We start from the raw sequence: 57,671 nt of genomic DNA, 5'->3' as shown, positions 1-57,671 counted from the left end.
TTGCCCCCCCGGTGTCGGAGCCAGTTTAAATACTGATGGCGTGGTTTTCCCTTTCAACTCAAAAACAAGTCGAAATGTACCTGATTCAGGGGGAGAGCTTTTGCGTATGCGCTTAAGTACAGGGCTATCCGTTACGTTAACCGGAAGCTTTGCCGCTAGCGTTGTATTTTTGAGATCGACAACGACGCGGTCAGGGCTACTCAAAGTAAAGTAGCTGTGTACCGCTTCCGACTTAAGATCAATAACGACACGAGTCTCTTCTGGTGAAGGCCAAACTCGAATACTCTCCAGCACATTGGCTAGAACTGTCACTGGTATCAATGCCAGTAACAGAAAAAGGGAAAAACCTCGTCTCCACATAGCGAATTACTCAGCTAACTCCATTTGTTCAACTAACTTGTTTCCATACTCTGTCATCGCTCGCAGTGTCGCTTGACGCTGCTCACCGTCATAACGGATATCAATATGCAGATCAGGCTCAGGGAGCATACCCTCTCCTTTCTCTGGCCATTCAACTAAGCAGATCGCATCATCTGTAAAATAGTCTCTTATACCCATAAATTCGAGTTCTTCTGGATCCGCCAAACGATAGAGGTCGAAATGGTACACCATCCAGTTTGCTAGCTGATAAGGTTCGACCAAGGTGTAGGTCGGGCTTTTGACATTCCCGACATGCCCTAAGGATCGAACGAAGCCTCGGCTAAATGTTGTCTTCCCGGCTCCAAGATCTCCATGCAGGTAGATCGTAGTTTGCTGAGAACAGCGCTGTGCAAGATGATCGCCTAGCTTAATCGTCTCTTGCTCATCTTTTAGGAAAAATGTCTTTGATATCATTTAATTCTGGCAATACTTAGTTGTCATTCTCGGCGATCTTTTTCTGAAACGTATGTGTTTCCGTACAGAAATAAAAAGCTGTCTAAATTTCAAGTATATATAATTCAGAGATAGGGAAATAGTAAAACGCAGATAAATTGACAGACAACTTTGATCTTTGCGTATTTTTTGATGTTCATTTTACGTGAGATCCGCTAGGATCGGCGCCCGCAAAAAGGAGCACTCCTCTATGAACCTAATTGAGCTGGCCACTAATATTAAAACTTGGGGTAAAGAACTTGGCTTTGATCAGGTCGGTATCACCGATGTTGATCTCAAAGCACATGAGAGCTATCTACAAAACTGGCTAGACAATGGGTATCACGGAGAGATGGATTGGATGGCTCGTCACGGCATGATGAGGGCACGTCCTGAAGAGTTGCTGCCCGGTACATTACGTGTTTTAAGCGCTCGAATGGATTACTTACCACCAGAGGCTCAGTTTGCGTCAAACCTAAAAGATACTCACTCTGGCTATATTAGTCGTTATGCTCTCGGTCGTGACTATCACAAGCTCGTTCGTAACCAGCTAAAAAAGCTTGCTCAAAAAATAGAGCAAGAAGTTGAAGCTCTTGGGTATCGCCCCTTTGTTGATTCAGCGCCTATTTTGGAGCGTCCGCTAGCCGAAAAAGCGGGACTAGGCTGGGTCGGGAAGCACTCGTTACTTCTCAATAAAGAAGCTGGCTCTTGGTTTTTCTTAGGTGAATTACTGATTGACCTACCTCTTCCTATCGATGTGCCTAAAGATGAAAATGAGTGTGGTCACTGCGTAGCATGCATTACCTCCTGCCCGACACAAGCGATTGTAGACAACAAAGTTGTCGATTCACGCCGCTGCATTTCATATCTCACGATTGAATATGATGGCATTATTCCGCTTGAGTTTCGTAAAGCAATAGGTAATCGAATATACGGCTGTGATGACTGCCAGCTCGTTTGCCCGTGGAATCGTGAAGCTGAGATTACGCAACATACTGACTTTCATCGCCGAAATGAGTTTGATGATGCGCATTTGCTAAAGCTATTTTCATGGAGTGAGGCCGAGTTTCTTGAGCGAATGCAAGGCAGTGCTATCCGACGAATCGGCCATACACAATGGCTGAGAAATATCGCTATTGCGATTGGAAACGCGCCTTACAGTGAAGACTATATCCCTGCATTGACAGAACGACTTGGAATAGATGAAGGTCTAGATGAGCATTTACTTTGGGCTATAGCCGAGCAGAAAGCAGCGTTGAATAACGTACCCAATGTCGATAGAAAAAAGCAGAGGCTTATCAGAATAGTCGAAAAAGGGCTGTCACGAGACGCCTAAATTTCATAAATCACTCACACATTTTTTGAGCTAGCTCTAAAAAGCTGACTTTGTGGAAAAATTTTCTCTGGTTGTAAAAATTCACCTCTCGGTGAAAGTTAGCCACATCACAAAAAAATGATAAAGATCAAAAAACAATACTATTCCTGTCAAGTTCTAAACTACAAATTTATTTGATAGATTAAATTAAACCATTAAAAACAATAACTTAATTACGTAAAGGACAACCTTTACTTTTCTTCATCATCTGATGATCCTAAAGCCTGTGTAGGAATATGTTGAAAGATCTTAATTATTCACCAACTTATCCACAAATGTAAACATGTGGATAACTCTGTGAATCGAATAGGGAAATGCCCATCTATCAAACGATAGAAGGGGTACAATTCATCTTTTATACAGACAAAAGCGCACTTGATTAACATGCAATCAAGTTTCATATCTTTATGGGGGATTATGCTTCACAGCATGAGGAAAGAGCGTTATCGGATTTCAGAGAGATGAAATTGGTTGCGGGGGCCGGATTTGAACCGACGACCTTCGGGTTATGAGCCCGACGAGCTACCAAGCTGCTCCACCCCGCGTCCGATGTTCATTGTTAAGTACAATGAGAACTTTTTATTTGGAGCGACACACGAGGTTCGAACTCGTGACCTCAACCTTGGCAAGGTTGCGCTCTACCAACTGAGCTAGTGTCGCATATCAACAGCAAGCGCTATTGATTAAATTTGGTTGCGGGGGCCGGATTTGAACCGACGACCTTCGGGTTATGAGCCCGACGAGCTACCAAGCTGCTCCACCCCGCGTCCGATGTTCATTGTTAAGTACAATGAGAACTTTTTATTTGGAGCGACACACGAGGTTCGAACTCGTGACCTCAACCTTGGCAAGGTTGCGCTCTACCAACTGAGCTAGTGTCGCATATCAACAGCAAGCGCTATTGATTAAATTTGGTTGCGGGGGCCGGATTTGAACCGATGACCTTCGCTGGGTTTTATGAATGGCTGAGCCCGACGAGCTAGCGAATCACAATACCACTAAAAATTGGTTGCGGGGGCCGGATTTGAACCGACGACCTTCGGGTTATGAGCCCGACGAGCTACCAAGCTGCTCCACCCCGCGTCCGATGTTCATTGTTAAGTACAATGAGAACTTTTTATTTGGAGCGACACACGAGGTTCGAACTCGTGACCTCAACCTTGGCAAGGTTGCGCTCTACCAACTGAGCTAGTGTCGCATATCAACAGCAAGCGCTATTGATTAAATTTGGTTGCGGGGGCCGGATTTGAACCGACGACCTTCGGGTTATGAGCCCGACGAGCTACCAAGCTGCTCCACCCCGCGTCCGATGTTCATTGTTAAGTACAATGAGAACTTTTTATTTGGAGCGACACACGAGGTTCGAACTCGTGACCTCAACCTTGGCAAGGTTGCGCTCTACCAACTGAGCTAGTGTCGCAATGTCACTGTTAGGCACAATGAAAGCCATTTATCTGGAGCGACACACGAGGTTCGAACTCGTGACCTCAACCTTGGCAAGGTTGCGCTCTACCAACTGAGCTAGTGTCGCAATGTCATTGTTAAGCACAATGAAGGCTATTTATTTGGAGCGACACACGAGGTTCGAACTCGTGACCTCAACCTTGGCAAGGTTGCGCTCTACCAACTGAGCTAGTGTCGCATATTCTCTTGATGAGAATTGGTTGCGGGGGCCGGATTTGAACCGACGACCTTCGGGTTATGAGCCCGACGAGCTACCAAGCTGCTCCACCCCGCGTCCGATGTTCATTGTTAAGCACAATGGAAGCTATCTATCTCTAATAAAAGAGAATTGGAGCGACACACGAGGTTCGAACTCGTGACCTCAACCTTGGCAAGGTTGCGCTCTACCAACTGAGCTAGTGTCGCTTTTCAACAACGTTTCCGTCGTTTAGGGCTGCGAATTATAAGAGCATTTTTTTGTGATGCAAGTGCTTTTTCTAAAAAAAATCCAAAATTGATCCAGTTGATGAAAAAGCATCCATTACACAGCCTATGTCGGTGTGATTTTAATCAAATTAGCGCAATTAGATCTTAAAGATCGTTTCGCGGTAGTATTTTAGCTCGGCTATCGACTCTCGAATATCATCTAAAGCTAGGTGTGTGCCTTGCTTTGAGAAGCCATCCAACACTTCCGGCTTCCAGCGACGAGTCAACTCTTTAAGAGTGCTAACATCAAGGTAACGATAGTGGAAATACTCTTCTAGCTCTGGCATGTGCTTGTACAGGAAGCGACGATCTTGACCGATGCTATTGCCGCAAATAGGTGATTTCCCTTTAGGCACCCATTTTTCTAAGAATGCGATGGTTTGACGGATCGCCTCTTGTTCATCAACATCACTGTTCTGAACTCGCTCCACCAGCCCACTCGCCGTATGCGTATTGGTACACCAGTCATCCATCTTATCGAGCTCAGCTTGTGGCTGTTTTACTGCTAAAACAGGGCCTTCTGCCAAAATATTAAGCTCACTGTCTGTCACAATGGATGCAATTTCGATGATTTTGTGAGTTTCAGGATCTAACCCCGTCATCTCGAGATCAACCCAAATTAAGTTCTGATCACTGAAAGACATAGTTCTGTCGCCTATTTGTTTGCACATAAAAAAGGTACTATACCCAAATTAAGATCCTCAAGATAGAGCGTACAATCCCTCTAGCTTGGTCACACGATATTAGAGAGTTAACGTGGCGAAAAAGAAAAAGCTGACAAAAGGTCAGGTGAGACGAGTCAGAAGCAACCAGAAAAGAAAGCTCAAGCAGCAAGACACTGTCCAGTGGGATGAGACTATGCTTGGCGCGGTAAAATCTGGTTTGGTGATCACTCGCTTTGGTCAGCATGCCGATATTGAAGATGCACAAACGAAAGAAGTGCATCGATGCAACCTACGCAGAGGAATCGAAAGCCTCGTCTCTGGGGATCAAGTTCTTTGGCGAGCAGGCCTTGAATCAATGGATGGCATCTCAGGGGTTGTCGAAGCCGTTGAACCTCGCACGTCTGTTCTTACTCGTCCAGACTACTATGATGGTCTAAAACCTGTTGCAGCAAACGTCAACCAGATGATCATTGTCTCTTCTGTCCTGCCAGAGCTTTCACTTAACATCATCGACCGCTATTTAGTGGCTGCTGAGACACTACAGATCGCACCTTTGATTGTACTCAACAAAATTGATTTATTGACAGACGAAGAGCGTGAGAAGTATGCCGAGTCACTAAATGAATATACAAAGATCGGTTATAAAGTTCTTTTTGTTAGTAAGCAAACGGGTGAAGGCGTCAAAGAGCTTGAAGCTGAACTTATCGATCGTATCAATATCTTCGTAGGTCAATCTGGTGTCGGAAAATCAAGCCTAGCAAACGCACTGATGCCCGAGCTTGAGGTTGAAGAAGGTGCAGTATCTGAAAATTCAGGACTTGGTCAGCACACCACAACCGCAGCACGTCTCTACCATATTCCAAGTGGCGGTGACTTAATTGACTCTCCGGGAGTACGTGAGTTTGGCTTGTGGCACCTAGAGGCAGAGGAAGTCACTAAAGCGTTTGTTGAATTTAGACCATACTTAGGTGGTTGTAAGTTCCGTGATTGTAAACACCAAGACGACCCTGGTTGTATCCTGCAACAGGCCGTTCAAGATGGGAACATCAACCAAATTCGCTTTGATAACTATCATCGAATTTTGGAGAGTATGAGCGAGGGTAAAGCTAACCGTCAGTATTCTCGCAATAAAAAAGCGGACCTATAAATGAACCCAGCTACAAGATGATGACTTTTGTGGCTGACAACTGGGTAAGGTTTGAGTAACATCTCGCGCCCACAGCATGACGAAAACAAACAAGATTGGATTACCATCATGGATAAACTTAAAGTTGGATTGCAATACTGGCTTCCACAGCACGCATTGACGCGTCTCGTCGGTAAACTTGCTTCAGCTAAGGCAGGCGGCTTGACGACGACCATCATTAATTGGTTCATCAAGCAGTACAAAGTCAATATGGATGAGGCGCTTCACTCTGATCCAAAACACTTCAAAACGTTCAATGAGTTTTTTGTTCGCGAACTCAAGCCTGGCATGCGTCCAATTGTGGAAGACGAAGCCGTCTTAACACATCCAGCAGACGCTTGTGTTAGCCAGTTTGGCCCTATTGATAATGGCTTACTTATTCAAGCTAAAAACCATAACTACTCGGCTCTTGAGCTACTTGGTGGCGATGACGCTCTGGCACAAGAGTTCGCGGATGGTGAGTTCGCGACACTTTATCTGTCCCCTCGCGATTACCATCGTGTACACATGCCTTGCAAAGGCACGTTGCGTCAAATGATCTACGTGCCTGGCGATCTTTTCTCGGTAAACCCGCTGACCGCAGAAAACGTCCCGAACTTATTCGCCCGCAACGAACGCGTTGTGTGTATTTTTGATACCGAGTTTGGCCCGATGGCACAGGTGTTGGTCGGTGCAACGATTGTTGGCAGCATTGAACTGACGTGGGCTGGTACTGTTACACCGCCGCGCGGCAATACCGTTTACCGTTGGGATTATCCGGCTGAGGGTGACAACGCAATCACGTTCGAAAAAGGCCAAGAGATGGGGCGCTTTAAGTTAGGCTCTACGGTCATTAATCTATTCGCTAAAGACGCGATTCGCTTTGATGACAGTATGCAAAACACGGCACCTACCGTGATGGGCACAGCTTACGCTCACAAGCAATAACGCTGCACCATAAAGGTCATCAAGCCTCGCATAAGCGGGGCTTTTTATTGCCTATCATCCTGTGCACTGTGGTGTTTTGCTGTATTTTTGACCTAAAACAAAGTATCGATGGATTGCACAAGTCAGCTTCTCATTATTCAAACTGGCTCGACGTACCCAGCCATAAGCTACTGTATTCTAATCGAAGATTTTGATTTTGATGGATTAGTAACATGGCTGTTCGTTTTCCTGCTTCAATGATTAAACTCCTTTTTTGCCTAGCAATTCCTCTGTTCATTCTGATGCTACCAACAGAGTCAATTCCGATTGCTGAACTGACTGTTATCCAACATCGTTTGCTGGCTATTTTCCTTCTCGCCGCATTGCTATGGGTATTTGAGCCAGTGCCCGTCTTTGCCACCTCGATACTTATTATCGCCCTGCAGTTGGTGATGATCTCTGATAAAGGGCTTCATCTATTTCGAGCTGAAAACAGCGGTGCTCAGCTTGGTGAATTAATGTCTTATACCGACATTTTTAGTGCCTTTTCTTCACCTATTATCATTCTATTCATGGGGGGCTTTTCGCTCGCTATTGCCGCATCAAAGTACAATCTAGACAACAACCTTGCACGAGTACTGCTAAAGCCGTTTGGCACTAAACCGGCGTTTATTATGCTTGGCTTGATGTTAATCACTGCCGTGTTCTCAATGTTTATGTCCAACACCGCGACGACAGTAATGATGCTAGCACTGCTCGGCCCTATCGTAGCCGCTGCTCCAAAGGGGGATCTCGGCATCAAGGCGCTTGTGTTGTGTATCCCAATTGCCGCTAATACGGGCGGTATCGCGACACCAATTGGTACACCACCCAATGCGATTGCATTGCAATACCTTACTGGTGAGTATGCTATCGACTTTCTATCTTGGATGATGATGGGACTGCCGTTTGTCATAATTCAGCTGACCATCGCTTGGTTTTTACTACAAAAACTATTTCCAAGCTCCAAAGATGAACTCGTATTGAATCTGAGTGGCAAATTTGAGCAAAGTTGGCGTGCATGGGTAGTCTATGCAACTTTCGCTGTCACCATTCTATTGTGGATGACGACACAACTTCACGGCATGAACACCTATGTTGTCTCCATAGTCCCTTTAGCCGTTTTTACTCTTACTGGAATTATGGGCAAAGAAGAGCTGAAGCTAATTAACTGGGATGTTCTTTGGTTAGTTGCCGGGGGTATTGCGATTGGTTTAGGGCTAGACCGCACTGGGCTTGCAGAATCTCTTGCACACACAATTCCATATGACAGTCTCTCTGCCGCTGCGGTTCTTGTTTCACTCTCGATTGTCTGCTGGTTGATGGCGAACTTTATGTCTAACACCGCAACGGCCAACTTACTCATGCCTATCGCGGCTGCCATCGGTGCCTCGATGGACAGCCTTGTCGCGGTGGGAGGCATTCAAGGTCTACTTGTGGTTGTTGCATTCTCCGCATCACTTGGCATGATTTTACCTGTATCAACCCCTCCAAACTCTTTGGCTTACTCTACGGGGCTCATTGAAAGTAAAGATATGGCTAAAACCGGTTTGATTATGGGTGTCATTGGTTTAAGTATCGTTTACTTAGCGGTGTGGTTGTTCACCTAAACGGTTTATCCCACGACGCATCTCGGGCATAGTATCTCCCTCTTAAGCCATTTATTTAGAGGAAAAAATGGGATACGAATGGTTAGCGCTTGCCGCGGCTTTCTTATGGGCGGTAGCAAGCTTAATGTCTGTCACACCAGCTGCACATCTTGGCACATTTGCATACAGCCGCTGGCGCATGGGGTGCACATCACTCATCCTAACAGCAATGGCCTTATATACAGGAGGTTGGGCGAGTGTGACCTCTCCTGCTGTGACCCCAATGGTTCTCTCTGGCTTAATTGGTATTTTTATCGGTGATACTGCCCTTTTCGCCTGCTTAAATCGCATGGGACCAAGACAGGCGGGCCTGCTATTTTCGTGTCACGCGGTCTTTTCAGTCATTCTCGGTTTCTTTATTTTTAGCGAGACAATGACGTCAATAGAGCTTGTGGGATCATTGCTGGTGTTCATTGGTGTGGCAGGGGCGATATTCTTCGGTCGCAAGAAACCCTCAAGCTCTAAACTCGAGCAAGTGTCAGGCTCCCTTCATCTTGGAATTAGTCTCGGTCTTGTCGCGGCTTTGTGTCAGGCGCTCGGTGGCATTATCGCCAAGCCTGTCATGATGACAGACATCGATCCTATCGCCGCTTCAGCCATTCGGATGATCTCCGCTTTTGTTGCTCACTCTTTGTTTCGCCTTACTGGCGCAAAAATAGCAAAGGCAACACAACCGATGAATCGTCGTATTTTTGCTATTACTGCGCTCAACGGGTTCATTGCTATGGCGGTCGGTATGACCCTGATTCTTTATGCGCTCAAAGATGGGCATGTTGGAATGGTCGCGCTGCTTTCATCAACAACGCCCGTTATGCTACTTCCACTGCTATGGCTTTACACTAAGCAACGCCCAAATCGTTACGCATGGATAGGGGCATTTCTGGCCGTAAGTGGCACGGCACTCTTGGTGTACTAATTCGGAACATATTGCTGCGACCTATTAAATCGATAGCTACAATATGCTTTATATCATGGTGGTTATCATCAATGATGACGCTAGCAACCCGGATAGACTGACCAAAAATGTTGTTATCTAGAGAAATTTATTACCCTGCTAGCGGCGATAATTTGATCTTAGCCTACAGTTTTGGTTTAAAAGTGTAGTAAAATTACGCTAATTTATTTCAAGGTCATCCGACCGAAAATTTCTACTGATTTGACGAGGTCAATACTATGTCTGCTAAGAAGCCTATGGCTCTAGTTATTCTTGACGGTTACGGTCACCGTGAAGATACCGCAAGCAATGCAATCGCTAACGCGAAAACTCCTGTAATGGATGCGCTACTAGCAAACAATCCAAACACTCTAATTTCTGCATCTGGTATGGACGTAGGTCTACCTGACGGTCAAATGGGTAACTCTGAAGTGGGTCACACAAACATCGGTGCTGGCCGTGTTGTTTATCAAGACCTAACTCGCATCACTAAATCTATCGCTGACGGTGAGTTTGCTCAAACTCCTGCGCTAGTTGAAGCGATTGATTCAGCAGTAAAAGCAGAGAAAGCAGTACACATCATGGGTCTTATGTCTCCAGGTGGCGTACACTCCCACGAAGATCACATCTACGCAGCGGTTGAAATGGCAGCTGAACGTGGTGTAGAGAAAATCTACGTACACTGCTTCCTAGATGGCCGTGATACACCACCTCGCAGCGCAGAGAACTCTCTAAAGCGCTTTGAAGACCTGTTCGCTAAACTAGGTAAAGGCCGCGTTGCTTCACTCGTTGGCCGTTACTACGCAATGGACCGTGACAACAACTGGGACCGCGTACAAGTTGCTTACGACCTACTCACTCAAGGTAAAGCAGAGTTCACATACGACTCAGCGGTTGCAGGCCTGGAAGCAGCCTATGCTCGTGAAGAGAACGATGAGTTTGTTAAAGCAACAGCAATCAAAACTGAAGGTCAAGAAGATGCGGCTATCGTTGATGGCGATACAGTGATCTTTATGAACTACCGTGCTGACCGTGCTCGTCAAATCACTCGCGCATTCGTGCCTGACTTTGATGGTTTTGAGCGCGCTGTATTCCCAGCAATCAACTTCGTTATGCTAACGCAATACGCAGCGGATATTCCTCTAGCAACGGCATTCCCACCAGCGTCTCTTGAGAATACTTACGGTGAGTGGCTATCTAAGCAAGGTCAAACACAGCTTCGTATCTCTGAAACTGAGAAATACGCACACGTGACTTTCTTCTTCAACGGCGGTGTTGAGAACGAATTTGAAGGCGAAGAGCGTCAACTTGTTGCTTCTCCAAAAGTAGCGACTTACGACCTACAACCAGAGATGAGCTCGGCTGAGCTGACTGAAAAAATGATCGCAGCGATCAAGTCAGGCAAATACGACACCATCATCTGTAACTACCCGAACGCAGATATGGTCGGTCACACTGGCGTTTACGAAGCGGCTGAGCAAGCAATCGAAGCGCTAGACGCAAGCGTTGGTCAAATCGTTGATGCAATCAAAGAAGTGGGCGGTCAAATGCTGATCACAGCTGACCACGGTAACGCAGAAATGATGGTTGACCCTACAACTGGTGGCACGCACACTGCTCACACAAACCTACCAGTACCTCTAATCTACATCGGTGATAAAGAAGTAGAGTTCAAAGAAGACGGTAAGCTATCTGATCTAGCACCAACAATGCTTTCTCTAACAGGCTTAGAGATCCCAGCTGAAATGTCTGGTGATGTTCTAGTTAAGTAATTCACTTAACAGACGTACAATATCAAACCCTAGCCAGCTGGCTGGGGTTTTTTATTGCTTTTTTCAGCACTTTGACGTCAATATTAACAGACTTTAGATATACTCACTTTTCGCTCATTTAGTAAGGATTGCTGTCTCTATGACCGTCTGCTCTCGCCCTAGGTTGAAACCAACACTGCTAAGCCTAAGTGCGGCTGTGCTTTTAACTCTGACATCAATACCTAGCTACGCTGACTCCAAGAACGCATTGAAAGGAGTCAAGACCGAGATAAGTCGCCAGCAAAAATCTTTAAGCTCACAACAACAAGAGCTTGATAAGCTTCAGCAATCATTGAAACAACAAGAACTCGCGATCAACGCCAGTGAGCAAAAGATCCGTCAAACTGAACAATCACTGACGAATACCAACCAAAAAATTGCGGTGCTCAACCAACACATCACACAGTTGAATCAGCAAAGAGACGAACAGAGCGCACAATTGGCTGAGCTACTTAAGCTTTACTACATGACACAAAAAGGTAAAGCACCTGCCAGTATCTTAGGCACTGATGCCGAAGAAGACCGGATCAGTCAATACTTCCAGCACATTGCTAAAGCGCGAGCCGCCGCCATCAAAGAGCTTGAAGCCACTTATCAAGAGTTGAATCAATCAAAGCAGCAACTCTCTGCCGAAAAAAATCAACTTGCGACACTGCTTGAACAACAAAAAGAGCAACGCCAATCACTTGCGAATAGTCAGAAGCAACGTAAAGGGACTATCGGCAAGATTCAAAACAGCATCTCTTCAGATAAGGTCTATTTGGCTGAGTTGCAAAGAAATGAAACACGGTTGCAGGCAGAGATTGCAAAGGCAGCAAAGCGTGCATCTGTGCCTATGGATGGGCTAGCTAAACAAAAAGGTAAACTCCCTTGGCCAGTCAAAGGTAAGGTGTTACATCGCTACGGCAGTAAACAAGCCGGTCAAATTGACTGGAAAGGTGTCGTCATTGATGCCGAATACGGCCAGAAGGTGAATGCGGTTTATCCCGGCACCATCGTATTTGCCGATTACCTCCGCGGCTATGGTCTAGTGGTTTTACTCGACCACGGCAAAGGAGATATGACGCTATATGGCTTTAACCAAACTCTCTTGAAGAAAGAAGGTGATAAGGTGACGGCTGGTGAAGCCATAGCACTGGCCGGTGATACCGGAGGGCAAAGCCAAGCTTCGGTCTATTTTGAGCTTCGCCGCAATAGTAAGACCTACAATCCATCGAGTTGGCTAAAATAAACCAACTCGAAAAGCAGTAAACGCGACTCTATAAGAGTCGCACTCTAATACGCCGCTTCCACCGCAGCGATAAACTGCTCAATCTGCTCCCTTGGCAAGGCGTTGATTCCGGCAGCTGCAGCTCGCCCTCCTCCTGTAGCAAAACCTGAACAAATATCCCCGGCGCCTTGTTTATTTAACAGGGGAGCGCGCAGTGAAACCGTCAAGCTACCCTCTTTGTTTTCACTCAAAACGGCGTGAGCCAACTGTGGATTTTGATTGGCTAACAGATTACCGAACACCCCACTAATGCGCCTTGATGCTGGCGTATTGGGCAGCTCATAGACTCTGAGTTTATCACTCTGGTAACTCGCAGGAAGCGCATCTGCAAGTGACATATCTTCGGCATACGCTTGCTTTAATTGAGTGAAGGGAGACTTCGAATCATTGATAGCATCAAACGGTGATGAATATTGCAACAACTGGCGAAACAGATCAGCAGGATCATAATGAAGGTCATCTAGCGTTGAGCCGTAGCCATTGTAGTTGATCAGAGTGCCCAACTGCTTTAACTGCTCACTCTGCTCTTGGGTTAAACCAGCCTGCGCAGACAAAGCATCGGCTTTCGCAATCAAGTTATCACCATAGGCAGCGGTAATCGCCCACAAATGGTATTGCCCTTGCAGCTGTTGATCGACAATCAATGCGGTACAAATATTGGGGTCTAAGTCGATGTGAGCTGACAAGTTTTCATGCTCTGGGATCTCGCCTGACTTATGGTGGTCGGCATAAGTCACGATAGCCCCTTTGGCGAGTAACTCCTGGAGTCCTCGTTGGTTCTTCTCCATTGAGATATCCAGAACCGTGAAGGTATCTCCTGGAAAAATGGGCCGTTCGAGCTGCAGTTTTTCTAGCAGCTGAATATCCCGCTTAACCCCAGTAACCAACACAGACTCTTTCGGCTCAGCCAGCCTTAACTGCAGCAGTGCAATGATGCCATCGGCATCACCATTAAACACATCAAAGTGCTTCGTCATCTCTGTATCCTTTACTTCTTACACCCTTCCTTGGGCTCGGCACTAATCACTATGCTTGGCGAGAATACCATCTTCAAGCAGCTGTAGCTGTTCACGCCCTAGTGGCGTAGCGACAGGTTTGACGATGAAGATCATCTGCAACATACCCTGATGGACAACTTGTTCCGTGATTTTCTCGCCAGCATTCATAGCCGAACGATACGCTAACCAACTGCTCGCAATCAAATGCAAAGAAGTGACAAATTGCGGTATTTCTTCCTCTGTCACAGCAATGAGACCAAGGCTATGGAAGGTACGCATGATGTTTTTTAGATTCGCCTGTAGCTTACTCTGCACCGCGATATAGTCCTCATGCAGCGATGCATCTCGTTGTAGGATATCCGGCAAGTTGGCGTAAAAGAAGCGATATTTCCACATCAAATTGAAGATAGAATCTAGGTATTGCTTAAGCAATACCAAGCTTTCTGACTGTTCTTGTACTGGCTCAAAACGCTCTAATAACTCTTGGGAGTAAATTAAGAATATCTCGCGAACGATCTCTTGCTTGTTACGAAAGTGATAGTAGAGGTTGCCCGGGCTAATATCGATGTGCGCAGCAATATGATTCGTCGTGATGGTACGTTCACCATGCTCATTAAAAAGCTCTAGGGCAGCGAATACAATTTTGTCCCTTGTTTTCATTCTCTTTATCCGTTCTAAACTTGGGGGAATTCCAGTATATACCGAAGCATCATTAAGTGGATGCCTATCTATTCTCTAGGAACAAATCGTATAGAAATCAAATATAAAAACGCCCGAGCGATGCCGGGCGTTAACATTGCTTACTTGTGGTAAGGCTTTGATAGTTCGTGAACAGCGTCAACGAATACACCGGCATTCTCAGGCGGTACATCTAGGTGAATACCATGACCTAGGTTAAACACATGACCTGTACCCGCATCACCAAACCCTTCTAAGATACCCGAAACTTCCTCACGGATACGCTCAGGTGACGCGTAAAGCATCGATGGGTCCATATTGCCTTGCAGTGCCACTTTATCGCCGATACGCGCTTTAGCGTCTGCGATATTGATTGTCCAATCTAGACCTACCGCATCACAACCGGTTGCTGCAATTTGCTCAAGCCACATGCCACCGTTCTTAGTAAACAGAGTCACTGGAACACGACGCCCATCATTTTCACGAATCAAGCCATCAACAATCTTGTGCATGTATTGCAGCGAGAAAAGGTTATAGTCGCGCGGTGTCAGTACCCCGCCCCAAGTATCAAATACCATGACTGATTGCGCACCCGCTTTAATCTGTGCGTTTAAGTATTCGATAACACTGTCTGCCAGCTTATCAAGCAGCATATGCAGGGTTTGAGGCTCTGCATACATCATTTTTTTGATCTTAGTGAACGCTTTCGAGCTACTACCTTCAACCATGTATGTAGCGAGCGTCCAAGGGCTACCAGAGAAGCCAATCAACGGCACATCGCCATTCAGATCTTTGCGAATTTGACGCACGGCATTCATAACATATTGAAGTTCACCTTCTGGATCTGGCAAACCAATTTTTTCTACATCGGCCTTACATGTAATCGGCTTATCGAACACAGGGCCTTCGCCAGCCGCAAAGCGCAGTTCTAAGCCCATCGCATCAGGAATAGTCAAGATATCCGAAAACAGGATGGCAGCGTCAAGAGGAAAACGACGGAGTGGCTGAAGCGTCACCTCAGAAGCCAGCTCAGCATTTTTGCATAGAGACATAAAGTCACCCGCTTGAGCGCGAGTCGCTTTATATTCTGGTAGATAACGACCCGCCTGTCGCATCATCCATACAGGCGTGTAATCTACTGGCTCTTTTAGCAGCGCGCGTAGATAGCGATCGTTCTTTAATTCTGTCATTCCATCTTCCCAATTTAGACTGATTTTTACGTTGAGTATTTTAACACTGTTCTGATCAAAAAAGTGCAGTGCTTTGCGCCCTGGATCAAGTTATTCACTTTAATCACAACGCTTAATTTGCACCCAACTCTAATCAGTGTTAATTATTTGTTTGCTAGCGAAAATTACTATAATAAAGAGTTTGTTAAACTCGGTATCTCATAACGACATCTTACTTACCCCCTCCTTCTAGGAGGGTTTTTTTTGCCTTAAAGAAGGTGAATTTCGCTATGACGCTTTGATATCTGCAACAGTCTGCTCTATCAAGGCTCGTGCAATCGTCCCATGGGGGGCGACTTCTGGCATCGAATCGACACTAAACCAATCTGCATCCGACAACTCTTGATAATCTGGTCTCACTTCCCCTGATTGATAGTCAGCGAGAAACGCCATCATCATACTCGAAGGGAAGGCCCATGGTTGACTGCCAAAATAGCGAATATTGCCAACTTCAATGCCCGTCTCTTCTTTGATTTCTCGCGCTACGCATTGCTCTAGTGTCTCACCCACTTCTAAGAACCCTGCGATCACGGTGTACATGCCATTGCGGTGTCTAGGGTGCTGTGCCAATAGTATCTGCTTATCTTTGCGTACGGCAACGATAATGCAGGGAAAAATTCTTGGATAGTGCAAGGTGCGACAATCACCACACTGCATAGCCAGTTGATTATTGTTTAAATGGTTTCGACCTCCGCACACAGGGCAATAGCGGATAGATTGTGTCATGTGGCCGAGTTGAATGGCCTTGCTCATCAAAAGAAACAGCGCCTCTGGAAAGTGTAAGCAGTCTCTTAGAGAGTACATGTCCAGTTCACTGGTCACGTCCGCTTCATTCACCCAGTAATACGTTTTATGCTGATACTCTCCAACAAAATGCGCGTTTTCTATCGGTAAATTAAGTTCTTTGGCACTCCCTTCTGGCAGCTGGCCATCTTGCAACCAGATTGTGCTGTCTTTAACAACAATCCAACCGACACAACTTGCTTCATTTATATCACGATTTTTTAACATCCGTGCACCTCATCGCTTGCAGAATCATCATTTTACTGGCAATCTAAATTCATACCAAATTTATAAAACTCAGTTGTTGTTAGGGTCTTTGACTCGACTAGGAATAGCATAGATACCTGCTGCAGGTATCTGTTGGAGCAAAGGAAGTCGGTCTCCTTGTTGGTGATCCAAGCTAGAGGTAAGAGCGTATGCTAAACAAATTCAAACAAACACAAGCACAATGGGGTGGTTCGAGTGATGTTATCGACCACTGGTTGGAAACGCGTCAGTCTCTGATCGTAGAGTATTGTAAACTCGCAAATCTGCAACCATCTTCAAATGCACAAGGTTTATCGACACTGCCTACTGCAGAAGAACTGCAAGACTTCAGCCAACACTTGGTTGATTACATCTCGGAAGGTCATTTTAAAATTTACGATATGGTCATGGACAAGTGGCGTTCGACTGGCTTTAAAGCAACTGAAGATATCGACCAAGCGTACGCCAAGATTGTCCTCACCACTGAGCCATTACTCAGCTTTACCGACAACTACGCAGAAACTAACGAAGAAACGAATCTAGATAGCCTTGATGCTGACTTATCAAAGATTGGCGAGATTATTACTCTAAGGTTTGAAAAAGAAGACCAACTGATTCAATTGATTGCGGACAGTTTGGCGATTCCGCCTGGTGCTTGATTTCAAGGTTGAAGGTTGAAGGTTGAAGGAATGATTGAAAGCTTGTCTTTGGACAAGCTTTTTTATTGTCTGTAGAAACCGCTACGTTGCCCTTTCTAGAGCCAAGTGACACTTTCTAAAATCAAGATGTAAAAAAGGCACCCGAGGGTGCCTTTTGTCTATTTGCTCAACTAACGATTATTCGTCTGAAGAAAAGCCAGCATTCAGTAGTGCAGCTAGGTTATCCGTCGCTTGCTCTGCTGATGGGCCTTCTTGCTCTTCAGCACGCTTAGCTTGACGCTCTTGGTGGTAAGCGAAACCAGTACCCGCAGGGATCAGACGACCCACGATTACGTTTTCTTTCAGACCACGTAGGTCATCTTTCTTACCAGAAACCGCAGCTTCAGTTAGAACGCGAGTTGTCTCCTGGAACGATGCCGCAGAGATGAACGACTCAGTTGCTAGAGACGCTTTCGTGATACCTAGAAGGTCACGTTCGAAGCGAGCTGGCTCTTTGCCTTCAGCTTCAAGGTCGCGGTTAGCAATCTTAACGTTCGCGTACTCTACTTGTTCGCCAGGTAGGAACTCAGAGTCACCAGCGTGAGTGATCGTACACTTACGAAGCATTTGACGAACGATAGTCTCAATGTGCTTATCGTTAATCTTAACGCCTTGCAGGCGGTAAACTTCTTGTACTTCATTCGCGATGTACTGAGTCACTGCGTGGATACCACGTAGGCGTAGGATGTCATGCGGGGTCTCTGGACCATCTGCAATTACATCACCACGTTCAACCTTCTCACCTTCAAACACGTTTAGCTGACGGTGCTTAGGAATCATCTCTTCGTACGTATCGCCACCATCACGAGTGATGATTAGACGACGCTTACCTTTCGTTTCTTTACCGAATGACACTGTACCTGTGTGCTCAGCAAGGATCGCAGGCTCTTTAGGCTTACGAGCTTCGAATAGGTCAGCTACGCGTGGAAGACCACCGGTGATATCTTTGTTACCGCCAGATTTTTGAGGGATACGTGAGAGAGTATCACCGATACCCACTTCTGCGCCGTCTTCCATGTTCACGATCGCTTTGCCTGGTAGGAAGTAGTGTGCTGGCATATCAGTACCAGGGATCATTACATCGTTACCTTGCTCATCAACAAGTTTGATAGCTGGACGCATATCTTTACCTGCTGCTGGGCGAGCGGCTGCGTCAGTTACTTCGCTTGAAGATAGACCTGTTAGGTCATCAGTTTGACGAGAAACTGTTACGCCATCGATCATGTCAACGAATTGGATGCGACCTGCCACTCCAGTGATGATTGGCATAGTGTGCGCTTCCCAGTTAGCTACTGTATCACCAGCAGTTACTGCATCGTTGTCTCCTTTCGACAACATAGAACCGTATGGAAGTTTGTGCTTCTCTTTCGTACGACCGAACTCATCAATGATGGTTAGTTCAGATGCACGAGAAGTGATCACTAGTTTCTTATCTTTGTTGATAACAAACTTAGCGTTGTGAAGCTTCACAGTACCTGTTGTCTTCGCTTGAATGCTGTTCTCTGCTGCTGCAGTAGATGCCGCACCACCGATGTGGAACGTACGCATTGTAAGCTGTGTACCTGGTTCACCGATAGACTGAGCAGCGATAACACCCACTGCTTCACCTTGGTTCACTAGGTGACCACGTGCTAGGTCACGACCGTAACACTGTGCACAACAACCGAAGTCTGAATCACAAGTAACTACAGAGCGCACTTTCATGCGGTCTACTGAGTTCTCTTCCATGATCTGACACCACTTCTCATCAATTAGAGTGTTTCGTGGGATCAGAACATCTTCAGTACCAGGCTTAAGAACGTCTTCTGCTACTACACGACCAAGAGCAAGTTCTGTTAGGGCTACCTTAACATCACCACCTTCGATGTGAGGCATCATGTCGATACCTTCGTGAGTACCACAATCGTGTTCGTGTACTACAACGTCCTGCGCTACGTCTACTAGACGACGAGTTAGGTAACCCGAGTTCGCAGTTTTCAGTGCCGTATCCGCAAGACCCTTACGAGCACCGTGCGTTGAGATAAAGTACTGAAGTACGTTTAGACCTTCTTTAAAGTTCGCAGTGATCGGCGTTTCGATGATTGAACCATCTAGACGCGCCATCAGACCACGCATACCCGCTAGCTGACGAATCTGAGCTGCAGAACCACGAGCGCCCGAGTCAGCCATCATGTAGATGCTGTTAAACGACTCTTGTTGCTCTTCTTCACCGTCACGGTTAACAACCGTTTCAGTTTTCAGGTTATCCATCATCGCTTTCGCTACGCGATCGTTGGTCGATGCCCAAATATCGATCACTTTGTTGTAGCGCTCACCCGCTGTTACAAGACCAGATTGGTACTGCTCTTGAATATCGCGAACTTCTTCTTCAGCTGATTCGATCTCGTCGTACTTCGCTTGAGGTACAACCATGTCATCGATACCAACAGATACACCAGATAGTGCCGCGTATGCGAAACCGGCGTACATGATTTGGTCAGCGAATACAACTGTGTCTTTCAGACCAAGCTTACGGTAAGCCTCGTTCAACAGGTTAGAAATCTGCTTCTTACCTAGCTTTTGGTTTACTAGGCTGTATGGCAGACCTGATGGAACGATTTGCCACAACATTGCACGGCCGATAGTTGTATCAACCATCTTCGTTTCTGTTGTGCTGTTACCATCTTCATCAACAACTGTTTCTGTAATACGTACTTTAACGCGAGCGTGTAGTTCAGCGGTCTTAGTGCGGTATGCCTTCTCAGCCTCTTCAGGGCCAGCAAGGTACATGCCTTCACCTTTCACGTTGATCTTGTCACGTGTCATGTAGTAAAGACCCAATACAACGTCCTGAGAAGGTACGATGATCGGATCACCTGATGCTGGCGACAGAATGTTGTTTGTCGACATCATCAGCGTACGAGCTTCAAGCTGTGCTTCTAGAGTTAGAGGCACGTGTACCGCCATTTGGTCACCATCGAAGTCAGCGTTATATGCCGCACACACAAGTGGGTGTAGCTGAATCGCTTTACCTTCGATTAGTACTGGTTCAAACGCCTGGATACCTAGACGGTGAAGTGTAGGTGCACGGTTAAGCAGTACTGGGTGTTCGCGGATAACTTCGTCTAGGATATCCCAAACGATCGCTTCTTCGCGCTCTACCATCTTCTTAGCAGCTTTGATTGTCGTCGCCATGCCACGAGTTTCTAGCTTGCTGTAGATAAATGGTTTGAATAGCTCAAGTGCCATCTTCTTAGGAAGACCACACTGATGTAGACGAAGGTATGGACCTACTGTGATAACAGAACGGCCAGAGTAGTCTACACGTTTACCTAGAAGGTTCTGACGGAAACGACCTTGTTTACCCTTGATCATATCAGCAAGAGATTTCAGAGGACGCTTGTTAGAACCTGTGATCGCACGACCGCGACGACCGTTATCTAGAAGCGCATCAACAGACTCTTGCAGCATACGCTTTTCGTTGCGTACGATGATGTCCGGAGCTGCTAGCTCTAGTAGACGCTTCAAACGGTTGTTACGGTTAATCACACGACGGTATAGATCGTTCAGATCAGATGTCGCAAAACGACCGCCATCTAGAGGTACTAGAGGACGTAGATCTGGCGGAAGTACTGGAAGCACAGTTAGGATCATCCACTCAGGGTTGTTACCTGATTGAACGAACGCTTCAACTAGCTTCAAGCGCTTAGTGATCTTCTTACGCTTAGTTTCAGAGTTAGTTGTATCCAACTCTTCACGCATCTGCTCGATTTCTGCAGGCAGATCCATTGTGCTCAATAGATCTTTAATTGCTTCTGCACCCATCTTCGCAGTGAACTCATCACCCCACTCTTCTAGACGGTCTAGATACTCTTCTTCAGTAAGCATCTGAGACTTCTCTAGATCAGTCATACCCGGCTCTGTTACTACGTACATTTCGAAGTAAAGAACACGTTCGATATCACGTAGAGGGATATCCATTAGTAGACCGATACGAGACGGTAGTGATTTTAGGAACCAGATGTGAGCAACTGGTGATGCAAGCTCGATGTGGCCCATGCGGTCACGACGAACTTTAGTTTGTGTAACTTCAACGCCACACTTCTCACAGATAACACCACGGTGCTTCAGGCGCTTGTATTTACCACAAAGACATTCGTAGTCTTTAACTGGACCAAAAATACGCGCACAGAACAGACCATCGCGCTCAGGTTTGAACGTACGATAGTTGATCGTTTCAGGTTTTTTAACTTCACCGAAAGACCATGAACGGATCATGTCTGGTGAAGATAGACCGATTTTGATTGCATCAAATTCTTCGGTCTTATGCTGTGCTTTTAGAAAGTTTAATAAGTCTTTCACAATCAGCTCCTGTAAGGAGTTAAAAGGAGCCCACCTATCGATGAGCACCTTCTACCAAATAATCACTTGTATCACTCTTGGCGCACAGCCAAGAGTGACCGGGAGGATTACTCTTCGTCTTCTAGCTCGATGTTGATACCTAGCGAGCGGATCTCTTTCAACAATACGTTGAACGATTCTGGCATGCCAGGTTCCATGCTATGGTTGCCATCTACGATGTTCTTATACATCTTAGTACGGCCGTTCACATCATCCGACTTAACGGTTAGCATCTCTTGAAGGGTGTAAGCAGCACCGTATGCTTCTAGTGCCCATACTTCCATCTCACCGAAACGCTGACCACCGAACTGAGCTTTACCACCAAGTGGCTGCTGAGTTACTAGGCTGTAAGAACCTGTAGAACGAGCGTGCATCTTGTCATCAACAAGGTGGTTCAGTTTCAGCATGTACATGTAACCAACAGTTACAGGACGCTCAAACGCATCACCAGTGCGACCATCAAACAGAGTAAGCTGACCAGATTCTGGTAGATCACCAAGTTTCAATAGCTCTTTGATTGACTGCTCAGAAGCACCGTCAAATACAGGCGTCGCGATCGGTAGACCACCACGTAGGTTCTTGATTAGCGTGCGAACTTCGTCATCAGTTAGGGATGCAATATCCACTTTCTGACGCGTATCACCAAGATCGTAAACCTTCTGTAGAAGATCGCGGAACTTAGCCAGCTCTTGCTGCTCTTTCACCATCTGGTTGATCTTGTCACCGATACCTTTCGCCGCCAGACCTAAGTGTACTTCTAGGATCTGACCGATGTTCATACGCGAAGGTACACCCAGTGGGTTCAGTACGATATCAACAGGACGACCTGTTTCATCGTATGGCATGTCTTCAACAGGGTTGATCTTAGAGATTACACCCTTGTTACCGTGACGACCCGCCATCTTATCACCAGGCTGGATGCGACGTTTAACCGCTAGGTAAACCTTAACGATCTTCAGTACGCCAGGTGCAAGGTCATCACCTTGAGTGATCTTGCGACGCTTAGTTTCGAACTTCTTATCGAAGTCAGCTTTAAGCTCGTCGTACTGCTCTGCTAGTTGCTCTAGCTGAGTTTGCTGTGCATCATCTTCTAGCGTTAGCTCTAGCCACTTCTTACGTTCGATAGTGTCTAGTTTCGCTTCAGTGTAACCACCTTCGATTAGAAGAGCTTTAACACGGTTTAGAAGGCCACCCTCAAGAATTTGGAACTCTTCAGTTAGGTCTTTCTTCGCTTCTTTAAGCTGCATCTGTTCGATTTCAAGCGCACGCTTGTCTTTCTCTACGCCATCGCGAGTGAAGACTTGTACGTCGATGATCGTACCTGAAACAGAGTTTGGTACACGCAGTGATGTATCTTTAACATCTGATGCTTTCTCACCGAAGATAGCACGTAGTAGCTTCTCTTCAGGTGTTAGCTGAGTTTCACCTTTAGGTGTCACTTTACCAACTAGGATGTCGCCACCCTTAACTTCAGCACCAATGTAAACGATACCTGACTCGTCTAGTTTAGACAGAGCAGATTCACCTACGTTTGGAATATCAGCAGTGATCTCTTCAGCACCAAGCTTGGTATCACGCGCCACACAAGAAAGCTCTTGAATGTGGATAGTCGTGAAGCGGTCTTCTTGAACTACACGTTCAGAAACAAGGATCGAGTCCTCGAAGTTGTAACCGTTCCAAGGCATGAATGCGATACGCATGTTCTGACCAAGCGCTAGCTCACCAAGGTCTGTTGAAGGACCATCAGCAAGAACGTCACCACGCAGTACTGGTTCACCTGGCATCACACATGGACGCTGGTTGATACACGTGTTTTGGTTCGAACGAGTGTACTTAGTCAGGTTGTAGATATCGATACCCGCTTCGCCAGGAATCAACTCTTCTTCGTTAACCTTAACTACGATACGAGATGCGTCCACAGACTGGATAACACCACCACGTTTAGCAACCGCTGTAACACCAGAGTCAACTGCGATGTTGCGCTCGATACCAGTACCAACTAGAGGCTTGTCTGCTCTAAGTGTTGGAACTGCCTGACGTTGCATGTTCGCACCCATCAATGCACGGTTCGCATCATCGTGTTCTAGGAACGGGATAAGCGACGCAGCGATAGATACTACCTGGTTCGTTGCAACGTCCATGTAGTCGACGTTTTCGCGAGGGTGTAGACCAGATTCACCTTTCTGACGAGCTGTGATTAGCTCTTCAGAGAATGTGCCTTCTACAGAAAGAACCGTATTCGCCTGAGCGATTACGAACTGACCTTCTTCGATAGCAGATAGGTAATCTACTTCATCAGTAACAACGCCATCTACAACGCGACGGTATGGAGTCTCTAGGAAACCGTACTCGTTACAACGCGCAAACGCAGATAGAGAGTTGATTAGACCGATGTTTGGACCTTCAGGCGTCTCGATAGGACATAGACGACCGTAGTGAGTTACGTGAACGTCACGTACTTCGAAGCCAGCACGCTCACGCGTTAGACCACCAGGACCCAATGCAGAAATACGACGCTTGTGCGTTACTTCTGAAAGTGGGTTGTTTTGGTCCATGAACTGAGACAGCTGTGAAGAGCCAAAGAATTCTTTAACTGCAGCAGAAATCGGCTTAGCGTTGATTAGGTCTTGAGGCATGATTGCATCAAGATCACCAAGGCTTAGACGCTCTTTAACTGCGCGTTCTACACGAACTAGACCAACACGGAATTGGTTTTCAGCCATTTCACCAACAGAACGGATACGACGGTTACCAAGGTGGTCGATATCATCCACTTCGCCAATACCGTTACGGATAGCGATAAGCTTCTTCATCACTTCGATGATATCAGTTTCGTCTAGAGTACCCTGCTCTTGAGCGTCTTCACGCATGATTGAGCTGTTAAACTTCATACGACCAACAGTCGATAGATCGTAACGCTCATCAGAGAAGAATAGGCTTTCAAATAGCGCTTCTGCAGCTTCTTTCGTTGGTGGCTCACCAGGACACATCATGCGGTAGATTTCTACTAGCGCAGAGATACGGTCAACCGTGCTGTCGATACGTAGCGTATCAGACATGAACGGACCGTGGTCTAGGTCATTGGTGAATAGAACTTCTAGAGCTTTGTGGCCAGCCTGAGACAGGTTAGCTAGCGCTTCTAGGCTAAGTTCTTGGTTCGCGCCAACGATGATCTCGCCAGTCGCTTCATTGATGTAATCTTTAGAAGCAACTTTACCAACGATGTACTCTACAGGTACTTCGATGTGCTCAACGCCGTCTTTTTCAAGTTGGCGGATATGACGAGCCGTTACACGACGACCTTGCTCAACGTAAGTTGTGCCGTTTGCAGCAATATCAAATGTTGCTGTTTCGCCGCGTAGACGATCCGGAACCAACTCCATTAGAAGAGTTTGATCTTTAACTTCAAAGTTCACCTTCTCGAAGAATAGACCAAGGATCTCTTCTGTCGATTTGCCTAGTGCGCGAAGGATGATCGAAGCTGGAAGCTTACGACGACGGTCGATACGAACGTACAGGTTATCCTTAGGATCAAACTCGAAGTCGAGCCATGAACCACGGTAAGGAATAACACGTGCGTTATATAGAACTTTACCTGATGAGTGAGTCTTACCCTTATCGCTGTCGAAGAATACGCCAGGGCTTCTGTGAAGCTGGGATACGATAACCCTCTCGGTACCATTAATTACGAAGGTACCATTGTCAGTCATGAGTGGAATTTCACCCATGTAGACTTCTTGTTCTTTAATGTCTTTTACAGTACCTGCTGGCGCGTCTTTATCAAAGATCACAAGGCGTAGTTTTACGCGTAGTGGTTTTGAATAAGTTACACCGCGGATTTGACATTCTTTAACGTCAAAAACTGGCTCACCAAGACGGTAGCTAACGTATTGCAGCTCAGAGTTGCCGTTGTAGCTCTGAATTGGGAAAACAGAACGGAAAGCAGCTTCAAGACCGTACTGTCCCTCAGGATCCTGTTCGATGAATTTATCGAACGAATCGAGCTGGATCGATAGCAGGTATGGAATGTCCAACACTTGTGGACGAGTACCAAAGTCCTTACGGATGCGCTTTTTCTCGGTATAGGAGTAAACCATGGGGTTCCTCAGCTCGCTGATAAGTGACCCAAACTGCCTCTCACATTATGAGACAGTGACTAACTGCTGTTTCTCAAGTAGTGACCACCCCATTCCTTGGAAATGAAGCGTTTTTTGCTAGATATAGGCGCCGAAAACAGCGGAAAAATTGCCTATACCCTACAGCGCAAAAAGGCTGATGGTTAAAAAACCATCAGCCAATAGCCGTTAGGCTAAGAAGCTCAAGTAATAATTACTTGATTGCAACAGTTGCACCAGCTTCTTCTAGCTGAGCTTTAAGAGCTTCAGCTTCGTCTTTTTCAACGCCTTCTTTTAGAGGTGCTGGAGCACCGTCTACAAGAGCTTTAGCTTCTTTAAGACCTAGGCCAGTTGCGCCACGTACAGCTTTGATAACTTGTACTTTGTTACCGCCAGCAGCTTCTAGGATTACGTCAAATTCAGTTTGCTCAGCAGCAGCTTCGCCACCAGCAGCACCGCCAGCTACAACAGCAGCTGCAGCAGTAACGCCGAATTTTTCTTCCATAGCTTCGATTAGTTCAACAACTTGCATTACAGACATTTCTGCAACTGCGTCTAGGATTTGCTCGTTAGTAATAGACATAACAATTCTCTTTTAAGTCAACAATAAGTTTATTAAGCAACCAGTAAAAAGCAAGGCTTATGCCGCTGCTTCTTCTTTTTGGTCGCGAAGTGCAGCGATAGTACGTACCAGCTTGCCTGCAGAAGCTTCTTTCATGCACATCATTAGGCGTGCAATAGCTTCGTCGTAAGTTGGTAGTGTTGCTAGTACTTCTGCGTCAGTAAGTGCGCCTTCAAAAGCAGCAGCTTTGATCTCGAATTTATCATTCTCTTTAGCGAAGTCTTTGAAAAGACGCGCTGCAGCACCTGGGTGCTCGTTAGAGAACGCGATTAGAGAAGGACCAGTGAAAGTGTCTTGTAGACACTCGTACTCAGTACCTTCAACCGCACGGCGTGCTAGAGTGTTACGCACGACTCTCATGTAAACACCAGCTTCACGAGCTTGTTTACGTAGAGATGTCATCGCGCCAACTTCAACGCCACGAGAATCAGCTACAACTGCAGAAAGTGCACCAACGGCTGCTTCGTTGACTTCAGCAACAATTGCTTTTTTGTCTTGAAGGTTTAAAGCCATCTTGGATTTACTCCTGGTTGTCGTTACACCACTCACTATCATCACGACAGTGAGAGCTTATTAGGTGCAGTCCCAGAAGAAAGTTTACTAATTAAAATAAATCTTTCAGTCAGTTCGGGCACCATCTACGTAGGATGATTAAGTTTGACAAGTCAAACACCTACGGTCTTGGACGGAGACTGGAGAAAAATTCAACAGAATTTACTCAGCCCCAACCACAAATATTAGGCGCGAAATTATACACTAATTTCGCACCTTTGCAAATTGAATTAGCTAGCTTGAGTATCCAGGCTCGCTTGATCAACAGCAACACCAGCACCCATTGTAGTAGAGATGCTTACTTTCTTCAGGAAAGCGCCTTTCGCTGAAGATGGCTTAGCTTTCTTAAGAGCAACTAGAAGAGCTTCTAGGTTCTCTTTGATCTGCTCTGCAGAGAAGTTAGCTTTACCGATAGTAGTGTGGATGATGCCGTTCTTGTCGTTACGGTAACGAACCTGACCAGCTTTAGCGTTCTTAACCGCTTCAGCAACGTTAGGAGTTACAGTACCAACTTTAGGGTTTGGCATAAGACCGCGAGGACCTAGGATAGTACCTAGTTGACCTACAACGCGCATTGCATCTGGAGAAGCAACAACTACGTCAAAGTTCATTTCGCCTTTCTTAACTTGCTCAGCAAGATCTTCCATACCAACGATGTCTGCGCCAGCTTCTTTAGCTGCTTCAGCGTTTGCACCTTGAGTGAACACTGCTACGCGGATTTCGCGGCCAGTACCGTGAGGTAGTACAGTTGCACCACGTACGTTCTGGTCAGATTTACGAGCATCGATGCCTAGGTTAACAGCAACGTCTACAGACTCAACGAACTTAGCAGTTGCTAATTCTTGAAGAAGAGCAACAGCTTCGTTGATTTCGTATTCTTTAGTTACGTCAACTTTTTCGCGGATTACGCGCATGCGCTTAGTTAGTTTAGCCATCTTATTAACCCTCTACCACTAGGCCCATTGAACGAGCAGTACCAGCGATTGAACGCTTCATTGCTTCGATGTCAGCACCAGTCATATCAGCAGCTTTAGTTTCTGCGATTTCTTGGAGTTGAGCGTCAGTTACAGTACCCACTTTTTCAGTGTTTGGACGACCTGAACCAGACTTAATGCCAGCAGCTTTCTTAAGAAGAACAGCAGCAGGTGGAGTCTTAGTTACGAACGTGAAAGAACGGTCGTTGTATACTGTGATAACAACAGGAGTCGGTAGACCTTTTTCAACAGATTCTGTTTTCGCGTTGAACGCTTTACAGAATTCCATGATGTTAACACCGTGTTGACCTAGAGCAGGACCAACCGGTGGCGACGGGTTTGCCATACCAGCTGCAACTTGCAGTTTGATATAAGCTTCAACTTTCTTAGCCATGATATTTCCTAATTTTGGGTACAAACGCTAGCTATACAGCTTGCTCCCCGTGGTTTCATAAAGAACTTCTTTACAGCATTGCTGTAAAAAGGCGCGAAATTATAGTCATAATTCGCGCCTTACACAACCCTTTAAAAGGTGTTTTTTTAATCAAGTTTTTCCACTTGACCAAATTCAAGCTCAACTGGTGTTGCACGACCAAAGATCGATACAGACACTTTCACGCGGCTCTTCTCATAATCCACTTCTTCAACAGTACCGTTGAAGTCAGCGAATGGACCATCATTAACACGTACCACTTCACCCGCTTCGTACATTGTACGTGGACGAGGCGCTTCGCTTGCTTTCTCAAGACGATTAAGAATCGCGTCAGCTTCTTTATCAGTGATAGGTGCAGGACGGTCAGAGGTACCACCAATGAAGCCCATTACACGCGGAATACTGCGCACTAAGTGCCATGACTCATCGTTCATGATCATTTGAACAAGAACGTAGCCAGGGAAGAATTTACGCTCAGATTTACGACGTTGACCCGCGCGCATCTCAACAACTTCTTCTGTTGGTACTAGTACTTCACCGAAGTATTCTTCCATGTCGTGCATTTTGATGTGTTCACGTAGAGATTGAGCCACACGACCTTCAAATCCAGAGAAGGCTTGAACTACATACCAGCGTTTTTTTGGAGCTTCACTCATGAATAAAAACCCTCTATACCCCAGTTATGAATGCAACCAGACGAACCATGATGCCGTCGATGCCCCATAAAGCTAGAGCCATTACAATACTTACAGCTAAAACGATTAACGTTGTTTGTGTAGTCTCTTGACGAGTCGGCCAAACAACCTTGCGAACTTCCATACGAGATTCTTTCGCAAAGCTAATCGCAGCTTTTCCTTTCGTTGTTGTAGCAGCAACACCTAGTGCAGCCGCGATAAGAACAACAACACCTGCAGCTCGGATTACTACAGACATTTCGCCATACAGGTAATTACCTACAACAGCGGCAGCCGCAAGCGCAAAGGCTACGATCCACTTAAATGTGTCTGCGCCATTTGAGCTTTCAGGAGTTTCAGCATTATTTGCTTTCATAAAACCAACCTGTGATAAGTCTTAAATATAGACGACAACAACCCCGCTGTTGCAGGGCTCACTACTTTTTGCAGTTTATCCAAACAGAGAAATAAACGACAATTACCTTAGCAATCAAGCAGTTAACTCGATCAAAACTCGACGCTAAAACAAGAAATTATTAGTTAAATTTAATAGCCTCTTGTTTCAGCGCAGAAAAAGGGCATCAAATGATGCCCTTTTTACTAGTGTTTCGTCAAATCTTAATCAAAGATTTTCGCTACAACACCAGCACCAACTGTGCGGCCACCTTCGCGGATTGCGAAACGTAGACCTTCGTCCATAGCGATAGGAGCGATTAGTTCAACAGTCATTTGAACGTTGTCGCCTGGCATTACCATTTCTACGCCTTCTGGAAGCTGGATGTCACCAGTTACGTCAGTTGTACGGAAGTAGAACTGTGGACGGTAGCCTTTGAAGAAAGGAGTGTGACGGCCGCCTTCGTCTTTAGAAAGTACGTATACTTCAGACTCGAACTTAGTGTGTGGGTTGATTGAGCCAGGAGCTGCTAGAACTTGACCACGTTCAACTTCGTCACGCTTAGTACCACGTAGAAGTGCACCAACGTTCTCACCAGCACGACCTTCGTCAAGAAGCTTACGGAACATCTCAACACCAGTACATGTAGTTGTAGTAGTGTCTTTGATACCAACGATTTCTACTTCGTCACCTACTGTTAGGATACCGCGCTCGATACGGCCAGTTACTACTGTACCACGACCTTGGATTGAGAATACGTCTTCGATTGGTAGTAGGAACGGCTGATCTACAGCACGCTCTGGCTCTGGGATGTAAGAATCTAGTGCTTCTGCAAGCTCAACGATCTTGTCTTCCCATTGCTTCTCGCCGTTTAGTGCGCCAAGAGCTGAACCTTGGATTACTGGTAGGTCATCACCTGGGAATTCGTACTCAGAAAGAAGTTCACGAACTTCCATTTCTACTAGTTCTAATAGCTCTTCATCGTCAACCATGTCACATTTGTTCATGAATACGATGATGTATGGGATACCAACCTGACGGCCTAGTAGGATGTGCTCACGAGTCTGAGGCATTGGGCCATCAGTTGCAGCAACAACTAGGATACCACCGTCCATCTGTGCAGCACCTGTGATCATGTTTTTAACATAATCCGCGTGTCCTGGACAGTCTACGTGTGCGTAGTGACGAGTTGGAGTGTCGTACTCAACGTGAGAAGTTGCGATTGTGATACCGCGCTCACGCTCTTCTGGAGCGTTATCGATAGATGCGAAGTCTTTCGCTTCACCGCCGTACACTTTTGCAAGAGTAGTACAGATAGCAGCAGTTAGAGTTGTTTTACCGTGGTCAACGTGGCCGATAGTACCAACGTTTACGTGCGGTTTCGTACGTTCAAATTTTTCTTTAGACATGATGTGTCCCTCTAGGTACGGATTTAGGTGGCTTTGATGACCACGCAACCAAAATAGTTTGGTAATAGGCTTACTCTCAACCAATAAACTTAGTTTAGTTAAGAGAAAGTATCAAAAGGAAATGTTTACTTGAGAGCTGGTGCTGATAGGCAGACTCGAACTGCCGACCTCATCCTTACCAAGGATGCGCTCTACCACCTGAGCTATATCAGCACTCTAAATGAGTGGAGCGGGCAGCGGGAATCGAACCCGCATCATCAGCTTGGAAGGCTGAGGTAATAGCCATTATACGATGCCCGCAACACGTAACTCTTGGTGCTATTCCCTAAAGAATATGGTGGGGGGGGACGGATTCGAACCATCGAAGGCAGTGCCGGCAGATTTACAGTCTGCTCCCTTTGGCCACTCGGGAACCCCCCCACAGTACTTGTATCCATTTTCGTCTCATTGCCCTAGGCAAAGTGAAAATGGTGCCGACTACCGGAATCGAACTGGTGACCTACTGATTACAAGTCAGTTGCTCTACCTACTGAGCTAAGTCGGCACAAGTGGGGCGCATTCTATTGAATGATTTATTCGCTTGCAATACTAAAAGTGAAAAAAATCGCGAATTTAAACACAATTTTTGTTTGCAGCGTGATTTTGTACAAAAGTTATGCATCAACCACATTAATCTGACCTCAATATTTGCATTCTATTATGTGTGCGGTATGTTCCTCGCAGCGCCCTGCTAGATATAAAAACAGCGGCACGTTTTATAAGTTCAATGATATTGATTACGGATAACACCATGACCCCTTACCTCAATTTTAATCGCCAACAATGGGCTGAGCTGCGTAACTCGGTTCCCATGACTTTGAGTGAGGATGACTTACTAGAGTTGCAAGGGGTTAATGAAAGCTTAACCATGGAAGAAGCGGTTGAGATCTACTTACCGCTGGCGCGTCTCATCAATCTATATATCGAATCTCGCCAAGGACGTAATACGGTTCTCAATCATTTCCTTGGCAACACAGCAACCAAACCTCCCTTTATCATTGGTATAGCCGGCAGTGTCGCGGTAGGTAAAAGCACGACTGCACGTCTACTGCAGGCCTTGCTGGCTCGCTGGGATAACCACCCTAAAGTCGAACTCGTCACTACTGATGGTTTCCTCTATTCAAAAGAAGAGTTAGAAGCTCGTAACATCATGCACCGTAAAGGCTTCCCAGAATCCTACGACATTCATCGATTGGTCGATTTTGTAGCAAAAGCCAAAGCCGGTCAGTTTCCATTGAGTGTACCGGTCTATTCTCACCTGACATACGATATCACCGACGAGGAGTACGTCATCGATACGCCTGATGTCATCATCATCGAGGGGCTAAACGTACTGCAAAGTGGGATGGACTACCCTCATGAGCCCCATCGCGTGTTTATCTCGGACTTCTTGGACTTCTCGCTGTATGTCGATGCTGAACCAAGTGTTATTGAGCAATGGTATGTTGAGCGTTTTTTGAAGTTCCGCAAAGGCGCGTTTATGGATAAAGAGTCGTACTTTCACCACTATACTCTGCTTTCAGAAGCCGATGCCGTGGCTAAAGCGAAATCTATCTGGGCAAATATCAACGGTAAGAACTTGTTCGACAACATTTTGCCTACGCGTGAGCGAGCACGCCTCATTTTGAAGAAGGGTGAAAAGCACTTGGTCGAGCAGGTGTTATTACGAAAATAGCGAAGAAAGGTTGTCCCTCCTTCGCTATCACTTGAGGTTTAATACAAGCCTGAAGATGACCTATGCTGAGGTTTACTTTTACACTGGGTCTTGCCCATACTGATTCGCGCCATCAGTGCCTTTCATCAAGCCACACTCAACAAAAATCCACAAACCACAAACTAAAGCACCAAACGACACCAGTGTTTGAACGAGTGTCGGCTGTGAAGCCGCCATCTCACCGGCTGGGACCGCCAATCGGCCAATCACCAATGGGATATTGAGTAATAGAAACCAGGTAGGTCGATTTCTATCGTGCCAGCGCTTGGCTGTAATCGCGAGATCTGGGATCAGTACCAGCAACAGAAATGCTGGCAGTAATAAGTGCGAAAGATTAGGAAATAAGGTGTTAATGCCAATGGCAAACCCGAATATCGATAGGTAGTACACTACATTCCATAACCAAAATGTCTTACGACCAACGCGACCTTGAAAAGAAAACAGTAACTCTTTCATTGTTGTCCAACTTGTTATTTTACATCTGCCCCACTCTGCGGTGGGCGACATCGTTATACCACAGTTGGCTCAGCTAAGGGCCGTAAATCGAGCTCAATTCACTACTTTCTGAAAGCAGCTTCGATCCATGTCGCGAATATTTATCGTCAAACTTCGAATCTGGCTCGCCTGCGCTGCGAGCACCTCTATCAAAGCGCGAGACAAATCTCGTTTCTGTTCCTCTGTTCGTCCATCAAGCAACTCAAACGTCACGTGAATAAAATCACTGTCGTCTTGCTCTTCGCCAAGTAGCCAATGATGACAGCGCAACGTACGTGACTTAATCGATGCGACGTCAAATAAACCACTCTCTATCGCAACTTGATGTAGGTCTTCAAGCAGTCCTTGTACATTGACCCGCTCTTCAACTGTATTGGAGTACTCCATAACCAAATTTGGCATCTGATTCTTCCTTTGTCCGTTTGGTGTTTTTCGCTCCTTTTATACCCTTTAAGCACGACAAATCGTCGCCTAATTGATGTTTGTGTCTATGGGGTCACAAATAGGTCATACAGCGAAACCCAGAAAGATATGACAGGAGTCATGATCTGGCAAAATTTATCTGTTATATTCATTCGCACACTAGTGAATGACCTTGCGGGGGCAAAGACGGTCATTCACAAAAGATTTTTTATTATTTTTATTTAATTAGATATGGAGATATTCCTATGCGTCGTCCTGTAGTGATGGGTAACTGGAAACTGAACGGTAGCAAAGCAATGGTAACTGAGCTACTTACTGGCCTTAATAAGGAACTTGAAGGCGTAACGGGCGTTGACGTAGCCGTTGCTCCACCAGCACTTTACATCGACCTTGCTGAGCGCCTAATCAAAGAAGGCGGCGACAAGATCATTCTTGGTGCACAAAACACTGACGTAAACAATAGCGGCGCTTACACTGGCGACATGTCTCCTGAAATGCTGAAAGACTTCGGCGCAACTCACATCATCATCGGTCACTCTGAGCGTCGTGAATACCACAACGAATCAGACGAGTTCGTTGCTAAGAAATTTGCATTCCTAAAAGAGAACGGCCTAAAGCCTGTTTTCTGTATCGGTGAATCTGAAGCACAAAACGAAGCGGGCGAAACTGAAACAGTATGTGCTCGCCAAATCAATGCAGTGATCGACACTTACGGTGTTGAAGCTCTAAACGGCGCTATCATCGCTTACGAACCAATCTGGGCTATCGGTACTGGTAAAGCAGCAACAGCTGAAGATGCACAGCGCATCCACGCTTCTATCCGTGCTCTAATCGCACAAAAAGACGCAGCAGTTGCAGAGCAAGTAATCATCCAATACGGTGGTTCTGTTAAGCCTGAAAACGCTGAGTCATACTTCGCACAGCCAGACATCGATGGTGCTCTAGTTGGCGGCGCTGCTCTAAACGCAGCAGGCTTCGCTGCAATCGCTAAAGCAGCGGCAGCAGCAAAAGCTTAATTCTAGTATCCAAATCTAGATAGACAATAATGGTCAGCCATCGCTGGCCATTTTTTTTATGTTCCCTTCCCGATAAATCAAGTAACCTACACCTCTCTTTCTTGTATTGATAAGTCTTAGTAGTGGTGAAGGGATGTTAGACAAACACGGGCTGTTATCCAATCCTGTCACACAAGTACTTCGACAAATGACGGTGCCAATGACCTTTGGCATGATCGCGGTTTTGATGTTTAACCTAGTCGATACTTTCTTCATATCCCTACTGGGCACTCAAGCTCTTGCCGCTATCAGCTATACTTTTCCGGTCACATTCGGGGTCAACTGCATTACGATGGGCATCGGGATGGGGCTCTCTACTCATATCGGTCGCCATTTAGGAAAAGGAGATACTCGACAAGCTGCCGCCCTATCCACTCACGGATTACTCCTTGCCATCGGATTAGTCACCCTCGCCGGATTAGCTGGTATTCTATCGATTGAACCTCTCTTTCGCGCTTTAGGTGCCGAGGCATCGCTCATCCCGATGATTAGAGAGTACATGCTGATCTGGTATCTCACGATCCCACTACTTGTCATTCCGATGGCAGGCAACAGCGCGATTCGCGCCTCAGGCGATACCAAAACACCGGCAAAAATCATGATGCTCTCGGGGGTACTCAATGGCCTTCTCGACCCTCTATTGATCTTTGGTATCGGCCCTTTCCCAGAGTTAGGTATTCAAGGCGCTGCGATTGCCAGTGCTATTAGTTGGTTAGGCGCACTATGTGCCTCTTTGTATGTCCTCAAGGTTCGTGAAAAGCTCTTGTCATGGCCACAAACCAAACGCTTGATTCATGATTGGATTGCCATTCTCTCTGTCGGTTTACCTGCCGCATTTTCTACAGCGATGACGCCTCTAGCCGGTGCCATTTTGATGAAAATGCTTTCGGCCTATGGTAACCCTGCGGTCGCAGCCTATGGCGCTGCGCAACGTGTCGAGTCGATCCTTATCTTAGTTTTGATGGCACTGACCTCTGCCCTAACCCCTTTTATGGCGCAGAACTTTGGGGCTAACCAACCACAGCGCAGCTTTCAAGGGCTATTTCTGAGTATGCGCTTCTCTATCGCCTTCCAGCTTTTGATTTTTATTGTGATGGTGCCATTGAGCCTACCTATCGCGGCGCTCTTTTCACAAGAGGAGCAAGTGAAAGGCCTACTGTGGCAATACCTGTTGTTGGTTCCGTTGAGTTACGGCTTTCAGGGGGTATTGATGATGTTGAGCTCGGCCCTGAATGCGCTGCATAAACCTCTGCTCGCTTTTCAATGGAACGCGATGCGCTTGTTTCTGTTTACACTGCCAAGTGCATGGTTAGGGGGCGTTTTATATGACGTTGAGGGTGTCTTTATCGGCATTGCCGTGGGTAATATCATTGGCGGGTGTTTAGGGTACCTCTACGCTTTGAAGCTTCGCAGACGTTATATTGCGCCAAGTGAGGCACACTCAGCGCAATAAAATTACAGGACAGGTCTGACAAATAGAGAGGGACTAGGCTTCCTCTTCTTCCTCATCGATTTCAAAGTCAACATCGAGCGGCTCTTGCGACAAGATAATGCCCGTGTTATCTGCGTAGAGGTAATCTTCAGGCAAGAACGTGACACCACCGAAGTTAACCGCAACATCCATCTCACCGATACCTTCTTGGTTTGAGCCTACAGGGATAGAAGCCAAAGCATGGATACCGATATTCATATCTTCAAGCTCATCCACTTCACGGACACAGCCGTAAACAACAATACCTTCCCACTCATTCTCTTCCGCCATCGCGGCGATTTCAGCATCGATAAGCGCACGTCGTAAAGAACCACCACCATCAATCAGAAGTACACGCCCTTCGCCATCTTGCTCAAGCACATCGCGAATAATGCCATTATCCTCAAAACACTTAACCGTACTGACTTGGCCAGCAAAAGAGGCACAGCCGCCAAAGTTAGTCAACATCGGTTCAACCACGTCAACTTGATCGAGATAAATATCACATAGTGCAGATGTGTTGTATTCCATAGCGGTTCTCTCTGTCCAATGAGCCTATTTCGAGTATATCGCCTCAACAAGTCATTGCAATGACGGTCAGTTTTCTAGCTCACAAATAGGGTAAAAATAGTCAACAAAACAAATACTAAGTTTGAGACTAGTGCACATTTCACCATCTGCGGCAGTTGGGGGGCCAGTTCACGTGCCTGTTTGGCCTGCTGGACTACGCGCAAATGACCGCGCGTCACAACAAGTGCAATGAACCAAGCCGTCAGCAGCCATACGGGTGTTGCCAGCACAAGATTAGTCACCATCAAACTCGCGATACCTGAAATCACCAAAACATAATGATAGCGTTTCGCGCCCTCAAGGCCCAATCGCACTGCCACTGTGCGCTTGCCACACTCGGCATCATTCTCTATATCGCGCATGTTATTCACGTTGAGCACCGCAACAGAGAGTAAGCCACAGCCGATCGCCGGCAAGATGGTCATCGCTGAAAGTGTACCGGTATGCAGAAAGTAGGTCCCTAACACGCCAAGCAAACCAAAGAAGGTAAACACTGAAACGTCACCCAAGCCGACATAACCATAAGGCTTTGAGCCCATGGTATAGGCAATTGCAGCGCCAATCGCCAAGATACCTAAGCCACAAAACACAATCACGTTATGCAGAGAATCAAGAGAGTAAGTGACCAGAGCCAAACCTGAAGCGATGGTTAGAAGCACGTTGATCGCTATCGCTTTACGCATCGTCGCAAGACTGACCGCCCCAGATTGAACCGCGCGCATCGGGCCAACGCGATTTTCATTATCCGTGCCTTTCTCTGCATCACCATAATCATTGGCAAGATTCGATAAAATCTGCAATAAGGTCGCCGTCAGAAGCGCAAGCAAGGCGACAGGCAGTGAGAAAACCCCTTCACTGTATGCCAAAGCACTGGCAGTAATGATAGAGGTTAGCGCGAGAGGCAACGTTTTAGGTCTTGCAGCACTAAACCATACAGACAGTGTTGCTGGTGACGATGTTTGAGTCATGAAGCTAAATCAATCAGTTGTTATTAAATCGTATTCTGTCACAGGATAAATCTGTGTCACAGGTCTCTAAACGAAAAAAGGCCGCTAAAAGCGACCTTCTTTGTATACTTGTGGTGTGATTACTTCACACGACCAACGTATTCACCCGTACGAGTGTCAACTTTGATCACTTCGCCGATTTGAATGAATAGAGGCACACGTACAACAGCACCTGTTGTTAGTGTCGCAGGCTTACCACCTGTACCCTGTGTATCACCTTTTAGACCAGGATCAGTTTCAGTCACTTCTAGCTCAACGAAGTTTGGTGGGGTTACTGCGATTGGGTTACCATTCCACAGTGTCAGCATACATGTGTTGTTTTCTACCAACCATTTTGCGTTTTCGCCCACTGCTTTTTCGTCAGCTGCGATTTGCTCGAACGTTTCAGCGTTCATGAAGTGGAAGAATTCGCCATCGCTGTATAGGTAGTCTAGGTCTGTATCTAGAACGTCTGCAACTTCAACGGTCTCACCAGACTTGAATGTTTTCTCTAGAACCTTACCAGAAAGCAGCTTACGGATTTTAACACGGTTAAAAGCCTGACCTTTGCCTGGTTTTACATACTCGTTTTCGAGAATGACACAAGGCTCGTTATCAAGCATAATTTTAAGACCGCCTTTGAATTCATTCGTGCTAACAGTAGCCATTTTTTCCTCTTACCATTCTTCGAGTTAAATTTAATGCCGCATATCATAACCCGAAAAGTCGATTCTGTTGAGCAAAACTGGCTCAAACAGCTAGCTAATGGGATCTCTGATCCGACAAAACTGCTAGAACAGCTCGATATTGATCCCACGCCATGGCAATCAGGGTTTGCCGCACGCTCTTTATTTGCACAAAGAGTGCCTTTGAGTTTTGTAGAAAGAATGGAAAAAGGCAACATCCATGACCCGCTATTGCGCCAAGTTTTACCTGTTGCTGAAGAGTTTGATCAGCCAAGCGGCTATGTCACTGACCCTCTGGGTGAGCAAGATAATCAACAACCAGGTCTATTGCACAAGTACCGCAACCGCGTATTGATGATCCTAAAATCGGGCTGCGCCGTGAACTGCCGCTACTGTTTTCGTCGCCACTTCCCTTATCAAGAGAACAAGGGAAGCAAATCAATATGGCAAGAAAACCTCAACTACATCAATGATCACAAAGAGCTCAATGAAGTGATCCTGTCGGGTGGCGACCCGTTGATGGCAAAAGATCATGAACTGGTATGGCTCGTTGAACAGCTAGAGCAAATCCCACACATTAAACGTCTGCGCATACACACTCGCCTACCTGTGGTTCTGCCTGCTCGAATTACCGATGCATTGTGTGAGTTACTAGAGCAAACCCGTTTGCAGATTGTGATGGTGACACACATCAATCACGCCAATGAGATAGACGCCAGTGTTGAGTCCGCAATGGCGCATCTAAAAAAGGGCGGTGTAACTCTGCTTAATCAAGGGGTACTGCTCAAAGGAGTCAACGACTCTGTTGAAGTACAAGTCGCGCTAAGCAACCGCCTATTTGAAGCCGGAATCTTACCCTATTACCTGCATGTGCTTGATAAAGTACAAGGAGCTGCGCACTTTTATGTCAGTGATGACAACGCACGCAAGATTATGGCGGGATTAATCGAGCAAGTCTCTGGATACCTTGTGCCAAAGTTGACCCGAGAGCAGAGCGGTAAGAAAAGTAAAACCCCACTCGACCTGCATCTTGAATAGTTATCTTATCGACAAATATATTTCGTTTAACCCTGTAAGATAATCCGCCCATACTCGCTCTCTTTTATTAGGGGGCCAGTATGGATCATCTCATTTCAAACATTATCGATATCGCACCATTTGAGTGGATGGCACTGATGTGTTGTGCCATCAATGGCTTAATGATCGGTATCGAGCGCCAAACACGCGGCAAACCTGTCGGTATTCGCACTTCGATCTTAATCATTGCAGGCACCTACATGTTTATGACTTTAGCAAGATCTCTGTCTATCAACAGCTTGGATCATGCTCGAGTTCTCGGCCAAATCATTACCGGCGTGGGCTTTTTAGGTGCAGGCGTGATGATGACGCGCGATGGCAAGATCCACGGTGTCACCTCCGCTGCCATAATCTGGCTGCTTGCGGCACTCGGTATGACGATAGGGCTAGGCTATTGGCATCAGTCTATCGTACTCACCGCACTCGCTTTAATTGTGCTGTTGGGGGTCGACAAAGCGGAAAACCAATTTAAGGCACTGCGCCGTGGGGTTCATCAAAAGTTTCAATTGCATCGCAAGACAAGAACGAAGGTGCCTCGTTCGCTCGACAAGTCAGAATAGCGAACCGTCACCCAAATAATTCAAACACGGACGTTTGAAGAAGTAACACAGCGTATTGCCATGAATATCACAAATATCAATTAATTAATGCCAATGCATCACGATTATTGACCGAAAACAATGAAGCACCAGATGACAAAAATGTGGCACACAATAAGCATGTTGGCTCACATTCCAGCACACCATTCTCCGATACGATGAAGAAAAATAACTCATTGGAGATGCGATTATGTTTTACGTACATATGCTGTTATTGCTCACCGTCATATTCATTGGTATTCGCCATGGCGGCATTGCTTTCGGCCTATTAGGTGGTCTCGGGGTCTCTATCCTCGCGTTTGTCTTTGGTGTGGCACCTGGCACCCCACCCATCAGTGTGATGCTGATTATTCTCGCAGTTGTCGCTGCCTCTGCAACCTTAGAGGCTACTGGTGGCCTAAAGCTCTTAGTGCGTTTTGCCGAGCGCTTACTGCGCAAGCACCCAAATCAGATTGTCTTCCTTGGCCCACTGTGTACTTACTCTCTAACCGTGCTTGTCGGTACCGGTCACTCGGTTTACCCACTACTGCCGGTTATCTACGATGTGGCTTACAAAAAAGGCATTCGCCCCGAGCGCTCTATGGCTATGGCGACGATAGCCTCGCAAATGGGTATCACAGCAAGCCCTATCGCTGCAGCGGCCGCCGTTGTTATGGCAACAGCCGCTGACAACAATCTCGACATTAGCCTAGTTAACGTCTTGATGGTGACAATCCCTGCTACCTTGATTGGTGTTTTGACCGGGTGTTTATGGAGCTTGAAACGCGGTAAAGATCTTGACCAAGACCAAGAGTTTATCGAGCGCTGTAAAGATCCAGAATTCAAAGCACAACTTATTGATGTAGAGGAAGGCTCAAGTGAGGGTGGTATCGCCCCTACGGCTAAGCGTGGCTTGATGATTTTCCTTGCTGGTATCGCAACCGTCATCTTTGTCGCGATGTTTGGTAAAGACTTGTCCCTGCTGCCTGATGGCGTGAATATGTCTGTCGCGATTCAGTTCTTGATGCTCTCTGTCGGTGCCATCATCTTGCTGGTCACTAAGGTTGAGCCGAAAAAAATCGTCCACAGTAACGTATTTATTGCCGGTATGACGGCGGTGATCATCATCTTTGGTATCGCTTGGATGAGTGACACGATCATTGGTTTCCACAAGCCTTACTTGATTAGCCTTGTGAGTGATATTGTGGCTGCGCATCCATGGACATTCGCGATTGCCATGTTTGTTGTCTCTGTGTTCCTAAAGAGCCAGGCGGCGGTTTTGACCATCATGTTGCCTCTTGGCTTTGCAATGGGGATCCCTGCGCCAGTACTCATCGGTGTGCTACCAGCCTGTTATGCGTACTTCTTCTTCCCGTTCTACCCAAGTGACCTAGCGGCTATCTCATTTGACCGCTCTGGCACAACGCGAATCGGTAAGTACGTTTTGAACCACAGCTTCTTGCTGCCGGGATTCATTGGTGTAGTTACCGCGACTGGTGTGGGTTATGTCATCTCAATGGCAATCAACTAGCCCTTTAAAGATGTAAAAAAGCCAGAGCATTCAATGCTCTGGCTTTGTCATTTTAGAGAGTGAGATTAAGCAACTGGTTCGGTTACCTTCTTCTCTACTTTCACTGCAGCTACCTTAAACTCAGGAATTTTAGCGTGTGGGTCTTTCGCGGTATTGGTCAGTTTGTTGACTGGCGACTCTGCAAAATGAAATGGCACAAACACCACCCCGGTTTGCATGCGCTTAGTCACAAACGCAGCAATATCAATCGAGCCACGACGAGTGGATATCGTCAGCATTTCGCCATTACCAATGCCCATCGCTTCCGCATCCGCCACACTGATCATCGCGCGTGGGCCCGCAAGGTTATCTAACCCCTTGGTCTTACGCGTCATTGTGCCAGTATGGAACTGCTCGAGGATTCGCCCAGTGGTAAGAATCAACGGATACTCTTCATCTGGCAACTCCGCCGCGTATCTAAATGGAATCGCCTCCATTTGACCACGCCCACGAGTGAACTGCGTTTGGTGCATTATACGCGTGCCTTGCGGATTGTTCTTATTGCTCGGCCACTGCATACCATCGGCTGGAATCGCATCCCAACGCAAACCCGCATATTGAGGTGTAACTCGCGCGATCTCATTGGTAATTTCACTCACGTGTTCATAGTGCCAATTACCGCCCATCGCATTAGCTAACTCTTGAATGATCACCCAATCTTCTTTGGCTTCACCCGGTGGATTCACTGCTGGATTTAAGCGTTGAACACGGCGCTCTGTGTTAGTGAAATGCCCTGACTTCTCAGCAAATGAGCATGAAGGCAGAACCACATCCGCATACTGCGCTGTTTCTGTTAAGAAGATATCTTGCACCACTAGGAAATCGAGCGCTTCAAGACCTTCAAGAACGTGCGCTTGGTTTGGATCACTTAGCACCGGGTTTTCGCCCATCACATACAAACCACGAACTTCGCGCTTACAGGCGGCATCAATGATCTCCGTAAGGGTCAAGCCAGTCTCTGTCGGCAAGTGAGGCGCATCCCACTCAATCGCAAACTTCTGATGAATAAGCGGGTTGTACACCTTTTGGTAGCCAGGGAAGTTATTTGGCAGCGCCCCCATATCACACGCACCCTGTACGTTCGATTGACCACGCAGTGGGTTAATACCGCCCCCTTCGATACCAATGTTGCCACACAATAACTGCAAGTTAGCAATAGAGCGCACATTGTCGTGCCCGGTCGTATGCTGAGTAATACCCATGGCGTAATAGACTGCGGTGCGCTTCGCCGTGCCGATGGTACGTGCCATAGCAAAGATGTCTTCAGCTTTAATGCCTGTAACCAACTCAACCTTATCAAGGGCATAGTTTGGTGACATCACCTCTTGCAGCAGCGTATCGAAGCCATCAACGCGGTCTTCGATGTATTCCATGTCATACCAACCGTTTTTGATGATCTGCTGCATCACACCATTGATCAGCATCACGTCAGTTCCTGGGCGCTGCGCTAGATAAAGCTCGGCATGATCAGCCAATTCAATACGCTTTGGATCCGCAACAATCAAGCGTGCGCCATGGTGGCGGATTGCCTGCTTGATGTGTGAAGCAATAATAGGGTGCGCTGCCGTGGTATCTGAGCCAATGACAAAAATCACGTCTGAGTGTTTGATACTCGGAATATCATTGGTCATCGCACCACTGCCTAGCGATGCCTCTAGGCCTGTCACTGTTGAGGCGTGACACAGGCGAGCACAGTGATCGACATTGTTGGTGCCTAATTCACGGCGAATGAATTTCTGGAACGCATAGTTATCTTCATTAGTGGTTTTTGCTGAAGAGAATCCCGCCAGAGCATTACTGCCGAACGTCTGTTTGATTGAGCTGAATTTGCTTGCCACCAAATCAATCGCTTCTTGCCATGAAGCTGGCTGCAGCCAACCGTCTTTACGGATAAGAGGAGTCGTAAGGCGCGCGTCACTACCGATAAAGTCAAAGCCAAAGCGGCCTTTAACACACAGCATGCCTTCGTTCACTGGTGAGTCACCACCTTTGACATAACGAACCTGGTTAGTAGCTTCATCAACGTGCATGCTAACCTTGCACCCCACACCACAGTAGGTACAGATAGTATCAACAACTTTCAGTTGCTCGATGCGGCCCTGCGCTCGGTCGCGACCATCCATCATTGCGCCCGTCGGACAGACTTGAATACACGCACCGCATTGAACACAAGCTGAATCACCCATCAAGGTTTGGTTTGGGCCAAAGTTCGGACGACACTCAGGACGAGAAGCCGGACGACCATCTTTGTTGGTCATAAAGCTCAGCACGCCATGCACCGATTGCTCTCGGCAAGCTTGCACACACTGACCACAGCTAATACAGCGGTTTGCATCAAACACAATAAACTCAGAGCTGTCGTCAATGGCAAACTTCTGGCGGTTATCACTGCCTCTTAAGTTTTGCCATTCCGCATTCGACTGAATCTCCACCGCGCCATCAAAAGATTGTTCGGCACTGTATTCGGTTGAGTAATCACGCAAATCACAATTGGTATTCGCCTGACAGCCACACTCTAAACAACGAGCGGCCTCAGCCATCGCCTCGTGATTGTCAAAGCCTAATTCAACTTCAGCAAAACTCTGCTCACGCTGCGCGCTCGTCAGCTCTGGCATGATCTTACGCGCGACTGTTTGGATACGTGAGAACTGCTCAGGATCTACCTGCTTAACAGATTTACCCTTACGAGCATTAAATGGCGTAACTGGGATCTGCTCCATGTTGCCATCAAAGAAACGATCAATCGCCTGCGCCACAATGCGTCCATCGGCAACAGCTTCTACAGCAGTTGCTGGGCCACGTCGAAAATCACCAATACTAAAAATGTTACCGGTTCCCGTGTGCAGCGTATCTGGATTAACATCAGCCGTGTTCCAGCGAGTAAGCGGGATTTGCAGCGCTTCTTCATCCATAAAGCTCAAATCTGGCTTTTGTGATACGGCGGCAATCACGGTATCAAACTCTTCAGTGAAGAACTCACCCGTTGCTTTGGGACTACGACGACCCGAAGCGTCAGCAGGACCGAGCGCCATCTTTTCAAGGCGAATCGCGCTAACACGCCCCTCATCATCTGCGATGTTTTCTGCTGGGTTAGTCAAGAAGTGGAACTTGACCCCCTCATGTTCAGCTTCTTCAATCTCGTAATCTTCAGCCGGCATTTCTGCGCGCGTACGACGGTAAATCAGCGTGGTGTCGGCACCATCACGTACAGCGGTTCGCGCACAGTCAATCGCGGTATTACCGCCACCAATGACGGCGACTTTCTTACCTGTTCGATATGTTTTCTCGGTCACATAGTCTTTTAGGTAATCGACACCGAGGTAACAACCGTCAAGGTCACTACCGGTATAATTCATCTCTACCGCTTTCGATGCGCCTACAGCAAGACACACCGCATCATAATCTTCACTCAATGAAGATAAGGTAAAGTCTTCACCCAGTTTTTTACCGCACTCTACCTGCATGCCATTGCGACACATCAGTTCAATTTCTTTATCAAGAATACTCTTAGGTAGACGGTACTCAGGGATACCGTAGCGCAGCCAACCACCCGCGTGAGGCATCGACTCAAACACGGTGACTTCATAGCCTTCATTCGATAAGTAATAACCTGCCGTCAGTCCACCAGGGCCACTGCCAACTACCGCAATACGCTTCCCATTCAACGGCTTTTTCGCTGGCACGTAAGCTTCTTGAGCGGCCAAATCTGCATCTGCAGCATGGCGCTTGAGCTGGCGAATCGCAATGGAGTCATCGACTAAACCACGACGACATTCAGTCTCACAAAATGCTGGGCACACACGGCCAATCGAGAGCGGCATAGGGAGAGTGCGCTTAATCACTTCGATGGCTTTTTGGTGGTCATTTTGCGCAATATGGTACAGATAAGACTGGATATCCACACCCGCAGGGCAAGCCGTTTTACACGGCGCTTCACAGTCAGCGTAGTGGTCTTCCATAATGCGGTTTAGTGCTTTTCGGCGATGCTCACTCAAGTAATCAGATTGAGTCACTACACTCAAACCATTGTAAACATCAAGTTCACATGAGCGTTTTACACCACCACTTTCAACTTCAACCACACACAGGTCACAGGGGATTTTTTCATCGGTTTTGTTTGCACCGCAAAGAGATGGAATCTCTACACCGCAGACTTTTGCGGCTTCGAGTAGTGTAAGCCCTTCTTCAACGACTCGATATTTTCCATCGATCACAATTTGTATCATACGTGCCTCCTAAGCACTGAATAGCTCTATTCTCTGAGCCTTTTTATTGTCCTTTTTATCAATACTCGCCCGACAACTGGGCGGCATTGTTATTCCACAATCTTACTATGGATAAAGCGAAAATGGTCAATTGTCAGACAATTTATTTGACTGGTTGGAGGAATGAGTCATTTATTAATAACGGATAGGTAGGATCAAAAAAGGCCAGCAATGCTGGCCTTTAAACTCATTAACGACAGCGAAGACTACGGACGGGCAACAAAACCCACGGCCGCATAGGCTTGCTTCAATGTTTCTGCTGCGCGAGCTGATGCTTTTTCTGCGCCCTCTTTCATTACAGCGTCTAGGTAAGCACGGTCTTCACGAACGCGGCGGTATTCCGCTTGGATTGGCTCAAGCATTTCTACCAACGCTTGGCCGACATCTTTCTTAAATGGACCGTACATCTCTACGCCTTGGTATTTCGCTTCAATCTCTTCAAAGCTCATGCCGGTTGCTGCAGAGTAAAGACCCATTAGGTTAGAGATGCCCGCTTTGTTTTCCCAATCATTCGCGATACGCGGCGGTGTCTCTGTGTCTGTTTGCGCCTTGTTGATCTTCTTGATGATTGACTTCGGCTCTTCAAGCAGAGTGATCACGTTCTTACGGTTATCATCTGACTTAGACATCTTCTTCGTCGCATCTTGCAGGCTCATTACACGCGCATTCACGGTTGGAATGTACGGCTCTGGCACTTGGAAGATAGGTTGCTCAGGGCTGTAGATGTTGTTAAAGCGTGTTGCGATATCACGCGCCAGCTCAAGGTGCTGTTTCTGATCGCTACCCACTGGCACTTGGTGTGCACCGTAAAGCAGGATGTCAGCAGCCATCAATACCGGGTAATCGTACAGGCCAACGTTCACATCGTTCGCGTAACGCTGAGACTTGTCTTTAAACTGAGTCATACGATTCAGTTCACCCATCTGGGTGTAACAGTTAAGAAGCCAACCAAGTTGAGCGTGCTCTGGTACATGTGACTGAACAAATAGCGTGCTCTTCTTAGGGTCAACACCAACTGCAAGACAGATTGCTAGTGCATCGAGAGTCGCTTCATGCAGTGCTTTCGGATCTTGACGAACCGTAATGGCATGAAGGTCTACGACACAGTATTGGCAATCGTAATCATCTTGCATCTGTTGCCATTGACGTAGAGCACCCAAGTAGTTACCGATACTTAGTTCACCTGATGGTTGAACACCACTCAATACGATGGGTTTGCTCATGGGAATAATTCCTTTGACTTCTTAATCTAATAAAATGAAAAAACCGTGTGAGTTCTCCCCACACGGTTATGTCAGTGTACTTATTAACAAGTATTTTGCTAGTAGTTTCGTTGTAATTACGCAGAAACTAAAACTAGGTCAACTATTTCAGCGACAGTGTCTGCAACATGGTGTGGGTTCACCTTACTGATTGGCTCGCCATGGTTGTATCCATAGGTTAATCCAAACGAGTAACAGCCCGCATTTTGTGCAGCCAAAATGTCATTTTTCGAGTCGCCGACCATCAGCATTTGCTCAGGTGTGACTTGATGTTTTTCCATCAACCAATTGAGCGCGATTGGGTTCGGCTTTTTCTCTGGAAAAGTATCTCCACCAATAACATCAGTAAAGTACTGTTCAATCTCATGTTTGGCTAAAACATCAGGAACAAATTTTGATGGCTTGTTAGTTACCAGTGCAAGAACAAAACCCGCTTCATGCAGTGCTGCAAGTGTCTCTTTCACTTGAGGGTACAGGTGGCTGAGCTTGTGTCTGGTCTTCTCATAAAAGTCATCAAACAATTCACGCGCTTCGGCGCGTAACTCTGGAGAAAGCTCTGAGCTAACAGTTAGGCTTTGACTCAATGAACGACCAATTAAAATGTCAGCGCCATTACCCACATAATCACGCACTTGCTCTTCTGTGACCGACGGGTAGCCCAGCGCTTGGACAGCTTGATCCGCAGCGACCGCTAAATCGGGTACGCTATCTAAAAGAGTCCCATCTAAATCAAATGCGATGAGTTTGATGTTGTTCATTCGAATTCCCTGAAATTGTGAGTGCTTATTCCTCCCCAGATAACAGGAGGAAACAAGCTCTTGCTATTGCTCCTCCCCCTTTTCAAGGGGGAGGCCGGGAGGGGGTTAATCTCCACCAACTTACGCACGGCTAAATTAATAGAAACATTAACCCCACCCTAGCCCTCCCCTTGATAAGGGGAGGGGATCTTAGTTATTTAACCTGCGCCAACTCCGCACGCATCTCATCAATAACCTGCTTGTAATCAGGCTGGCTAAAGATAGCAGAGCCTGCGACAAACATATCTGCACCCGCTTCTGCGATCTCTTTGATGTTGTCGACTTTCACGCCGCCATCGATTTCTAGGCGAATATCGCGTCCTGACTCATCAATCATCTTACGCACTGCGCGCAGTTTATCTAACGTATTTGGAATAAATGACTGGCCACCAAAACCTGGGTTAACTGACATCAACAAAATCATATCCACCTTGTCCATAATGTACTCAAGGTGGCTCAGCGGTGTAGCTGGGTTCAACACGACACCAGCTTTACAGCCATGCTCTTTGATCAGTTGCAGCGTGCGGTCAACGTGCTCAGAGGCTTCAATATGGAAAGTAATCATTGAAGCGCCAGCTTTAGCAAAGTCAGGAATAATACGATCAACTGGCTTCACCATCAGGTGTACGTCGATTGGCGCTGTAATGCCGTAATCTCGCAACGCTTTACACACAGGTGCACCGAATGTCAGGTTAGGTACATAGTGGTTGTCCATCACGTCAAAGTGAACAACATCTGCGCCTGCAGCAAGTACTTTCTCTACATCTTCGCCAAGGCGAGCAAAATCAGCGGATAGGATAGATGGAGCAATTAGGAAGTCTTTCATTACGAACCTCGATGGATGAACGGCGGTTAAGAGTTGCGCGCCATTCTACCTAACCAAGGTATGAGAGCAAACGATTAATTCGACGGGGTTTCGTTTGTCGCTTTATACAGCGCTAGAAGCTCATCGACTTTGTTGCGACCGGCGCCATTACGACTGATAGTGCGCTTCACCTTCACTACGTTCAGCTCTGCACCGTGATAAAGACGGCGCGTTAACGTTGTATCGTGATTTGAAATCAGTACAGGGATGTCTCGCTCTAGTGCTGTCTTTTCCGAGATATCCGCTAATGCCGCTTGATCATCTAACGAGAACCCATTACCGGCATAAGAGGTAAAATTGGCAGTATTAGAAAGTGGTGCATACGGCGGGTCGCAATACACAACACAGCCTTTGCGAGCGCGTTTGAATGTCTCTACATATCCCTCGCAAACAAACATCGCTTTCTTCGCTTTCTCGGCAAAAAACTCCAGCTCTTTCTCAGGGAAATACGGCTTTTTATAAGAACCAAATGGAACGTTGAAGCCCCCCTTCTTGTTGTAACGGCACAGGCCATTAAAGCCGAAGCGGTTCATATACAAGAAAGCAAGCGAGCGGTACATCACATCATCAGTTTGATTAAACTGAGCGCGAATATCTAAGTAAGCTTCTTTGCGATTGTTCTCTGGGGTAAACCAACGCTTTGACTCTGAGATATAAAGCTCTGGATCCGTTTTAAGCAGGTTATACAGATTGATAAGATCGGGGTTAATGTCAGCCAACAGGTATTGGTCAAAGTCGGTATTCAAAAATACAGAGCCGGCACCAACAAACGGCTCGACTAGCTTGCGCGCATCTGGCAAGTGACGTTGAATATCTTCAACCAGACCATATTTTCCACCAGCCCATTTTAAAAAGGCGCGCTGCTTTTTCATCTACTGCTCTGTTGTATTTTCTGACACTAAAAAATTAGGCTGCGGAATGTAACATATTTACCACCCTAAGTAACCTTTGAATCGGCGCTAGGGAGCATGATTAAAATTAGTTCGCCGTTTCTATTTCGCGATGAACTTGAGCCATCGCTTTGGCCCAAGGGCTCAACTGCTGAACCTCATTCGGTAACGTGACAACCGCATCTCTCGCTGCTTGAATCGTAGGGTAATTTTCAAAAGTGACGATAAACCACTTTACGTCATCTCTCAGCGTAGGGTAAATCCGAACTTCACCGTCAACTGGGTGTTCATCGATAAACAGCTGAACCTCTTCAAGGGTATTGAGCGCAGCGAGTTGCAGCGTGTAACTGCGGGGAGAGTATGCTAACAGCTCCTCTCGTGCAAAAGAGAAGTTAATCTGAGTTTGTGGTGGCTGCTCAACCACCTCTGGCTCAACCGGCGCAAGCTCTGGGGTCGCAATAGTGGTTTCCTCTGGAGCTACCTCTTGAATCACCGTTTCTTCAAGCTCTTTCAGTTCTGGAATCGTTTCTGATGTCGCACTCTCGTCAAGCAAAGCATCGACCACATCTGAGGTAATCACCACACGGCGTTCACTATCATCAATGCCTACCGTTGCTGTCGAATCTGTGACGGCTTGTGGCAGCGACGCACTATCATCTTCCGCCTCTGCGAAGCTTGGGTCTGCACGCTCAACTCGCGAGCCCGTCGCCGAAGACTCAGGCAGTGTTGGAATTACCGTTTGCTCGACCATCGACTCGATACGAGCACGGTTATCATCTGGTGAGCTTTGCTGACTCAACCACCAATATCCGCCTGCTATCAATAACAGCAACAGCAATACGATAAGGATGAGTGTGCGAGGTGAACCCACTATCGAACGAACGATAACGGTCTTCTCTTTTTTCTGAGCTGCGAGTGCCATAATCTCTCCCGGATAACGTGTCACTTTTGCAAATGACTGCCGAACCTGCTTTTCCATATCCGGTTCAACATAACGCATAACTAAAAATTCAAAGAAACGTTCTGCCTCTGGTTCAGCAAGCTGGTCGATATCCAATTCGATCGGCTTGAGATCTTGCCCATAGCTCAACCGTTTTAGCAGAGGATTTACGCTGTTATTGTGTGCCATCAACACAATGTTGATGGACCAATCACTGCGCTGATTAGCAGCAACACTTAGTAACCATAGCTCACTAAGCAGCTGTTCTGAAAGTAAATGCGCATCGTCGATGACCAAAATGAGATCACAAGGCTCGCCCTCTAAAATCTGCTCGAGATTGTCGGCAAGCTGAGTATTGGTGTAGAAGCCCTGTTTAGGAAACCACTGCTCCATTAATGAAGCGCGGCGCTGATCTTCAGTTTGATTTGGATGACAAAGCAGTAAAGCTTGGTTCTTCTCTTGCGCCCACACCTCTAAAAAGCGCTGCGCTAACCAAGTTTTACCTGCTCCTTGTGCACCACCCACGACCACAAGGTTTGAGCCAAAACGAGTCAGTAAAGAGAGCCTTTCTAACAGATCTCCCTGTGAATCCAGTTCTAACACTCGAGAATCGCGCATCGCGTTATCAGCCTTACTCGCTATAACCTATGTGGTGCAAATCGATTATACCTGACGGCAAAAGTCGATTGCTTGCTCAAGAATGGCTTCTGGAACACCTTTTACCACCTCTGCAGTACCAATCGAAGTTGGTAGTACCAGGCGCAATTGACCCGCTAAGACTTTTTTATCGCGCATCATGTGCGTCATAAAATCTTCAAAGCTCATAGAGTCAGGGGTTTGAACCGGCAGTTTTGAACGCTTCAACAGATTTAAGATACGATCAAAATCCGCTTGTTTAATCAAGCCTTGCATCAATGCGGTTTTCGCCGCCAAGACCGTCCCAGCGGATACCGCCTCACCATGCAGCCATTGACCATAACCTAGCTCTGCTTCAACCGCATGACCGAAGGTGTGGCCAAGGTTGAGCAGTGCTCGAATGCCAGACTCTTTTTCATCTTGAGCCACCACTTCCGCTTTGATCTGACAACAGCGTGCAATCGCATAGCTCAGTGCTTGCTCATCAAGTGCGTATAGACGGTCTAGGTTTTCTTCCAGCCAAACAAAAAAGTCTGCATCATAGATAATGCCGTACTTAATCACTTCGGCAATACCGGCCGCAAACTCACGCTCAGGCAAGGTTTTGAGGCAGTTGGTATCAATCAGCACCGCTTGTGGTTGGTAAAAAGCACCAATCATGTTTTTACCCAGCGGGTGGTTAACGGCGGTTTTGCCACCAACCGACGAGTCTACTTGCGACAATAGTGTGGTCGGGATTTGGACAAAATCGACGCCTCGTTGATAACACGCTGAGGCGAAACCAACTAAGTCACCAATCACACCACCACCAAGGGCCACGACGACAACATCGCGAGCGTAGTTACCCTCGATGAAAAAATCCATTACCTTATTGAAGGTCTCTAGGCTTTTGTACTGCTCACCGTCAGGGAGAGTCAGTAACGCAGTGTCGCAGTTTTGCTGCTCAAGAAGAGAGAGTATTTTATCCGCGTACAGTGGGGCTACCGTGACATTGCTGATCACCACAACCTTTTGTTTGGCAGATTTTTGAGAAGATAAGAAAGAGAGTTGAGCCGGATCATCAAATAATCCGGCACCAATTGAGATTGGGTAGCTTCGTTCGCCCAACTCGACCGTAATCCGTTCCATGGTTGTTCTCCGCTAAAAATAAAACGTATTAACGTTCTTCTAGCATTTTTACGATCTGGTTGGCTACCACTTTTGCACTTTGATCGTCAGTACGCACTGTGTAGTCCGATACTTCTTCATAAAGTGGGTTGCGCTCGTCGGCTAGCGATACAAGCACTTCTCGCGGATCGTCCGTTTGTAGCAATGGACGTTTCTTGTCGCGGTTAGTGCGCGCTAGCTGCTTTTCGATAGTCGTTTCTAGATAAACAACAATACCGCGAGCAGAAAGACGATTACGGTTTTCTTTGCTGATAACAGAGCCGCCGCCCGTTGCCAGTACGATACCTTGTTCTTGAGTAAGATCGTTGATCACCGTTTCTTCGCGCTTACGGAAACCGTCTTCGCCTTCAACATCAAAAACCCATGCGATATCCGCACCAGTGCGTTCTTCGATAACCGTGTCGGAGTCAATAAACTCCATGTGTAATTGTTGAGCTAGGTGGCGGCCGATTGTGCTTTTGCCCGCGCCCATAGGTCCAACAAGAAATATGTTTCGTTTTTCAGCCATGTTAGCAGTAACTTACAACTTTAAAATCAATGACATCGCTACAAGAACCCTCTTTATAAGAGCTCGCATATTGCCCTCTTGTAGCACCAATTCCTCACAGACAGACGTGATAAGACCCGAAATTATCTAGATATGGTGCCACTAATGCAAATTTATTTTTCCTGTTGCTCGAATTAATGATCGAATTCCAATAAAGCCGAGTTATTGAACCACGACTTTAGGTGTGACGAAGATGAGTAATTCGCTTTTACCAAACTGCTCATAAGTGCGTTTAAACAGCGTTCCCAGCAGCGGTAAATCCCCCAACAGTGGGACTTTATCGGTTGAGTTGGTCACGCTGTGCTGGAATATGCCGCCCAGCACCACGGTCTCACCATTATTAACCAATACTTGAGTACCAATTCGCTGGGTATTGATGGCGACCGCCTCGCCGGTGCCAGTTTTGACTACTTCACCCGGTCTATCTTGGGTCACACTCAAATCGAGCACTAAACGATTATCCGGCGTGATCTGCGGCGTCACTTTCAAACTTAACACCGCTTTCTTAAATGCAACTGTCGTTGCGCCACTTGATGAGGACTCCAAATACGGGATTTCCGTGCCCTGCTCTATATAAGCGGGCTTCTTGTTGGTGGTAATCAATCGAGGGCTTGAGATAATCTCGGCTTTTGATTCTCGCTGAAGGGCTGATAGCTCCAAATCGAGTAAGGTGTCTGAACCGAGTTTCGCAACCTGAAACGCGATAGAGGAGGCATTAGTCGATGTTGCCGCCAGGTTGACATTAAGAAAGTCTTCTATTGGCAATGTATCTTCATCAAGCAGGCCCTTTTGAAACAAGTTGCTCTCGATACTGCCCCCGACAGTATTATTGCCGTTAGTAGAGGTGAACCCCCAGCGCACACCTAACTCATCCATATCCCCTTCATTAATTGATACAAGGCGCGCTTCTATTTGTACCTGCTTCACTGGGATATCAAGCGAACTGACAATTTCTTGAATGACTTCTATGTTCTCCGGCAACTCACGAATCAATAGAGAATTGGTTCGTTCATCAATACTGATAGAGCCACGCTCAGAGAGCATGCTAATCGCCCCTTGCCCACCAATCATCTCCGCAATCTCTGAAGCTTTGGCGAAATTGACTTTAATGATTTCAGAGGTGAGCTCACCAAGCTCCTCCGCCAAACGGGCTTTCTCCAGTTGCTGTTGCTCCCGCAAATCGAGTTCTGCTTTTGGTGCCACCAAAATGACATTGCCATCAACACGCTTATCTAGCCCCTTAACCTGAAGAATAATGTCGAGCACCTGCTGCCAAGGCACGCCATCAAGGCGCAACGTCAGGTTGCCAGAAACAGAATCCGAAACCACAAGGTTGAAATCGTTGTAGTCCGCAATCAATTGCAGCACGTTGCGTACAGGAATATCTTGGAAGTTAATCGATATCAGCTTGCCTTCTTTCTCAAGCGCGTTTGGAGTATGGATCTGCTGCTCTTTCTGCTCGCTGATCGTTACTTCAAGGTACTTGCCCTTTAAGCGGTATTCATAGTGATATGGCCCCTGCATCGACACCAGCAAACGGGTGCTAGGCTCATTACGAAACACCTCGATACTCTCTACCACGCTCGAGAAATCTTTCACATCGAGTAGATACAGCTTGTCACTGCTGACATCTGTTTTTAGCAACTCGATATTCAAGCCTTGTGCTGTTCTTTGCAGATCCACCACCACTGAGGGTGAAGCTAGCTCAACAATCACTAATGCGTCTCGATCCGTATTTAAGCGAAAATCGATACTCTGCAGTTGATTCGCAGCGTCTGCCAGGGCTAGTGGCCCCCATAGAAATGCAAGGCAGACCAGCCAGATACGGAAAATACAACTCTTCATTGTGACAACTCATCCTTTAGTTTTAATGTGTTTGGCGTATCGCCGAATCTATTTCAATGCCAGTGTGACTGTGCGTGTGTTCCAGCACCCAAGCCCGTCAGGCATCGTCTCTTTTATCACCAGTCGGTTACTCGCGACTTTCGTCACCTTGCCATTGTTGAGGCCAATGTATTGACCCTTGTGGATCTTGAGCACATTACCCTGTGGGGTTTGAATCAGAGCCGATACCTCGCCACCACTGCCCATCACGCCACGTAATTTCAACTTTGATAGTGGATAACGCTCAAGTTTGCCGTTTTTACGTCGCACTGCAGGTTGCCAGCAGTCACGGTTCACCGTGGGTTGGTCAAGCACCAAGGCCGCCTGAGGCAGCACAAAAGGTTGACGGGCTTGCCGCTGTGAATAGATAGAAGCACGAAAGTCCATCGCCGGTGCCAAACTCTGTATCTCGTTTGAAGCACGTTGCTCTACCTGCTGCACATAGTCTTGCAGTGACTCTTGATTTGCCTTACAACCGAGCAATGAAATGAGCATTAGGGTTACCGTAGGCCAATTACTTTTCATCCTGCACCTCCGGCTTAAATTGGTAGGTGTATGCCCTTACGCGAAAGTGCAACGTGCTGCTCTCTTGGCTGACCCGCTGCCAGTCCACATCATCAAAATTAATGATGCGTGGCAGCTCGGCAATCGCTTGAGAAAACTCACCGATATCGTGATAAGTCCCCGTCAGCTCGATATTGAGCGGCAATCGATAGAGGAATGCTTGATTCTGCTTTTCTCCCCAGTCGATGCGTGTAAAGGTCAGGCCGTTTTCTAAACCTTTGTCATTGACGGAGGCAAGCATACTCGCGAGCTCTTTTTGCACAGGGAGTTGACTAGAAAGGTAATCATATCGTTGCTGAAGCTCATCAAGTTGAGCTTTAATTTTAGGCAGAGCCGCGGCTTTGTTGGCTTTTATTCTCAGCGTCGTTTTGAGGGTTTGCTCTTGCTGCTTTAGATGATTCACCTGCTCATGTTTTGGCGCAAGGTAGAACCAATAACCGACACCTTGCAGTGTGGCAATCAATAGTATGAGGGCGACGCCTTGCGCCCACAATGGCCATTCAGGAATCTCGTCCAGCTCAAGATCTCGAACATCAACCATGGCTTACCCCCTGTTGCGTGACATTTGTTCGATTTGAGATAGACGGTGCGGATTTGAAGTTCAGCTCAAAAGAGACTTTGAAGGTCTGGTATTTTTTACCAAACCGCGGCTTGCCATGAACAATAGAGTGCATCTCTACATTGGTGAGTTGCGATGACTTTTCTAGACTATCGAGCATGGTTGCTAATCGTGCCGTGCTGTCGCTGATACCGGTTATTTCGACCTCGACGCCGTTCATCTTTATCTTATCAACGTAAACACCTTCAGGAATTAACCCCGGGACGAGGTTCATAAAGTCGGTGGTTTTATTGCGCCTTTGCTGTAATTTCTCCACCACGTCCAAACGAGTCAGCAGTGCCTTGTGCTCCTCTTCCGTCACTTTCATCGCTTTGATACGTTGGTCAATCACATCAATTTGCTGCTGCAAATAGTGTAAACGCGCTTGCTGCTGAGTACGCTGCTCATCGGCATATCTCCCTAAGGCAAATTGCCCACCACCAGCCAACAGCAGGGCTAATACCACCAATTGAAAAAAGCGCTGTCGATGCTGCTGGCGACGAGACTCTCGCCAAGGCAGTAAGTTTATACTAGGCTGCATAATGCTGACTCTCCCACTGGCGAGCGCCTATCGCAGCCCCTAAAGCCACGGCATATTGATGTTGACCGTCAAGCGCATGAGTACTCAATTTCGGCTTAACCTGACAAAGTGAAAATGGTGCAAGCCTTTCACAGGGTAAATCCATCGCTTGTTGCAGCTGCTCTTCAATGAGTGCATGGTAAGCCCCTCCACCAGTAAGCCATACTCCGTCAATAGATTGAACACGACCATTTGGTAGCAGTTGCAGCTGCCGCTGCAAGCGCTGACTCAACTGCCGACTGAACGCTAACGGATCGTCAGATAAGCTCTGCTTTCCTTGCCCTGAAGGGGTGGCGATACCCAAAGGAATGTCTTTATAGAAAGCTTGCTCACCCGCTATACACATGGTTGATTGCAGGTGGCCGATGTTGACTAATAGCCACGATTTGCCGTGTTTTTTCATCGCATATTGACCGATATTGAGTAACGCATGCGCCTGAATATCCATAACGTGTGGCTTAAACCCCGCCTTTTCTGCAACGGTTTGACGCGATTCAATCACCTCCTTTTTACTGGCATACACCTGAAAAGCGCGTGTCGCACTGTTACTTGGCGTAGTTGAAGAAACATAGTCAAGGCACAGCTCCTCTATCGGAAACGGAGATTGATAGGAAAACGCCTGATGGATCGCAAACTCTTGTTCGCTCTGTTCAATAGACGCATCAATTTGCAGGATTTTGCTGATTACTGCGTTGTCTGGTATCGCTATGGCAGCGCGTTGGCTAAACCAAGGAAGCTTTTTCTTTAGATCTTTAAGTTTCTTGACACTATCTTGATAATTGAGCGTGTAGTTATCGGAAAATACCGCCTCGCTCACGGGTAGCTCATGAAAGCCGACAATTGTGAAATGCTGTTTTTCGGGCTTTACGACGACAGCCTTGATACTATGGCGGCCAATATCTATACCCGTGATCAGTGACATACCCATGCTCTAATGCTCCCTTGTTAAAACCAGTAAGATTTTTCTTTTGCTGCTAATTTGAGCGATAATTAGCAAAGAGCTGGTTTTTGGCTTAGAGTACAAGGGTTTGCTGCTAGGCAGCCTTAACAAATCAAGGATTCTTCGGTGAAATTCATAAAGCGACTATTTGTTTTCACATTGGTTTGCATGATTCTTGGAGTCAGTGCAATTTTTGCCATGTATTTTTACGTGGAAAAAGATCTCCCTAACGTTGATGAACTTCGTCACGTTGAACTCGAAACACCGATGC

The 57,671-nt window shown here is 46.7% G+C and carries 49 protein-coding genes and 16 tRNA genes (2 of these 65 running past the window's edge); 15 read left to right on the top strand and 50 right to left on the bottom strand.

Annotation, left to right across the window (positions count from 1 at the left end; translation table 11 throughout):
* Nucleotides 1–360, bottom strand: the beginning of a protein-coding gene (locus QWZ05_RS14410; protein ID WP_290299075.1) for a LysM peptidoglycan-binding domain-containing protein. The gene continues 1,512 nt to the left of window position 1, outside the view; 360 of the gene's 1,872 nt are visible here — the first part of the coding sequence; it begins with the start codon at nt 358–360; its stop codon lies off the left edge, out of view.
* Between the two features lie 6 nt (nt 361–366).
* Entirely contained in the window at nt 367–834 is a 468-nt protein-coding gene (gene tsaE / locus QWZ05_RS14405) for a tRNA (adenosine(37)-N6)-threonylcarbamoyltransferase complex ATPase subunit type 1 TsaE (RefSeq protein WP_264874335.1), read from the bottom strand.
* A gap of 229 nt (nt 835–1,063) precedes the next feature.
* Between tsaE and queG the strand changes: the two genes are divergently transcribed.
* Nucleotides 1,064–2,188: a tRNA epoxyqueuosine(34) reductase QueG gene (queG, locus tag QWZ05_RS14400; protein ID WP_290299072.1), complete on the top strand. Its 1,125-nt coding sequence runs from the start codon at nt 1,064–1,066 to the stop codon at nt 2,186–2,188.
* 507 nt (nt 2,189–2,695) lie between these two features.
* Here the strand turns inward: queG and QWZ05_RS14395 are convergent.
* The 13 genes from QWZ05_RS14395 to orn form a co-directional block, all read right to left on the bottom strand.
* Nucleotides 2,696–2,772 (bottom strand) — tRNA-Met (locus QWZ05_RS14395).
* 39 nt (nt 2,773–2,811) lie between these two features.
* A tRNA-Gly gene (locus QWZ05_RS14390) sits at nt 2,812–2,887 on the bottom strand.
* Between the two features lie 30 nt (nt 2,888–2,917).
* Nucleotides 2,918–2,994: transfer RNA gene (locus QWZ05_RS14385), tRNA-Met, on the bottom strand.
* A 39-nt stretch (nt 2,995–3,033) separates the two neighbouring features.
* Nucleotides 3,034–3,109 (bottom strand) — tRNA-Gly (locus QWZ05_RS14380).
* A 124-nt stretch (nt 3,110–3,233) separates the two neighbouring features.
* Nucleotides 3,234–3,310 (bottom strand) — tRNA-Met (locus QWZ05_RS14375).
* A 39-nt stretch (nt 3,311–3,349) separates the two neighbouring features.
* Nucleotides 3,350–3,425: transfer RNA gene (locus QWZ05_RS14370), tRNA-Gly, on the bottom strand.
* A gap of 30 nt (nt 3,426–3,455) precedes the next feature.
* A tRNA-Met gene (locus tag QWZ05_RS14365) sits at nt 3,456–3,532 on the bottom strand.
* A gap of 39 nt (nt 3,533–3,571) precedes the next feature.
* Nucleotides 3,572–3,647, bottom strand: a tRNA-Gly gene (locus QWZ05_RS14360).
* A 35-nt stretch (nt 3,648–3,682) separates the two neighbouring features.
* A tRNA-Gly gene (locus QWZ05_RS14355) sits at nt 3,683–3,758 on the bottom strand.
* Between the two features lie 35 nt (nt 3,759–3,793).
* Nucleotides 3,794–3,869, bottom strand: a tRNA-Gly gene (locus tag QWZ05_RS14350).
* A gap of 19 nt (nt 3,870–3,888) precedes the next feature.
* Nucleotides 3,889–3,965: transfer RNA gene (locus tag QWZ05_RS14345), tRNA-Met, on the bottom strand.
* A 55-nt stretch (nt 3,966–4,020) separates the two neighbouring features.
* Nucleotides 4,021–4,096: transfer RNA gene (locus tag QWZ05_RS14340), tRNA-Gly, on the bottom strand.
* A 158-nt stretch (nt 4,097–4,254) separates the two neighbouring features.
* Nucleotides 4,255–4,800, bottom strand: a complete 546-nt coding sequence (orn, locus tag QWZ05_RS14335; RefSeq protein ID WP_264874337.1) for an oligoribonuclease — start codon at nt 4,798–4,800, stop codon at nt 4,255–4,257.
* A gap of 112 nt (nt 4,801–4,912) precedes the next feature.
* Here orn and rsgA point away from each other — a divergent pair, with 112 nt between their 5' ends.
* The 6 genes from rsgA (at nt 4,913) to QWZ05_RS14305 (ending at nt 12,577) form a co-directional block, all read left to right on the top strand.
* Nucleotides 4,913–5,968, top strand: a complete 1,056-nt coding sequence (rsgA, locus tag QWZ05_RS14330) for a small ribosomal subunit biogenesis GTPase RsgA (RefSeq protein ID WP_264874338.1) — start codon at nt 4,913–4,915, stop codon at nt 5,966–5,968.
* Between the two features lie 108 nt (nt 5,969–6,076).
* A complete protein-coding gene (gene asd / locus QWZ05_RS14325) occupies nt 6,077–6,934 on the top strand; it encodes an archaetidylserine decarboxylase (RefSeq protein WP_264874339.1) in 858 nt (285 codons plus the stop codon).
* A 212-nt stretch (nt 6,935–7,146) separates the two neighbouring features.
* Nucleotides 7,147–8,562, top strand: a complete 1,416-nt coding sequence (locus tag QWZ05_RS14320) for an SLC13 family permease (RefSeq protein ID WP_264874340.1) — start codon at nt 7,147–7,149, stop codon at nt 8,560–8,562.
* 67 nt (nt 8,563–8,629) lie between these two features.
* Nucleotides 8,630–9,517: a DMT family transporter gene (locus QWZ05_RS14315; protein WP_264874341.1), complete on the top strand. Its 888-nt coding sequence runs from the start codon at nt 8,630–8,632 to the stop codon at nt 9,515–9,517.
* A 257-nt stretch (nt 9,518–9,774) separates the two neighbouring features.
* On the top strand, nt 9,775–11,307 hold the full coding sequence (gene gpmM, locus QWZ05_RS14310; protein ID WP_290299067.1) for a 2,3-bisphosphoglycerate-independent phosphoglycerate mutase: 1,533 nt from the start codon (nt 9,775–9,777) through the stop codon (nt 11,305–11,307).
* A 139-nt stretch (nt 11,308–11,446) separates the two neighbouring features.
* Nucleotides 11,447–12,577, top strand: coding sequence for a murein hydrolase activator EnvC family protein (locus QWZ05_RS14305; protein WP_290299065.1), 1,131 nt, complete (start codon nt 11,447–11,449; stop codon nt 12,575–12,577).
* Nucleotides 12,578–12,621: 44 nt separating this feature from the next.
* On the opposite strand, the gene QWZ05_RS14300 is transcribed toward QWZ05_RS14305, so the two are convergent.
* From QWZ05_RS14300 to nudC, 4 genes are all read right to left on the bottom strand, one after another.
* Nucleotides 12,622–13,593, bottom strand: a complete 972-nt coding sequence (locus tag QWZ05_RS14300; protein WP_264874344.1) for a DHH family phosphoesterase — start codon at nt 13,591–13,593, stop codon at nt 12,622–12,624.
* Nucleotides 13,594–13,635: 42 nt separating this feature from the next.
* Entirely contained in the window at nt 13,636–14,274 is a 639-nt protein-coding gene (locus QWZ05_RS14295) for a TetR/AcrR family transcriptional regulator (protein WP_289960391.1), read from the bottom strand.
* Between the two features lie 140 nt (nt 14,275–14,414).
* Nucleotides 14,415–15,482, bottom strand: a complete 1,068-nt coding sequence (hemE, locus tag QWZ05_RS14290) for a uroporphyrinogen decarboxylase (RefSeq protein WP_264874346.1) — start codon at nt 15,480–15,482, stop codon at nt 14,415–14,417.
* 267 nt (nt 15,483–15,749) lie between these two features.
* Complete coding sequence (gene nudC / locus QWZ05_RS14285) at nt 15,750–16,532, bottom strand: NAD(+) diphosphatase (protein ID WP_290299061.1); 783 nt, start codon at nt 16,530–16,532, stop codon at nt 15,750–15,752.
* A gap of 188 nt (nt 16,533–16,720) precedes the next feature.
* Between nudC and rsd the strand changes: the two genes are divergently transcribed.
* Nucleotides 16,721–17,209 (top strand): sigma D regulator, encoded by a 489-nt coding sequence (rsd, locus tag QWZ05_RS14280; protein WP_264874348.1) that lies wholly within the window; start codon nt 16,721–16,723, stop codon nt 17,207–17,209.
* 177 nt (nt 17,210–17,386) lie between these two features.
* Here the strand turns inward: rsd and rpoC are convergent, their stop codons facing one another.
* The 13 genes from rpoC to QWZ05_RS14215 all read right to left on the bottom strand — a co-directional run bounded on the left by rpoC (nt 17,387) and on the right by QWZ05_RS14215 (nt 31,345).
* Nucleotides 17,387–21,589, bottom strand: coding sequence for a DNA-directed RNA polymerase subunit beta' (gene rpoC / locus QWZ05_RS14275; RefSeq protein WP_290299059.1), 4,203 nt, complete (start codon nt 21,587–21,589; stop codon nt 17,387–17,389).
* 107 nt (nt 21,590–21,696) lie between these two features.
* Complete coding sequence (gene rpoB, locus QWZ05_RS14270; protein ID WP_290299056.1) at nt 21,697–25,725, bottom strand: DNA-directed RNA polymerase subunit beta; 4,029 nt, start codon at nt 25,723–25,725, stop codon at nt 21,697–21,699.
* A gap of 232 nt (nt 25,726–25,957) precedes the next feature.
* Nucleotides 25,958–26,326: a 50S ribosomal protein L7/L12 gene (gene rplL / locus QWZ05_RS14265; RefSeq protein ID WP_264874351.1), complete on the bottom strand. Its 369-nt coding sequence runs from the start codon at nt 26,324–26,326 to the stop codon at nt 25,958–25,960.
* Between the two features lie 57 nt (nt 26,327–26,383).
* On the bottom strand, nt 26,384–26,878 hold the full coding sequence (gene rplJ / locus QWZ05_RS14260) for a 50S ribosomal protein L10 (protein ID WP_264874352.1): 495 nt from the start codon (nt 26,876–26,878) through the stop codon (nt 26,384–26,386).
* Between the two features lie 269 nt (nt 26,879–27,147).
* On the bottom strand, nt 27,148–27,852 hold the full coding sequence (rplA, locus tag QWZ05_RS14255) for a 50S ribosomal protein L1 (protein ID WP_164649290.1): 705 nt from the start codon (nt 27,850–27,852) through the stop codon (nt 27,148–27,150).
* Nucleotides 27,853–27,856: 4 nt separating this feature from the next.
* Nucleotides 27,857–28,285 carry a 50S ribosomal protein L11 gene (rplK, locus tag QWZ05_RS14250; protein ID WP_264874353.1) on the bottom strand — a complete coding sequence of 143 codons (429 nt, stop codon included), beginning with the start codon at nt 28,283–28,285 and terminating at the stop codon, nt 27,857–27,859.
* 146 nt (nt 28,286–28,431) lie between these two features.
* Entirely contained in the window at nt 28,432–28,980 is a 549-nt protein-coding gene (nusG, locus tag QWZ05_RS14245) for a transcription termination/antitermination protein NusG (RefSeq protein WP_264874354.1), read from the bottom strand.
* Nucleotides 28,981–28,993: 13 nt separating this feature from the next.
* Nucleotides 28,994–29,374: a preprotein translocase subunit SecE gene (gene secE / locus QWZ05_RS14240; RefSeq protein WP_264874355.1), complete on the bottom strand. Its 381-nt coding sequence runs from the start codon at nt 29,372–29,374 to the stop codon at nt 28,994–28,996.
* 242 nt (nt 29,375–29,616) lie between these two features.
* The gene (gene tuf, locus QWZ05_RS14235) at nt 29,617–30,801 is read right to left on the bottom strand and encodes an elongation factor Tu (protein ID WP_264874318.1); all 1,185 of its coding nucleotides are present in this window, start codon (nt 30,799–30,801) and stop codon (nt 29,617–29,619) included.
* 137 nt (nt 30,802–30,938) lie between these two features.
* Nucleotides 30,939–31,014: transfer RNA gene (locus tag QWZ05_RS14230), tRNA-Thr, on the bottom strand.
* A gap of 12 nt (nt 31,015–31,026) precedes the next feature.
* Nucleotides 31,027–31,101: transfer RNA gene (locus tag QWZ05_RS14225), tRNA-Gly, on the bottom strand.
* Between the two features lie 35 nt (nt 31,102–31,136).
* Nucleotides 31,137–31,221, bottom strand: a tRNA-Tyr gene (locus QWZ05_RS14220).
* Nucleotides 31,222–31,269: 48 nt separating this feature from the next.
* Nucleotides 31,270–31,345, bottom strand: a tRNA-Thr gene (locus tag QWZ05_RS14215).
* Between the two features lie 246 nt (nt 31,346–31,591).
* Here QWZ05_RS14215 and coaA point away from each other — a divergent pair.
* The gene (coaA, locus tag QWZ05_RS14210) at nt 31,592–32,515 is read left to right on the top strand and encodes a type I pantothenate kinase (RefSeq protein ID WP_264874356.1); all 924 of its coding nucleotides are present in this window, start codon (nt 31,592–31,594) and stop codon (nt 32,513–32,515) included.
* Between the two features lie 78 nt (nt 32,516–32,593).
* On the opposite strand, the gene QWZ05_RS14205 is transcribed toward coaA, so the two are convergent.
* Together QWZ05_RS14205 and QWZ05_RS14200 are read right to left on the bottom strand one after the other, a co-directional pair.
* A complete protein-coding gene (locus QWZ05_RS14205) occupies nt 32,594–33,010 on the bottom strand; it encodes a DUF805 domain-containing protein (protein ID WP_290299049.1) in 417 nt (138 codons plus the stop codon).
* Between the two features lie 93 nt (nt 33,011–33,103).
* On the bottom strand, nt 33,104–33,451 hold the full coding sequence (locus QWZ05_RS14200) for a 5-carboxymethyl-2-hydroxymuconate Delta-isomerase (RefSeq protein WP_264874358.1): 348 nt from the start codon (nt 33,449–33,451) through the stop codon (nt 33,104–33,106).
* A gap of 266 nt (nt 33,452–33,717) precedes the next feature.
* Between QWZ05_RS14200 and tpiA the strand changes: the two genes are divergently transcribed.
* Together tpiA and QWZ05_RS14190 are read left to right on the top strand one after the other, a co-directional pair.
* Nucleotides 33,718–34,488, top strand: a complete 771-nt coding sequence (gene tpiA / locus QWZ05_RS14195) for a triose-phosphate isomerase (protein ID WP_264874359.1) — start codon at nt 33,718–33,720, stop codon at nt 34,486–34,488.
* Nucleotides 34,489–34,621: 133 nt separating this feature from the next.
* The gene (locus tag QWZ05_RS14190; protein WP_290299045.1) at nt 34,622–35,980 is read left to right on the top strand and encodes an MATE family efflux transporter; all 1,359 of its coding nucleotides are present in this window, start codon (nt 34,622–34,624) and stop codon (nt 35,978–35,980) included.
* Nucleotides 35,981–36,013: 33 nt separating this feature from the next.
* Here QWZ05_RS14190 and rraA read toward each other — a convergent pair whose 3' ends face one another.
* The 3 genes from rraA to efp all read right to left on the bottom strand — a co-directional run bounded on the left by rraA (nt 36,014) and on the right by efp (nt 38,222).
* On the bottom strand, nt 36,014–36,529 hold the full coding sequence (gene rraA, locus QWZ05_RS14185) for a ribonuclease E activity regulator RraA (protein ID WP_264874361.1): 516 nt from the start codon (nt 36,527–36,529) through the stop codon (nt 36,014–36,016).
* A 74-nt stretch (nt 36,530–36,603) separates the two neighbouring features.
* Entirely contained in the window at nt 36,604–37,536 is a 933-nt protein-coding gene (locus tag QWZ05_RS14180; RefSeq protein ID WP_264874362.1) for a 1,4-dihydroxy-2-naphthoate polyprenyltransferase, read from the bottom strand.
* Between the two features lie 119 nt (nt 37,537–37,655).
* Nucleotides 37,656–38,222, bottom strand: a complete 567-nt coding sequence (efp, locus tag QWZ05_RS14175) for an elongation factor P (RefSeq protein ID WP_264874363.1) — start codon at nt 38,220–38,222, stop codon at nt 37,656–37,658.
* 33 nt (nt 38,223–38,255) lie between these two features.
* Between efp and epmB the strand changes: the two genes are divergently transcribed.
* The 3 genes from epmB (at nt 38,256) to QWZ05_RS14160 (ending at nt 41,426) form a co-directional block, all read left to right on the top strand.
* The gene (gene epmB, locus QWZ05_RS14170; RefSeq protein WP_290299041.1) at nt 38,256–39,278 is read left to right on the top strand and encodes an EF-P beta-lysylation protein EpmB; all 1,023 of its coding nucleotides are present in this window, start codon (nt 38,256–38,258) and stop codon (nt 39,276–39,278) included.
* A gap of 80 nt (nt 39,279–39,358) precedes the next feature.
* Nucleotides 39,359–39,877: an MgtC/SapB family protein gene (locus QWZ05_RS14165; RefSeq protein ID WP_264874365.1), complete on the top strand. Its 519-nt coding sequence runs from the start codon at nt 39,359–39,361 to the stop codon at nt 39,875–39,877.
* A 229-nt stretch (nt 39,878–40,106) separates the two neighbouring features.
* A complete protein-coding gene (locus QWZ05_RS14160; RefSeq protein ID WP_264874366.1) occupies nt 40,107–41,426 on the top strand; it encodes an anaerobic C4-dicarboxylate transporter in 1,320 nt (439 codons plus the stop codon).
* 65 nt (nt 41,427–41,491) lie between these two features.
* Here QWZ05_RS14160 and fdhF read toward each other — a convergent pair whose 3' ends face one another.
* From fdhF to pilM, 13 genes are all read right to left on the bottom strand, one after another.
* On the bottom strand, nt 41,492–45,691 hold the full coding sequence (gene fdhF / locus QWZ05_RS14155) for a formate dehydrogenase subunit alpha (RefSeq protein ID WP_264874367.1): 4,200 nt from the start codon (nt 45,689–45,691) through the stop codon (nt 41,492–41,494).
* Nucleotides 45,692–45,936: 245 nt separating this feature from the next.
* Complete coding sequence (gene trpS / locus QWZ05_RS14150) at nt 45,937–46,953, bottom strand: tryptophan--tRNA ligase (RefSeq protein ID WP_264874368.1); 1,017 nt, start codon at nt 46,951–46,953, stop codon at nt 45,937–45,939.
* A 116-nt stretch (nt 46,954–47,069) separates the two neighbouring features.
* Complete coding sequence (locus QWZ05_RS14145) at nt 47,070–47,750, bottom strand: phosphoglycolate phosphatase (RefSeq protein WP_290299037.1); 681 nt, start codon at nt 47,748–47,750, stop codon at nt 47,070–47,072.
* A 193-nt stretch (nt 47,751–47,943) separates the two neighbouring features.
* Nucleotides 47,944–48,615, bottom strand: coding sequence for a ribulose-phosphate 3-epimerase (rpe, locus tag QWZ05_RS14140; protein ID WP_264874370.1), 672 nt, complete (start codon nt 48,613–48,615; stop codon nt 47,944–47,946).
* A 74-nt stretch (nt 48,616–48,689) separates the two neighbouring features.
* A complete protein-coding gene (locus QWZ05_RS14135; RefSeq protein WP_290299034.1) occupies nt 48,690–49,526 on the bottom strand; it encodes a Dam family site-specific DNA-(adenine-N6)-methyltransferase in 837 nt (278 codons plus the stop codon).
* A 106-nt stretch (nt 49,527–49,632) separates the two neighbouring features.
* Nucleotides 49,633–51,102 carry an AAA family ATPase gene (locus QWZ05_RS14130; RefSeq protein WP_290299032.1) on the bottom strand — a complete coding sequence of 490 codons (1,470 nt, stop codon included), beginning with the start codon at nt 51,100–51,102 and terminating at the stop codon, nt 49,633–49,635.
* A 45-nt stretch (nt 51,103–51,147) separates the two neighbouring features.
* Nucleotides 51,148–52,248, bottom strand: coding sequence for a 3-dehydroquinate synthase (aroB, locus tag QWZ05_RS14125; RefSeq protein WP_290299031.1), 1,101 nt, complete (start codon nt 52,246–52,248; stop codon nt 51,148–51,150).
* Nucleotides 52,249–52,276: 28 nt separating this feature from the next.
* Nucleotides 52,277–52,795, bottom strand: a complete 519-nt coding sequence (aroK, locus tag QWZ05_RS14120) for a shikimate kinase AroK (protein ID WP_264874374.1) — start codon at nt 52,793–52,795, stop codon at nt 52,277–52,279.
* Nucleotides 52,796–52,996: 201 nt separating this feature from the next.
* Nucleotides 52,997–54,679, bottom strand: a complete 1,683-nt coding sequence (locus tag QWZ05_RS14115) for a type IV pilus secretin PilQ (RefSeq protein ID WP_290299029.1) — start codon at nt 54,677–54,679, stop codon at nt 52,997–52,999.
* 48 nt (nt 54,680–54,727) lie between these two features.
* Entirely contained in the window at nt 54,728–55,243 is a 516-nt protein-coding gene (locus tag QWZ05_RS14110) for a pilus assembly protein PilP (protein ID WP_290299026.1), read from the bottom strand.
* Nucleotides 55,233–55,823 carry a type IV pilus inner membrane component PilO gene (locus QWZ05_RS14105; protein WP_264874377.1) on the bottom strand — a complete coding sequence of 197 codons (591 nt, stop codon included), beginning with the start codon at nt 55,821–55,823 and terminating at the stop codon, nt 55,233–55,235. The genes QWZ05_RS14110 and QWZ05_RS14105 overlap by 11 nt, the downstream gene beginning before the upstream one ends.
* On the bottom strand, nt 55,816–56,421 hold the full coding sequence (locus QWZ05_RS14100; protein WP_290299023.1) for a PilN domain-containing protein: 606 nt from the start codon (nt 56,419–56,421) through the stop codon (nt 55,816–55,818). Before QWZ05_RS14100 ends, QWZ05_RS14105 begins: the two co-directional genes overlap by 8 nt.
* Nucleotides 56,411–57,388, bottom strand: a complete 978-nt coding sequence (gene pilM / locus QWZ05_RS14095; protein WP_290299021.1) for a type IV pilus assembly protein PilM — start codon at nt 57,386–57,388, stop codon at nt 56,411–56,413. The genes QWZ05_RS14100 and pilM overlap by 11 nt, the downstream gene beginning before the upstream one ends.
* 138 nt (nt 57,389–57,526) lie before the next feature.
* On the opposite strand from pilM, the gene QWZ05_RS14090 reads away from it, so the two are divergent.
* Nucleotides 57,527–57,671, top strand: the 5' end (the start) of a protein-coding gene (locus QWZ05_RS14090) for a penicillin-binding protein 1A (protein ID WP_290299020.1). It continues 2,354 nt past the right edge of the window; the window shows 145 of its 2,499 coding nt (coding positions 1–145); its start codon is at nt 57,527–57,529; its stop codon lies off the right edge, out of view.

The organism is Vibrio agarivorans, from assembly GCF_030409635.1.
Taxonomy (GTDB): Bacteria; Pseudomonadota; Gammaproteobacteria; order Enterobacterales; family Vibrionaceae; genus Vibrio; species Vibrio agarivorans.
Note: the sequence above shows the minus strand (reverse complement) of the source record. Positions and strands in the feature narration are given on the sequence as shown.

Excerpts from the sequence above, each read along its gene's own strand:
- tsaE (WP_264874335.1), bottom strand. The coding sequence starts at position 834 with ATGATATCAAAGACATTTTTCCTAAAAGATGAGCAAGAGACGATTAAG.
- queG (WP_290299072.1), top strand. The coding sequence starts at position 1,064 with ATGAACCTAATTGAGCTGGCCACTAATATTAAAACTTGGGGTAAAGAA.
- orn (WP_264874337.1), bottom strand. The coding sequence starts at position 4,800 with ATGTCTTTCAGTGATCAGAACTTAATTTGGGTTGATCTCGAGATGACG.
- asd (WP_264874339.1), top strand. The coding sequence starts at position 6,077 with ATGGATAAACTTAAAGTTGGATTGCAATACTGGCTTCCACAGCACGCA.
- QWZ05_RS14320 (WP_264874340.1), top strand. The coding sequence starts at position 7,147 with ATGGCTGTTCGTTTTCCTGCTTCAATGATTAAACTCCTTTTTTGCCTA.
- QWZ05_RS14315 (WP_264874341.1), top strand. The coding sequence starts at position 8,630 with ATGGGATACGAATGGTTAGCGCTTGCCGCGGCTTTCTTATGGGCGGTA.
- gpmM (WP_290299067.1), top strand. The coding sequence starts at position 9,775 with ATGTCTGCTAAGAAGCCTATGGCTCTAGTTATTCTTGACGGTTACGGT.
- QWZ05_RS14305 (WP_290299065.1), top strand. The coding sequence starts at position 11,447 with ATGACCGTCTGCTCTCGCCCTAGGTTGAAACCAACACTGCTAAGCCTA.
- QWZ05_RS14300 (WP_264874344.1), bottom strand. The coding sequence starts at position 13,593 with ATGACGAAGCACTTTGATGTGTTTAATGGTGATGCCGATGGCATCATT.
- QWZ05_RS14295 (WP_289960391.1), bottom strand. The coding sequence starts at position 14,274 with ATGAAAACAAGGGACAAAATTGTATTCGCTGCCCTAGAGCTTTTTAAT.
- hemE (WP_264874346.1), bottom strand. The coding sequence starts at position 15,482 with ATGACAGAATTAAAGAACGATCGCTATCTACGCGCGCTGCTAAAAGAG.
- nudC (WP_290299061.1), bottom strand. The coding sequence starts at position 16,532 with ATGTTAAAAAATCGTGATATAAATGAAGCAAGTTGTGTCGGTTGGATT.
- rsd (WP_264874348.1), top strand. The coding sequence starts at position 16,721 with ATGCTAAACAAATTCAAACAAACACAAGCACAATGGGGTGGTTCGAGT.
- rpoB (WP_290299056.1), bottom strand. The coding sequence starts at position 25,725 with ATGGTTTACTCCTATACCGAGAAAAAGCGCATCCGTAAGGACTTTGGT.
- rplL (WP_264874351.1), bottom strand. The coding sequence starts at position 26,326 with ATGTCTATTACTAACGAGCAAATCCTAGACGCAGTTGCAGAAATGTCT.
- rplJ (WP_264874352.1), bottom strand. The coding sequence starts at position 26,878 with ATGGCTTTAAACCTTCAAGACAAAAAAGCAATTGTTGCTGAAGTCAAC.
- rplA (WP_164649290.1), bottom strand. The coding sequence starts at position 27,852 with ATGGCTAAACTAACTAAGCGCATGCGCGTAATCCGCGAAAAAGTTGAC.
- rplK (WP_264874353.1), bottom strand. The coding sequence starts at position 28,285 with ATGGCTAAGAAAGTTGAAGCTTATATCAAACTGCAAGTTGCAGCTGGT.
- nusG (WP_264874354.1), bottom strand. The coding sequence starts at position 28,980 with ATGAGTGAAGCTCCAAAAAAACGCTGGTATGTAGTTCAAGCCTTCTCT.
- secE (WP_264874355.1), bottom strand. The coding sequence starts at position 29,374 with ATGAAAGCAAATAATGCTGAAACTCCTGAAAGCTCAAATGGCGCAGAC.
- tuf (WP_264874318.1), bottom strand. The coding sequence starts at position 30,801 with ATGTCTAAAGAAAAATTTGAACGTACGAAACCGCACGTAAACGTTGGT.
- coaA (WP_264874356.1), top strand. The coding sequence starts at position 31,592 with ATGACCCCTTACCTCAATTTTAATCGCCAACAATGGGCTGAGCTGCGT.
- QWZ05_RS14205 (WP_290299049.1), bottom strand. The coding sequence starts at position 33,010 with ATGAAAGAGTTACTGTTTTCTTTTCAAGGTCGCGTTGGTCGTAAGACA.
- QWZ05_RS14200 (WP_264874358.1), bottom strand. The coding sequence starts at position 33,451 with ATGCCAAATTTGGTTATGGAGTACTCCAATACAGTTGAAGAGCGGGTC.
- tpiA (WP_264874359.1), top strand. The coding sequence starts at position 33,718 with ATGCGTCGTCCTGTAGTGATGGGTAACTGGAAACTGAACGGTAGCAAA.
- QWZ05_RS14190 (WP_290299045.1), top strand. The coding sequence starts at position 34,622 with ATGTTAGACAAACACGGGCTGTTATCCAATCCTGTCACACAAGTACTT.
- rraA (WP_264874361.1), bottom strand. The coding sequence starts at position 36,529 with ATGGAATACAACACATCTGCACTATGTGATATTTATCTCGATCAAGTT.
- QWZ05_RS14180 (WP_264874362.1), bottom strand. The coding sequence starts at position 37,536 with ATGACTCAAACATCGTCACCAGCAACACTGTCTGTATGGTTTAGTGCT.
- efp (WP_264874363.1), bottom strand. The coding sequence starts at position 38,222 with ATGGCTACTGTTAGCACGAATGAATTCAAAGGCGGTCTTAAAATTATG.
- epmB (WP_290299041.1), top strand. The coding sequence starts at position 38,256 with ATGCCGCATATCATAACCCGAAAAGTCGATTCTGTTGAGCAAAACTGG.
- QWZ05_RS14165 (WP_264874365.1), top strand. The coding sequence starts at position 39,359 with ATGGATCATCTCATTTCAAACATTATCGATATCGCACCATTTGAGTGG.
- QWZ05_RS14160 (WP_264874366.1), top strand. The coding sequence starts at position 40,107 with ATGTTTTACGTACATATGCTGTTATTGCTCACCGTCATATTCATTGGT.
- fdhF (WP_264874367.1), bottom strand. The coding sequence starts at position 45,691 with ATGATACAAATTGTGATCGATGGAAAATATCGAGTCGTTGAAGAAGGG.
- trpS (WP_264874368.1), bottom strand. The coding sequence starts at position 46,953 with ATGAGCAAACCCATCGTATTGAGTGGTGTTCAACCATCAGGTGAACTA.
- QWZ05_RS14145 (WP_290299037.1), bottom strand. The coding sequence starts at position 47,750 with ATGAACAACATCAAACTCATCGCATTTGATTTAGATGGGACTCTTTTA.
- rpe (WP_264874370.1), bottom strand. The coding sequence starts at position 48,615 with ATGAAAGACTTCCTAATTGCTCCATCTATCCTATCCGCTGATTTTGCT.
- QWZ05_RS14135 (WP_290299034.1), bottom strand. The coding sequence starts at position 49,526 with ATGAAAAAGCAGCGCGCCTTTTTAAAATGGGCTGGTGGAAAATATGGT.
- QWZ05_RS14130 (WP_290299032.1), bottom strand. The coding sequence starts at position 51,102 with ATGCGCGATTCTCGAGTGTTAGAACTGGATTCACAGGGAGATCTGTTA.
- aroB (WP_290299031.1), bottom strand. The coding sequence starts at position 52,248 with ATGGAACGGATTACGGTCGAGTTGGGCGAACGAAGCTACCCAATCTCA.
- aroK (WP_264874374.1), bottom strand. The coding sequence starts at position 52,795 with ATGGCTGAAAAACGAAACATATTTCTTGTTGGACCTATGGGCGCGGGC.
- QWZ05_RS14115 (WP_290299029.1), bottom strand. The coding sequence starts at position 54,679 with ATGAAGAGTTGTATTTTCCGTATCTGGCTGGTCTGCCTTGCATTTCTA.
- QWZ05_RS14110 (WP_290299026.1), bottom strand. The coding sequence starts at position 55,243 with ATGAAAAGTAATTGGCCTACGGTAACCCTAATGCTCATTTCATTGCTC.
- QWZ05_RS14105 (WP_264874377.1), bottom strand. The coding sequence starts at position 55,823 with ATGGTTGATGTTCGAGATCTTGAGCTGGACGAGATTCCTGAATGGCCA.
- QWZ05_RS14100 (WP_290299023.1), bottom strand. The coding sequence starts at position 56,421 with ATGCAGCCTAGTATAAACTTACTGCCTTGGCGAGAGTCTCGTCGCCAG.
- pilM (WP_290299021.1), bottom strand. The coding sequence starts at position 57,388 with ATGGGTATGTCACTGATCACGGGTATAGATATTGGCCGCCATAGTATC.